This window comes from Pseudomonas sp. SDO52101_S400, assembly GCF_054071635.1.
The window spans coordinates 1-57149 of sequence record NZ_JBSVWF010000016.1; the positions used below are offsets into that span (position 1 = coordinate 1).

General features: G+C 60.0%; 47 protein-coding genes, 3 tRNA genes, 1 pseudogene and 2 riboswitches (1 of these 53 running past the window's edge). Of the genes and pseudogenes, 24 read left to right on the forward strand and 27 right to left on the reverse strand.

Annotated features, from left to right (window positions below):
- Window positions 1-39: 39 nt before the first annotated feature.
- From cobM to ACW9HX_RS10265, 4 genes are all read right to left on the reverse strand, one after another.
- Entirely contained in the window at window positions 40-786 is a 747-nt protein-coding gene (gene cobM, locus ACW9HX_RS10250) for a precorrin-4 C(11)-methyltransferase (RefSeq protein WP_457380504.1), read from the reverse strand.
- Between the two features lie 93 nt (window positions 787-879).
- Entirely contained in the window at window positions 880-1293 is a 414-nt protein-coding gene (locus ACW9HX_RS10255; RefSeq protein WP_248741822.1) for a cobalamin biosynthesis protein, read from the reverse strand.
- Complete coding sequence (locus ACW9HX_RS10260; protein WP_457380505.1) at window positions 1290-1991, reverse strand: CbtA family protein; 702 nt, start codon at window positions 1989-1991, stop codon at window positions 1290-1292. Before ACW9HX_RS10260 ends, ACW9HX_RS10255 begins: the two co-directional genes overlap by 4 nt.
- An 11-nt stretch (window positions 1992-2002) precedes the next feature.
- Window positions 2003-2200 carry a CbtB domain-containing protein gene (locus ACW9HX_RS10265; protein WP_016983301.1) on the reverse strand — a complete coding sequence of 66 codons (198 nt, stop codon included), beginning with the start codon at window positions 2198-2200 and terminating at the stop codon, window positions 2003-2005.
- Window positions 2201-2322: 122 nt separating this feature from the next.
- Window positions 2323-2541, reverse strand: a riboswitch (cobalamin riboswitch).
- Window positions 2542-3421: 880 nt separating this feature from the next.
- Window positions 3422-3631, forward strand: a riboswitch (cobalamin riboswitch).
- 99 nt (window positions 3632-3730) lie between these two features.
- Between ACW9HX_RS10265 and cobW the strand changes: the two genes are divergently transcribed.
- The 5 genes from cobW to ACW9HX_RS10290 are packed head-to-tail and all read left to right on the forward strand — an operon-like array spanning window position 3731 to window position 11928.
- Window positions 3731-4804, forward strand: coding sequence for a cobalamin biosynthesis protein CobW (gene cobW / locus ACW9HX_RS10270; RefSeq protein ID WP_457380506.1), 1074 nt, complete (start codon window positions 3731-3733; stop codon window positions 4802-4804).
- Between the two features lie 3 nt (window positions 4805-4807).
- Window positions 4808-8575, forward strand: a complete 3768-nt coding sequence (cobN, locus tag ACW9HX_RS10275; protein ID WP_457380507.1) for a cobaltochelatase subunit CobN — start codon at window positions 4808-4810, stop codon at window positions 8573-8575.
- Window positions 8576-8577: 2 nt separating this feature from the next.
- A complete protein-coding gene (locus ACW9HX_RS10280) occupies window positions 8578-9579 on the forward strand; it encodes an ATP-binding protein (protein ID WP_457380508.1) in 1002 nt (333 codons plus the stop codon).
- Window positions 9561-10244 carry a vWA domain-containing protein gene (locus tag ACW9HX_RS10285; protein WP_457380578.1) on the forward strand — a complete coding sequence of 228 codons (684 nt, stop codon included), beginning with the start codon at window positions 9561-9563 and terminating at the stop codon, window positions 10242-10244. Before ACW9HX_RS10280 ends, ACW9HX_RS10285 begins: the two co-directional genes overlap by 19 nt.
- 40 nt (window positions 10245-10284) lie before the next feature.
- The gene (locus ACW9HX_RS10290; RefSeq protein WP_457380509.1) at window positions 10285-11928 is read left to right on the forward strand and encodes a phospholipase D-like domain-containing protein; all 1644 of its coding nucleotides are present in this window, start codon (window positions 10285-10287) and stop codon (window positions 11926-11928) included.
- Window positions 11929-11931: 3 nt separating this feature from the next.
- On the opposite strand, the gene ACW9HX_RS10295 is transcribed toward ACW9HX_RS10290, so the two are convergent.
- Window positions 11932-13155, reverse strand: coding sequence for an NADH:flavin oxidoreductase/NADH oxidase family protein (locus ACW9HX_RS10295; protein WP_457380510.1), 1224 nt, complete (start codon window positions 13153-13155; stop codon window positions 11932-11934).
- 79 nt (window positions 13156-13234) lie between these two features.
- Between ACW9HX_RS10295 and ACW9HX_RS10300 the strand changes: the two genes are divergently transcribed.
- Window positions 13235-13639, forward strand: a complete 405-nt coding sequence (locus ACW9HX_RS10300; RefSeq protein ID WP_457380511.1) for a MerR family transcriptional regulator — start codon at window positions 13235-13237, stop codon at window positions 13637-13639.
- Window positions 13640-13940: 301 nt separating this feature from the next.
- The gene (locus ACW9HX_RS10305) at window positions 13941-15497 is read left to right on the forward strand and encodes a TerC family protein (protein WP_457380512.1); all 1557 of its coding nucleotides are present in this window, start codon (window positions 13941-13943) and stop codon (window positions 15495-15497) included.
- Window positions 15498-15502: 5 nt separating this feature from the next.
- Here ACW9HX_RS10305 and ACW9HX_RS10310 read toward each other — a convergent pair whose 3' ends face one another.
- From ACW9HX_RS10310 to ACW9HX_RS10340, 7 genes and pseudogenes are all read right to left on the reverse strand, one after another.
- Window positions 15503-16579: a diguanylate cyclase domain-containing protein gene (locus ACW9HX_RS10310; protein WP_457380513.1), complete on the reverse strand. Its 1077-nt coding sequence runs from the start codon at window positions 16577-16579 to the stop codon at window positions 15503-15505.
- Window positions 16563-17441, reverse strand: coding sequence for a DUF4434 family protein (locus ACW9HX_RS10315; protein ID WP_457380514.1), 879 nt, complete (start codon window positions 17439-17441; stop codon window positions 16563-16565). The genes ACW9HX_RS10310 and ACW9HX_RS10315 overlap by 17 nt, the downstream gene beginning before the upstream one ends.
- Window positions 17441-20599: an NfrA family protein gene (locus ACW9HX_RS10320; RefSeq protein ID WP_457380515.1), complete on the reverse strand. Its 3159-nt coding sequence runs from the start codon at window positions 20597-20599 to the stop codon at window positions 17441-17443. The genes ACW9HX_RS10315 and ACW9HX_RS10320 overlap by 1 nt, the downstream gene beginning before the upstream one ends.
- Window positions 20596-22770 carry a cyclic di-3',5'-guanylate-activated glycosyltransferase NfrB gene (nfrB, locus tag ACW9HX_RS10325; RefSeq protein ID WP_457380516.1) on the reverse strand — a complete coding sequence of 725 codons (2175 nt, stop codon included), beginning with the start codon at window positions 22768-22770 and terminating at the stop codon, window positions 20596-20598. The genes ACW9HX_RS10320 and nfrB overlap by 4 nt, the downstream gene beginning before the upstream one ends.
- 71 nt (window positions 22771-22841) lie before the next feature.
- Window positions 22842-23186: pseudogene (locus ACW9HX_RS10330) on the reverse strand (UDP-N-acetylglucosamine 2-epimerase); the annotation flags it as partial.
- Between the two features lie 175 nt (window positions 23187-23361).
- Entirely contained in the window at window positions 23362-23793 is a 432-nt protein-coding gene (locus ACW9HX_RS10335; RefSeq protein WP_457380517.1) for a thioredoxin family protein, read from the reverse strand.
- A gap of 87 nt (window positions 23794-23880) precedes the next feature.
- Window positions 23881-24276: a hypothetical protein gene (locus ACW9HX_RS10340; RefSeq protein WP_457380518.1), complete on the reverse strand. Its 396-nt coding sequence runs from the start codon at window positions 24274-24276 to the stop codon at window positions 23881-23883.
- A gap of 426 nt (window positions 24277-24702) precedes the next feature.
- On the opposite strand from ACW9HX_RS10340, the gene ACW9HX_RS10345 reads away from it, so the two are divergent.
- The 8 genes from ACW9HX_RS10345 to ACW9HX_RS10380 all read left to right on the forward strand — a co-directional run bounded on the left by ACW9HX_RS10345 (window position 24703) and on the right by ACW9HX_RS10380 (window position 31354).
- Entirely contained in the window at window positions 24703-25551 is an 849-nt protein-coding gene (locus ACW9HX_RS10345; protein WP_457380519.1) for a transporter substrate-binding domain-containing protein, read from the forward strand.
- Between the two features lie 51 nt (window positions 25552-25602).
- Window positions 25603-26265, forward strand: coding sequence for an amino acid ABC transporter permease (locus tag ACW9HX_RS10350; protein WP_059405928.1), 663 nt, complete (start codon window positions 25603-25605; stop codon window positions 26263-26265).
- A 9-nt stretch (window positions 26266-26274) separates the two neighbouring features.
- Window positions 26275-26937, forward strand: coding sequence for an amino acid ABC transporter permease (locus tag ACW9HX_RS10355; protein ID WP_007960241.1), 663 nt, complete (start codon window positions 26275-26277; stop codon window positions 26935-26937).
- The gene (locus ACW9HX_RS10360) at window positions 26934-27731 is read left to right on the forward strand and encodes an amino acid ABC transporter ATP-binding protein (protein WP_457380520.1); all 798 of its coding nucleotides are present in this window, start codon (window positions 26934-26936) and stop codon (window positions 27729-27731) included. Before ACW9HX_RS10355 ends, ACW9HX_RS10360 begins: the two co-directional genes overlap by 4 nt.
- Before the next feature lie 31 nt (window positions 27732-27762).
- Window positions 27763-28152 carry a RidA family protein gene (locus tag ACW9HX_RS10365; protein ID WP_007912330.1) on the forward strand — a complete coding sequence of 130 codons (390 nt, stop codon included), beginning with the start codon at window positions 27763-27765 and terminating at the stop codon, window positions 28150-28152.
- A 242-nt stretch (window positions 28153-28394) separates the two neighbouring features.
- Window positions 28395-29159, forward strand: a complete 765-nt coding sequence (locus ACW9HX_RS10370; RefSeq protein ID WP_457380521.1) for an IclR family transcriptional regulator — start codon at window positions 28395-28397, stop codon at window positions 29157-29159.
- 39 nt (window positions 29160-29198) lie between these two features.
- Window positions 29199-30419, forward strand: coding sequence for an amino acid deaminase (locus ACW9HX_RS10375; RefSeq protein ID WP_457380522.1), 1221 nt, complete (start codon window positions 29199-29201; stop codon window positions 30417-30419).
- Window positions 30419-31354, forward strand: coding sequence for a sugar kinase (locus tag ACW9HX_RS10380; RefSeq protein WP_457380523.1), 936 nt, complete (start codon window positions 30419-30421; stop codon window positions 31352-31354). Before ACW9HX_RS10375 ends, ACW9HX_RS10380 begins: the two co-directional genes overlap by 1 nt.
- 49 nt (window positions 31355-31403) lie before the next feature.
- Here ACW9HX_RS10380 and ACW9HX_RS10385 read toward each other — a convergent pair whose 3' ends face one another.
- Together ACW9HX_RS10385 and ACW9HX_RS10390 are read right to left on the reverse strand one after the other, a co-directional pair.
- Complete coding sequence (locus tag ACW9HX_RS10385) at window positions 31404-31679, reverse strand: peptidylprolyl isomerase (RefSeq protein WP_085695956.1); 276 nt, start codon at window positions 31677-31679, stop codon at window positions 31404-31406.
- Window positions 31680-31729: 50 nt separating this feature from the next.
- Entirely contained in the window at window positions 31730-34267 is a 2538-nt protein-coding gene (locus tag ACW9HX_RS10390; RefSeq protein ID WP_457380524.1) for a PAS domain-containing protein, read from the reverse strand.
- Window positions 34268-34391: 124 nt separating this feature from the next.
- Here ACW9HX_RS10390 and ACW9HX_RS10395 point away from each other — a divergent pair, with 124 nt between their 5' ends.
- On the forward strand, window positions 34392-35501 hold the full coding sequence (locus tag ACW9HX_RS10395; protein ID WP_457380525.1) for a PilT/PilU family type 4a pilus ATPase: 1110 nt from the start codon (window positions 34392-34394) through the stop codon (window positions 35499-35501).
- A gap of 6 nt (window positions 35502-35507) precedes the next feature.
- Here ACW9HX_RS10395 and ACW9HX_RS10400 read toward each other — a convergent pair whose 3' ends face one another.
- The 10 genes from ACW9HX_RS10400 to ACW9HX_RS10445 form a co-directional block, all read right to left on the reverse strand.
- On the reverse strand, window positions 35508-37463 hold the full coding sequence (locus tag ACW9HX_RS10400; RefSeq protein ID WP_457380526.1) for an acetoacetate--CoA ligase: 1956 nt from the start codon (window positions 37461-37463) through the stop codon (window positions 35508-35510).
- Window positions 37464-37526: 63 nt separating this feature from the next.
- Window positions 37527-38300 carry a 3-hydroxybutyrate dehydrogenase gene (hbdH, locus tag ACW9HX_RS10405; RefSeq protein WP_457380527.1) on the reverse strand — a complete coding sequence of 258 codons (774 nt, stop codon included), beginning with the start codon at window positions 38298-38300 and terminating at the stop codon, window positions 37527-37529.
- 7 nt (window positions 38301-38307) lie between these two features.
- Window positions 38308-39699, reverse strand: a complete 1392-nt coding sequence (locus ACW9HX_RS10410) for a GntP family permease (protein WP_007952055.1) — start codon at window positions 39697-39699, stop codon at window positions 38308-38310.
- Between the two features lie 273 nt (window positions 39700-39972).
- Window positions 39973-41388: a sigma-54 interaction domain-containing protein gene (locus ACW9HX_RS10415; RefSeq protein WP_457380528.1), complete on the reverse strand. Its 1416-nt coding sequence runs from the start codon at window positions 41386-41388 to the stop codon at window positions 39973-39975.
- 39 nt (window positions 41389-41427) lie between these two features.
- Window positions 41428-43002 (reverse strand): ABC transporter ATP-binding protein, encoded by a 1575-nt coding sequence (locus tag ACW9HX_RS10420; protein ID WP_457380529.1) that lies wholly within the window; start codon window positions 43000-43002, stop codon window positions 41428-41430.
- A 13-nt stretch (window positions 43003-43015) separates the two neighbouring features.
- Complete coding sequence (locus tag ACW9HX_RS10425) at window positions 43016-44038, reverse strand: ABC transporter permease (protein ID WP_102622254.1); 1023 nt, start codon at window positions 44036-44038, stop codon at window positions 43016-43018.
- Window positions 44038-45099: a microcin C ABC transporter permease YejB gene (locus ACW9HX_RS10430; RefSeq protein ID WP_265814325.1), complete on the reverse strand. Its 1062-nt coding sequence runs from the start codon at window positions 45097-45099 to the stop codon at window positions 44038-44040. The genes ACW9HX_RS10425 and ACW9HX_RS10430 overlap by 1 nt, the downstream gene beginning before the upstream one ends.
- Entirely contained in the window at window positions 45099-46967 is a 1869-nt protein-coding gene (locus ACW9HX_RS10435; protein ID WP_457380530.1) for an extracellular solute-binding protein, read from the reverse strand. The genes ACW9HX_RS10430 and ACW9HX_RS10435 overlap by 1 nt, the downstream gene beginning before the upstream one ends.
- 135 nt (window positions 46968-47102) lie before the next feature.
- Window positions 47103-47384 (reverse strand): peptidylprolyl isomerase, encoded by a 282-nt coding sequence (locus ACW9HX_RS10440; RefSeq protein ID WP_041478733.1) that lies wholly within the window; start codon window positions 47382-47384, stop codon window positions 47103-47105.
- A gap of 97 nt (window positions 47385-47481) precedes the next feature.
- Entirely contained in the window at window positions 47482-48351 is an 870-nt protein-coding gene (locus ACW9HX_RS10445) for an esterase/lipase family protein (RefSeq protein WP_457380531.1), read from the reverse strand.
- Between the two features lie 337 nt (window positions 48352-48688).
- Between ACW9HX_RS10445 and ACW9HX_RS10450 the strand changes: the two genes are divergently transcribed.
- Window positions 48689-49798: a hypothetical protein gene (locus ACW9HX_RS10450; protein WP_457380532.1), complete on the forward strand. Its 1110-nt coding sequence runs from the start codon at window positions 48689-48691 to the stop codon at window positions 49796-49798.
- A gap of 47 nt (window positions 49799-49845) precedes the next feature.
- On the opposite strand, the gene ACW9HX_RS10455 is transcribed toward ACW9HX_RS10450, so the two are convergent.
- Both ACW9HX_RS10455 and ACW9HX_RS10460 read right to left on the reverse strand, forming a co-directional pair.
- Window positions 49846-50922: a 3-deoxy-7-phosphoheptulonate synthase gene (locus ACW9HX_RS10455; RefSeq protein WP_457380533.1), complete on the reverse strand. Its 1077-nt coding sequence runs from the start codon at window positions 50920-50922 to the stop codon at window positions 49846-49848.
- A 335-nt stretch (window positions 50923-51257) separates the two neighbouring features.
- The gene (locus ACW9HX_RS10460; protein WP_457380534.1) at window positions 51258-51386 is read right to left on the reverse strand and encodes a hypothetical protein; all 129 of its coding nucleotides are present in this window, start codon (window positions 51384-51386) and stop codon (window positions 51258-51260) included.
- 185 nt (window positions 51387-51571) lie between these two features.
- Between ACW9HX_RS10460 and ACW9HX_RS10465 the strand changes: the two genes are divergently transcribed.
- The 6 genes from ACW9HX_RS10465 (at window position 51572) to ACW9HX_RS10490 (ending at window position 55481) form a co-directional block, all read left to right on the forward strand.
- Window positions 51572-52036 carry a GNAT family N-acetyltransferase gene (locus ACW9HX_RS10465; RefSeq protein WP_457380535.1) on the forward strand — a complete coding sequence of 155 codons (465 nt, stop codon included), beginning with the start codon at window positions 51572-51574 and terminating at the stop codon, window positions 52034-52036.
- A 127-nt stretch (window positions 52037-52163) separates the two neighbouring features.
- Window positions 52164-52805, forward strand: coding sequence for a response regulator transcription factor GacA (gacA, locus tag ACW9HX_RS10470; RefSeq protein ID WP_032829778.1), 642 nt, complete (start codon window positions 52164-52166; stop codon window positions 52803-52805).
- Between the two features lie 2 nt (window positions 52806-52807).
- Complete coding sequence (gene uvrC / locus ACW9HX_RS10475) at window positions 52808-54631, forward strand: excinuclease ABC subunit UvrC (RefSeq protein WP_457380536.1); 1824 nt, start codon at window positions 52808-52810, stop codon at window positions 54629-54631.
- A 32-nt stretch (window positions 54632-54663) separates the two neighbouring features.
- Window positions 54664-55224, forward strand: a complete 561-nt coding sequence (pgsA, locus tag ACW9HX_RS10480) for a CDP-diacylglycerol--glycerol-3-phosphate 3-phosphatidyltransferase (RefSeq protein ID WP_085603312.1) — start codon at window positions 54664-54666, stop codon at window positions 55222-55224.
- A gap of 60 nt (window positions 55225-55284) precedes the next feature.
- Window positions 55285-55360, forward strand: a tRNA-Gly gene (locus tag ACW9HX_RS10485).
- A gap of 47 nt (window positions 55361-55407) precedes the next feature.
- Window positions 55408-55481, forward strand: a tRNA-Cys gene (locus tag ACW9HX_RS10490).
- A gap of 199 nt (window positions 55482-55680) precedes the next feature.
- On the opposite strand, the gene ACW9HX_RS10495 is transcribed toward ACW9HX_RS10490, so the two are convergent.
- Complete coding sequence (locus ACW9HX_RS10495; protein ID WP_457380537.1) at window positions 55681-56505, reverse strand: class I SAM-dependent methyltransferase; 825 nt, start codon at window positions 56503-56505, stop codon at window positions 55681-55683.
- Window positions 56506-57108: 603 nt separating this feature from the next.
- Between ACW9HX_RS10495 and ACW9HX_RS10500 the strand changes: the two genes are divergently transcribed.
- Window positions 57109-57149: transfer RNA gene (locus ACW9HX_RS10500), tRNA-Leu, on the forward strand; it runs 46 nt beyond the window's last position.

Consider the following 57149-nt stretch of genomic DNA (forward strand, 5'->3'; position numbering starts at 1 on the left):
GGATCAAGTGTGGGAGCGGGCTTGCTCGCGAAAGGGCTGTCATGGGCGATAAAGATGCGCATGCCCTGCGCGATACAGCGACGACTCGCTGAAGTGATCGCTGCCCAGCACCCGTCCGACCAGAATCAGCGCCGTACGCCGGAAACCTTTGGCGGCCACCTTCGCGGCGATATCGTCCAGCGTCCCCACTACCCAGTCCTGATCCGGCCACGTCGCCCGGTGAATCACCGCGATCGGGCAATCTGCGCCGTAATGCGGCAGCAGTTCGGCGAGGATCTTCTCCAGATGATTGACCCCCAGATGAATCGCCATGGTCGCCCCGTGTTGCGCCAGGCTGCCCAGTTCCTCCCCGGCGGGCATTGCGGTCTTGTCCGCGTATCGCGTCAGGATCACGCTTTGCGAGATGTCCGGCAGCGTGAGCTCGGCGCCCAATAGAGCAGCGCAGGCAGCGGTGGCGGTGACGCCGGGGATGATCTCGAACGGGATGTCCAGCTCGCGCAGATAACGGATCTGCTCGCCGATGGCGCCATACAGGCTCGGATCGCCCGAATGCACGCGCGCTACATCCTGGCCCTTGGCGTGGGCGGTCTTGATCAGGTCGATGATTTGTTCCAGATGCAGTTCGGCGCTGTTGGCCACGGTTTCGGCGCAATGACCTTCCAGTACCGCCGCCGGTACCAGCGAGCCTGCATAGATGATCACCGGGCAGCTGCGAATCAGTCGCTGGCCTTTTACAGTGATCAGTTCCGGGTCGCCGGGGCCGGCGCCGATGAAGTAGACGGTCATCGTTGAGTCCTGTGAAAAACAAGGGCAGGTCGGTGCTTCACAAGCTCTTCAGATGAAGAACGCTCATGATCGAAAGCGGGAATTATCGGGATTTTACGCCGCGCCGGCCAATGCCAGTGTTGCCTGAGCGTACTTTTGCCGGGAAATCAGCAGTTTTGCCGGGGCCTGAATCAACTGTTCGGCGAGCGCCAGTGCGGCACTTTCCGCCACGCCGTAGCAGCCGGTGCGTTCGAAGGCGATTTGCGAATGGTGGCTGAGTCGTTGCTGGTAACTGGCCAGTTCTTCACTACTGAAGTACAGCAAGGGCAGCGCCAGTTGTGCCGCCAGTTCTTGCAGGCCGGGTTCGTCGCGTTTGAGGTCGATACTGGCCAGGGCCTTGACGGTTTCCAGTTCAATGCGATGAGCCTGCAGGGCCTGGTCGAGCAGCGCGCGCAGCGTACTGGCCGGGCAGCCGCGCTGGCAGCCCAGGCCGACCACGAAGGTCGGCGCTGCGCTGTCATCGGTCATGCGTGGTATTGACCATCGCTTTTGCGGCGGAACAACCAGGCGCTGATCAGGCCCAGGGCCAGCCAGAACGCTACGTTGGTCAGCTGCGAAGCGATTTTGAACTGAGCTTCCAGTGCTTCCGGAGCGAGCATCGAGTGCACTTCCGGTTGCGGGGCGCCAATCACGTGCGGCACAGCGAGGATCGCCACGCCGAGGATCTTCAGCAGCCAGTTGCCACCGAACGCGATCAACGCCAGGCCGACAGCGGTCGAAGCGGCGGTGCCGATCCACCACATCTGCCGCGACGCCAGGTCCGCGGCGGCGGTGCCCGGCAGTTCAGGCGGCAAGCCCAGTGTCGGCGCGAGGACGAAAGTCGCATAACCGGCCAGCCCCCAGAGCAGGCCTTGCGAGGTCTTGGTCGGTGCACGCAGGGTGTAGAGGCCGGCCAGCATCAAGGCGAAACCCACGGCAACCACCAGATTGCCGCCGGTGGTGGACACCACGCGCTGCCAGCCGTTTTCCGGCTCCCAGGCTTCGGCATCGTGGGTGTGGGCGGCGGTGCCGGCGGCGTGCTCGTGGACTTCGGCGACTGGCTCGGCTTTCTCGAAGGTTTCAGCCTGAAGAATCAGCGGCGAAACCCAGAAGCTTTGCAGCAAGGTCAGGAACAGGGCGGCCAGAAGGCCGGTGAAACCTGCGGTCTGCGCTATACGCTTGATCATGTCGTCAGGTCTCAGTGGCACGGGAACGCGGCGCTGTGGCGGGTATCGTGCGCGGCGTTGTGAACCGCTTCGATGTGCGAGAAACCGGCGAAATAGACCAGGCTTGCACCCAGGATCGATGCGAAGATCGCAGCGGTCAGACGTTGGCTCAGGGTGGTGGTGCTGGAGATTTTGTCCGTGTTGCTGCCGGTGCTGCTGATGATCGACATGGCGCTTCCCTCTGGAGTGTCAGCGGGTGAATGGAGCGCATGAAAACCCCTGCGGGTCGGGCGCGCAGAGGTTAGAACAGCGCCCGCCCACCGCGGGTTTGTTATGTTCAGTGACGCAAGGTGCGCACTGTGTGTTGCGGGCCGGTCTCCGGGCTCACGAGGGGTGGCTGTCTGCCGACCTGCAAGCGTCACCTTCCCATGCCGGGGCACAGTGGATCTGACGCTTCGCTCGCTTACCGTTGCGGGGGCAGCACCGGACTGACATGGCTTTAGAGTAAAGCACATGATTCACCGGTTTCCCGTTTCACCCTGTGAAGGGCACCCGTAACAAGTTGTGTAGGAGACCATGAGGGGGGGATTTGAGTCAATTGGGATTGGGGGCAGATCCGTTGCTGCGGTTATGGCTGCTTAGGGTTCCGCCCTTACGGCGGGTCACTTTTTCCAAACGCCGAAAAAGTAACCAAAAAGGCTTTACCCTGACGTACGGCCCTCGCTGTGGCTCGGGTTCCTTCGCTCCGGGATTGATCCGGGGGCATCGCCTACGGTTTGCTTCGCTGCACCTCCTCTCGATGCATGCGGCTGCGCCGCACGGTCGCTGCGCTCCCACCCCCGGATCAATCCCTCCACTCAGCCTGCCGACGGGCCTTGAGATCAAAAGCTTTACTCGAGCTAACGCTCATCGTGTTGAGTGGGGAGGAGCGGGGCGTGTTCGGCTTTGGTTTTGTGGTGGGTTTACCCCTCACCCCCAGCCCTCTCCCCAAGGAGAGGGAGCCGATTGGTGTGCTTTTCAAAGCCTGAGTTCAACACGGTATCGCACGTCGGCGTATCTCTCCCAAACAACTCGGTCAGTCCCCTCTCCCTCTGGGAGAGGGCTAGGGTGAGGGGCTCTTGATGGGGCTTTTGATTTTTTGCTCCTTCGGCAGGCCGAGCGGAGGTGTCCATCAGGGGGTAGGCGCGCAGCGCCGTGCGGCGAAGCCGCATACATCGAGAGGAGGTGCAGCGAAGCAAACCGTAGGCGATGCCCCCTGATGGACACCGTAGCGAGGGAACACTGAGCCTCAGCGAAGTGCCGTACGCCGGGGCAAAAGCCTTTTGCTTACTTTTCGGCGTTTGGAAAAGTGAGTCGCTGTAAGAGCGAAACCGCCAGCGGCAGCACCCGAAGCAACGGATATGCTCTCGTTCCCAAACTCCACGAACCATTGACCCATCCCCACACCCTGCGTAGCCTTGCGCTTTCGAGGTTCTTCGGCCCACGCCGAAGCTAAGAAGGGAACGCGGTCCAAGCCGCGGCTGCCCCCGCAACTGTGAACGGTGCTGTTCGCTGCCACGCCACTGCCAACTCAATCCAGAGCCAGCGGGAAGGCGCAGCGAATACCGGGCCAAGGCCCGAACACCGTCAGCCAGGAGACCTGCCTCGTCACAGATTCTCACTTTCAACCGGGCGGGGTGATCCGGTGGCGAACTCTCCAGGCACGCACCCGTGTTGCCGGTCTCGTCCCGTATGCCCGCCACCTTGCCAAAGGGCATCCGATGAAAACACTGGCCAAACTTCCTGTCACCATCGTCACCGGTTTCCTCGGCTCGGGTAAAACCACCTTGCTGCGGCACATGCTCGACAACGCTCAGGGCCGTCGTATCGCGGTGATCGTCAACGAGTTTGGCGAGCTGGGCATCGACGGTGAAATCCTCAAGCAGTGCACCATCGGCTGCACCGAAGAAGAAGCCACTGGCCGCGTCTACGAACTGGCCAACGGCTGCCTGTGCTGCACCGTTCAGGAAGAGTTCTTCCCGGTGATGCGCGAACTGGTGGCCCGTCGCGGTGACCTCGACCACATCCTGATCGAAACCTCGGGTCTGGCCCTGCCAAAACCGCTGGTTCAAGCCTTCCAGTGGCCGGAAATTCGCAGCGCCTGCACCGTTGACGCGGTCATCACCGTGGTCGACAGCCCGGCCGTGGCCGCCGGCACTTTCGCCGCGTTCCCGGATCAGGTCGACGCCCAGCGCAAACTCGACCCGAACCTGGACCACGAATCGCCACTGCACGAACTGTTCGCCGACCAACTGGCCAGCGCCGACCTGGTGATCCTCAACAAGGCCGATCAGACCAGCCTTGAAGATCTCGCTCGCGTACGCCTGGAAGTCGCTGAAGAGCTGCCGCCAGCGGTGAAGATCATCGAAGCCAGCAACGGTCGCCTGCCGCTGGACGTGCTGATCGGTCTCGGTGCCGGCTCCGAAGAACACATCGACAGCCGCCACAGCCATCACGATCACCACCACGGTGAAGGCGATGACGATCATGACGACCACGATCACGATGCTTTCGACTCAATCTCCATCGAACTGCCACAGGCCGACGAAAGCCTGCTGCTCGACGCACTGACGCAACTGGTGGTCCAGCACGGCATTCTGCGGGTCAAAGGCTTCGCGGCGATCCCGAACAAGCCGATGCGCCTGCTGATCCAGGGCGTGGGTACGCGTTTCGACAAGCACTTCGACCGTCAGTGGGGTGCCGATGAGGCACGCGTGACGCGCCTGGTGTTGATCGGCCAGGAACTGGACGCGGCCAAGCTCGAAGCGCAACTGCGCGCCGCGCTCAGCGTTTAAGCCATGCATCTGCTCAGGACCCAGCCCGGCGGTTTCGTGTCGGATGACAACATTGCCGACCTTGGACAAACCCCCGCCGAGCTGGTGATCCTGTGCAGCGGCGACTCCAGCCTCGCGCTGCTCGCCGAGGCGGCTCAGCAGTTGCCCGAGGATTACCCGAGCGTGCGGCTGGCCAACCCGATGCAGGTGCAGAACCATGCGTCGGTCGACCTGTACGTCGATGAAGTGCTGCGTCATGCCAAGGTCATTCTGATTTCGCTGCACGGAGGCATCGCTTATTGGCGTTATGGCGTCGAGCGGCTGGTCGAGTTGTCCGAGCGTGGCGTGCAGGTGATTCTGGTGCCGGGCGATGATCGTCCCGACCCGGAACTCAGCGACTTGAGCACCGTTGTCGCCGAGGATCGTGACCGGCTCTGGCAGTTTTTGCGTCAGGGCGGCATGGGCAACGCGCTGGATTTCTTCCGCTGTCTGGCCAATCGCTGGCTGGCGCGGGATTACGTGTGGGGCGAGCCGCAAACGCTGCCGCGCACGGCGATTTACCACCCGAATAAAAACACCGCCGCACTGAGTGACTGGCAAGCCGATTGGCTGGCCGGTCAACCGGTGGCGGCGGTGCTGTTTTATCGCTCGCATTTGCAAGCGGCCAACACGGCGTTTATCGACGTGTTCTGCCAACGGTTGCAGGCTGCAGGACTCAATCCGCTGCCGGTCGCCGTGGCCAGTCTGAAAGAGCCCGGCTGTCTGTCGGTGGTCGAGGACTGGTTGGATGAGGTCGAGGCCTCGGTGATTTTGAACACCACCGGTTTTGCTCAATCCAGTCCGGAAGCGCCGCATCTGCGGCCATTCCGTCGCAACATTCCAGTGATCCAGGCGATCTGCGCCCAGGACAACGAACCCGGCTGGCGCGAGAGCGAGCAGGGCCTCGGCCCTCGGGATCTGGCGATGCACATTGCGCTGCCGGAGCTGGACGGTCGGATCATCAGCCGGCCGATCAGCTTCAAGGATCTGGCCTGGCGCAGCGAGCGCAGTCAGTCCGATGTCGTGTGTTATCGGGCGCAGCCTGAGCGCATGGATTTCGTCGCCGAACTGGCGCGGCGCTGGGTTGATCTGGCGCGGGTGCCGAACGCTGAAAAGCGTATCGCCCTGATCCTCGCCAACTACCCGACCCGGGACGGGCGCATCGGCAACGGCGTCGGCCTCGACACACCGGCCGCTGCGCTGAATATCCTGCGGGCGTTGCAGGCCGAGGGTTATCCGTTGCCGGCCGAACTGCCGGGCAGCGGCACCGAACTGATCCGGCAACTGCTCGGTGGGGTCAGCAACGACCTCGACACCCTCGATCAGCGCCCGTGCCAGCAAAGCCTGGCGATGAACGATTACCTTGCGATGTTCAACGCACTGCCCGAAGCCAATCGCGCGGCGGTGCTGGATCGCTGGGGTTCGCCGCAAAATGATCCGATGTGCCGAGACGGGCGAATGATGATCGCCGGCCTGCGGTTTGGCCTGACCTTTGTCGGTATTCAGCCGGCGCGGGGATATCAGGTTGATCCGAGCGCGGTGTATCACGACCCGGATCTGGTACCGCCGCACGCGTACCTCGCGTTCTATTTCTGGCTGCGCCAGACCTACGGCGCCCACGGCGTGATCCACGTCGGCAAGCACGGCAACCTCGAATGGCTGCCCGGCAAAGGTGTGGGCCTGTCGGAGAACTGCTGGCCGGATGCACTGCTCGGACCGCTGCCGAACATCTACCCGTTCATCGTCAACGATCCGGGCGAGGGCGCACAGGCCAAGCGCCGCACTCAGGCGGTGATCATCGACCACTTGATGCCGCCGCTGACCCGCGCCGAAACCTACGGTCCGCTGCGCAATCTGGAGCTGTTGGCCGACGAATATTACGAAGCGCAATTGCTCGATCCGCGCCGCGCCCGGGAGTTGCAGCGCGACATTCTGCAACTGGTGCGTGACACGCAGATCGATCGCGAACTGCAACTCGATGCCGCGCTCGACAGCGATGCCGACGCGGCGATCTGGCTACCGCGTCTGGACACTTATCTGTGTGATCTGAAGGAATCGCAGATTCGCGATGGCTTGCACATTTTCGGTGAGTCTCCAACGGGACGGCTGCGCATCGACACCTTGCTGGCGCTGCTGCGCATTCCTCGTGGCGATGGCAAAGGCGCGCAGTCGAGTCTGTTGCGGGCGTTGGCCAAGGCGTTTCAACTGGGTTTCGATCCGCTGGATTGCGCACTGGCTGATCCCTGGACGGGCCCGCGTCCAATGGAACTGCTGTCGGTCAGCGATGAAGTCTGGCGTACGGCGGGGGATACCCGAGAGCGTCTTGAACTGTTCGCCACCCAACTGATCTCTCAGTCACTGCCATCCCCCTGTGGGAGCGAGCCGCGCTGGGTTCAAGTCGGTGCAATCCTCGACAACTTGCGCGAAGTGATCGCCCCGCGTCTGGACGCCTGCGGCCCGGCCGAAATGCGCGGCCTGCTCGATGCCCTGAGCGGGCGCTTCGTTCCGGCCGGCCCAAGCGGCGCACCGAGTCGCGGCCGTCTCGACGTGCTGCCCACCGGGCGCAATTTCTATTCGGTGGACGTGCGCAACCTGCCGACCACCACCGCATGGCGGATTGGTTTCCAGTCGGCCACTCTGATTCTTGAGCGGCACTTGCAGGATCATGGCGACCATCTACGCCAGCTCGGTTTGTCGGTCTGGGGCACGGCGACCATGCGCACCGGCGGTGACGACATCGCCCAGGCCATGGCGCTGATGGGCGTGCGTCCGGTATGGGCGACGGGCAGTCAGCGCGTCGATGATTTCGAGATTCTGCCGCTGAGCCTGCTCGACCGGCCTCGGGTCGATGTCACGCTGCGAGTCTCCGGTTTTTTCCGTGATGCGTTCGCCAACCTGATTCGTCTGTTCGACGCCGCCGTACAAGTCGTGGCCGAGCTGGACGAGCCGGACGACCTCAATCCGCTGGCCGCCAAGGTGCGCGCCGAACGCGAGGCACTGCGGCAATCAGGCCTGGATGACGAGGCAGCGCGGCGTCAGGCCGGCTGGCGGATCTTCGGTGCCAAACCCGGCGCTTATGGCGCGGGCGTGCAGGGCGCCATCGACGGTCGCCTGTGGCAAAGCCGTGAGGATCTGGCCGAGGTCTACCTCAACTGGGGTGCCTACGCCTATGGCGGTTCCGATGAAGGCACCGCCGCTCGCGAGCAGTTCGTCCAGCGCCTGAGTCAGGTTCAGGCCGTGCTGCAAAACCAGGATAACCGCGAGCATGACTTGCTCGATTCCAACGATTACTACCAGTTCCAGGGCGGCATGCTCGCTGCTGTCGAAACCCTGCGCGGTGAAGCGGCGGCCAGTTATCACGGCGATCACAGCCAGCCGGATCTACCGAAAATCCGCACCCTGAAAGAAGAGCTGAACCGGGTGATCCGTTCCAGGGCGGCAAATCCGAAATGGATCGACGGCGTCAAACGCCACGGCTATAAAGGCGCGTTCGAACTGGCGGCGACGGTCGATAACCTGTTTGCCTTCGACGCCACCACGCAACTGATCGACGATCACCAGTACGCGTTGCTGGCCGATGCGTATCTGCTGGACCCGGCGACCCGCGACTTCGTGCGCGAGCATAATCCTCATGCGTTGCGCGACATGACCGAGCGAATGCTCGAAGCGCAGCAGCGCGGAATGTGGCAGGAACCCGGTGCTTATAAAGAAGCCCTCGAAAACCTGTTGCTGGATATAGAAGAAGAGAGCTGAACATGATCGATACCCCACATTTCCCGCTCTCCGCTGTGGTCGGCGCCGACGATCTGAAACTGGCGCTGTACCTGACCGCCATCGACCCGAAAATCGGCGGCGTGTTGATCGAAGGCCCACGCGGCATGGCCAAGTCGACACTGGCCCGGGGCCTGGCGGATCTGTTGGCCAGCGGTCAGTTCGTCACCTTGCCGTTGGGCGCCACCGAAGAGCGGCTGGTCGGCACGCTGGATCTGGATGCGGCATTGAGCGACGGCCGCGCGCAGTTTTCGCCCGGCGTATTGGCCAAGGCTGATGGCGGCGTGTTGTATGTCGATGAAGTGAATCTGCTGCCCGATCATCTGGTGGACCTGCTGCTCGATGTGGCGGCCAGCGGCACCAACCTGATCGAACGTGACGGTATTTCCCATCGGCATTCGGCGAAGTTCGTATTGATCGGCACGATGAATCCGGAAGAGGGCGAATTGCGTCCGCAGCTGCTCGATCGCTTTGGTCTGAATGTCGCCCTGAACGGTCACACGGCGCCGGTTGAACGCGGGCAGATCATTCGCCGACGCCTGGATTTCGACAGCGATCCGCAGGCTTTCTGCGGACAGTGGGAAGCCGAGCAACAAGCCTTGCGCGAGCGCTGTGAAAACGCTCGCAATGCCTTGGTGAACATTCCTCTCGACGATCAAGCGCTGGCGCAGATTACCGAGCGTTGCTTTGCGGCCGGTGTCGATGGCCTGCGAGCCGATCTGGTCTGGTTGCGTGCTGCGCGGGCCCATGCGGCGTGGCGCGGCGCCGAGGCCATCGCCGGGCAGGACATCGATGCCGTGGCTGAATTTGCCTTGCGTCATCGCCGCCGCGAACAGTCCTCATCCAGTGCGCAGCCTCCAGCGCAATCGCCGTCCGGCACTCAGGCCGAGCCCAGTGAGGGGCAGGGGCAGTGGGGCGAAATGCCGGCGCCGGCACTCGCCACCGGTGCCCGCCGCGAAGTCCCGAGCTGGCCAAAAAAGCCCTAGGCATTCGCCCCCGATCCGACGCGGGGGCGAATGCCAGACCCCGCGCCGGACGCCTCGATAACGGTCGCCAGGGCAAACGTCACGCCGCTCGCAGTGGCTCGGTGAATTGGCCGGGAACATTGCTCAATGGCCGACCGAAAGTGCGCGCGGATCTGCTGTTCCAACTGCGCACCCGCACACCCCATGAGCTGTGGCTGGTGATCGTCGACGCCTCGGCCTCGACCCGTCGCCATCAAGCGTTGAGCGATGCCAAAGGTGTGCTCGCACAATTGTTCGACGACGCTTATCGGCAACGGTCGCGACTCGCCTTGCTGACTGCCAGCGGCGCGGTGCCGAAATGGCAGGTGCAGGGTTTGAAAGCGTCCAGCGGATTGCGAGCGTGGCTTGATGAGTTGGGCGCGGGTGGTGGCACGCCGTTACTGGCGGCGCTGACTGAGGCCGAACACTGGCTGACTGTGCGTCGCAAGCGATTCCCCGCCGAACAGCAGCGCTTGCTGGTACTCACTGATGGGCGCTTGAAAGAATGGTCGGGGTTGCCGGTGCTGGCCTGTCCGGGTCTGTTGATCGATATCGAGCGGGGACCGATCCGATTGGGCCGGGCCAAACAGTTGGCGACTGCACTGGAAGCCGATTACCGACATATCGACGACCTGTTGTCTGTCTGAGGGCTATGCTGCATCCAGCCCATCTCACAAGGAGTGAATCATGCGCGTACTGGTTGCCAACCCTCAGGACGATTTTCGCGTAAAGGCTTACGCCGGCACCAACGGCGTTCTGCTGGCGATGGATCTTGCCGAACCCCGCCGCAAAGGCCTGTTGGGGTTTGCCATCGAGAAACAGCAGGGTGACAAACCCTGGCAATTCCTGTTCAACAGCCTGACCTTTCCCGGCAAGGCTCACACTTTCCCTCAGTTTCACGCCACGCCGAGCGACATTGCACCCTTGCAGAAATTTCGCTGGGCCGATTACGCGGTCAATCCCGGGACGACCCTGCATTACCGCGTGCACCTGGCCTACGGCACTGCCGACGCGCCGGCGCTCGGGGAGTCGCTGGAACTGAGCATTACCTCGGATGACGGACACCCGACCAACCAGAGCGTGATCTTCAACCGCGCCGTGGCTGCCAGTCAGGCGTTCCAGCGCAAGTTTCCCGATCTCGACGCACAGATCAGCGCCAACAAAAACATGCCGATCGAAGCCTGGCCAGACGCTGCTCGGCAATGGCTGGAAAACGGCCTGCTCGGACGTTTGCAGGGCTTTATCGAGCGAGCCGTCGACGGGCAATGGGCGCTGGACATCGCGATTTACGAGTATCAATTGCAAGCGATCATCGACACGGTGAACGCCGCCTTCGATCGCGGCGTACAGGTGCGGGTGCTGTATCACGCCAAGCCCGGTGACGAAGACACCACGATGAACGAGGCCAGCCTCGCCAAATTGCCGGAAGCCAACAAGCGCGGCCGGGTGACCCACGATATTTTCCATGACAAGTTCATCGTCCTAAGTCGCATCGCTGGCGGCGAGCGGCAGCCCCAGGCCGTGCTGTGCGGCAGCACCAACTTCACCGCCAACGGCGTGTATCGCCAGGCCAACGTGGTCCATGTGCTGGACGACACGGTCATCGCAGCCAGCTACCTGCAGACGTTCGAGCAGGTCTGGGCGACGCCGGCGGATGTCGGCGCCACCCGCGACTGGATCACCCAGCACAACCCGATGAACCCGGCACAACCGCTGTTTGCCGGGTTTTCACCGCGCAGTGGTGGTGCCGATCTGCGCGAGTTCGTCGACATCATCAACGCGGCGAAGAAGGACGTACTGTTCGTCACGGCGTTCACCTTACCTGACGCGATTCTCAACGCGCTGCTCGGACAGCCCCACGACGACATCCTGCGTTACGGCCTGCAGAACACCGTGAGTCGAATCACCGGATTTCACGCCGACCGCACGGCCGAGTTCGCCGCTACTGCGCTGCTCAACACCGGGCTGGAAGGCTGGCTGAAGGAGAACATGAAAGGCCAGAAGGGCAACCTGCTGGTACACACCAAAGCCATCGTCACCGACTTCACCAGTGACAACCCGACCATCATCAGCGGCAGCCACAATCTCAGTGCAGCGGCCAGCAACGGCAACGACGAGAACTTCCTGATCATTCGCGGCGACACCGAACTGGCGGACCGCTATGGCCTGGAACTGCTGCGCTTCTACGAGCATTACCGCTTCCGCTATTTCGCGAAAAAACTGGCGCTGAAGCAGGTGCAGCCGTTGGCGGCGGATGACAGCTGGACGAACGACTATTACGTCGAAGGGGATTTGCGCCAGCTGTCTCGTTTGCGGTTTGCCGGGCGCTAGCGCTTATACGTCCATCGCCTGGCGGTACTGCCGGGTGCGGCGACTGAGGTACAAGCGATCGCGGATCAGCGCCCAGAGTGCCGATACTTCGGGATGCGGCTGGCGACCCCGGCTCAGGCGTGCCATCTGGAAACGCACCACCGCCATGTTCGCCAGCGCGGCCAGCGGTTTGCGTTTCCAGCGGATCGGCGGCAGTTGCGGCTCGCTGTGGCGGCCTTCGCGCCAGTGTTTGACCAGGCTCGGCTCGATGGCCAGCGCGGTGGCGATACCGGCCATGTCGATGCCGCTGTCGAGTACCTGTTCGACGATGGGCAGGCGCCGGATGCCGCCGGTGACCATCACCGGCATGCGGGCCACGCTGGCCAGTTCGCTGGCCATTTCCAGAAAAAATGCCTCACGGGCCAGGGTGCGTCCGTCGCGGGCTTCACCTTGCATCGCTGGCGCTTCGTAGCTGCCACCGGACAGCTCGAGCAGGTCGATTGGCTGTTCGTTGAGCCATTCGATCACCTGACGGGCATCGTCTGTGTCGAAACCGCCGCGCTGGAAATCCGCGGAATTGAGCTTCACCGCCACGCAGAACTGTGGTGAAACGGCCTGACGCACAGCTTCGATCACCGACAGCAACAGGCGTGCACGGTTTTCCAGCGAACCACCCCAGCGGTCGGTACGGCGATTGGTAAGCGGTGAGAGAAACTGGCTGAGCAGATAGCCGTGGGCGGCGTGGATCTGTATGCCGGTGAATCCGGTTTTCTCGGCGAGCGCCGCGCTTTTTGCGAAACGTTGAATGACATCCTCGATGTCGTCCTCGGTCATCGGTTTGGGCTCGGCGAACAGTTTCGAGAACGAACCCATTTCCAGCGCCACTGCCGACGGCGCCAGCGCTTGCTGGCCCATATTGGCGAAGGTCTGACGGCCGGGGTGATTGAGCTGCACCCAGACCTGCGCACCGCCACTGCGGGCGATTTCGGCCCATTGGCGGAAGCGGTCCAGATGCCGTTCGTCTTCCAGCACCACGCCGCCCGGGCCGGTCATGGCGCGGCGGTCGATCATCACGTTGCCGGTCAGCAGCAGCCCGGCACCGCCGTCGGCCCAGGCTTGATACAAGCGGAACAATTCGCGGGACGGTGCCTGGTCACGATCCGCGAGGTTTTCTTCCATGGCGGCTTTGGCGATACGGTTGCTGACGGTCTGGCCGTTGGGCAGATTCAAAATCTGGAAGGGCGACATTGCTTGACTCCTCATCAGTGATGGGGAGAGGCTAAGTTTAAAGTTAACTTTAATGTCAAGCGGGCAATTCGAGGCTGAAATGAAAATTGGTGAATTGGCGCAACAGAGCGGGCTGAGTGCTTCGAGCATTCGTTTTTACGAGGCTCAGGGTCTGATTCCAAAAGTGGAACGGCTGGGCAATGGTTATCGACGTTACCCGCCACAAGTGCTGCAAACCCTGAATATCATTCGCTGTGCCCAGCAGGCCGGGTTTTCCCTTGAAGAGCTCAAGCAATTGCTGCCGGCCGCCGGGACCGGTGAGTTCAAGCACGACGAGTTGGTGGAAGGCCTGACGCGCAAGGTCGAGCAGATCGAAGTCATGCAACAGCATTTGGCCCAGAGCAAGGCGCGACTGCTGGAGGTGATCGACAGCATTCAATCGAAGCCCGAGGGCATGAGTTGCGGTGCGAATGCCGAACGGGTTTTGTCGACGCTTTACCCGTAGAGGTCCGGTCAGGTCTGCGGCGTACAGATTTTGAAATGATTTCCAGCTGTAGGAAAAGTCATCTGAGCCTGTACGCTTCAAGACCTTTTTTCATTCAGGATTTGCATGAACACCCTCTTGGAGCCTCCCGGTTCGACTCAAAGAACCACGTTCCCCTCGCGCCACGGCGCGGTCTTGACGCACTCGCAGCATCCAGTCTTTCGACACCCGACTATCGTTGATGGCGCAGCCTTCGAGCTTTCGCGCCGCACTTTGCCGTGTCCGGCAGCCTGAATTCACTGAAGAGAGATAGAGACAGATTATGGAATGGTTAGCGGATCCCACGGCATGGCTGGGCTTGTTGACACTGATCGTGCTGGAACTGGTGCTGGGTATCGACAATCTGGTGTTCATTGCGATCCTGGCAGACAAACTGCCTCCCCATCAGCGCGACCGTGCGCGAATCATCGGCTTGAGCCTGGCGCTGATCATGCGTTTGGGCCTGCTGGCGAGTATTTCCTGGCTGGTCACCCTTACGCAGCCGTTGTTCGAGGTGTTCGACAAGAGCTTCTCCGGTCGTGACCTGATCATGCTGTTCGGTGGTGTGTTCCTGTTGTTCAAGGCGACCATGGAGTTGCACGAACGGCTTGAGGGCCACGTCGGCGAGCGTTCGACCAACACCGCTTACGCGTTGTTCTGGCCAATCGTGGCGCAGATTGTCGTACTCGATGCGGTGTTCTCCCTGGACGCGGTGATTACCGCCGTGGGCATGGTCGATGAACTGGCGGTGATGATGATCGCGGTGGTCGTTTCCATTGGTGTCATGATCGTTGCCAGCAAGCCGCTGACCCGTTTCGTCAACGCGCACCCGACGGTAATCATGCTGTGTCTGGGCTTCCTGATGATGATCGGTTTCGCACTGACCGCCGAAGGTCTGGGTTTCCACATCCCGAAAGGCTATCTGTACGCGGCCATTGGTTTCTCGATCCTGATCGAAGTGTTCAACCAGATCGCCCGTGCCCGTCGCAAGCGCTCGATGCAGGGCTTGCGCCCGATGCGTGAGCGTACGGCCCACGCGGTGATGCGTTTGTTGGGTGGCCGCAAACTGGCGGTGGAAGAGGTGGGCGAGGAGATTTCCGACCTGCTGGACAATGGCGAGGCGCCGAGTGCGGAGCTGTTCGACCGTCGCGAACGGGTGATGATCAGCGGCGTGCTGCAATTGGCCGAGCGGCCGATTCGCGCGTTGATGACCGTGCGGGCCGATGTCGACCACATTGATCTGGCGGACGATGCTGAGGCGATTCGTACGCGACTGATGCATTCGTCCTACTCACGCCTGCCGCTGATCCGCAATGGTGCGGTGGACGAACCGCTGGGCTTCGTCCACAAGAAGGAACTGCTCAAGGAATATCTGGCTGGCAATGAGCCAAACCTTGAACACCTGGCTCGCAAGACACTGAACCTGCTCGACAGCTATTCGATCCTCAACGCATTGGAGCAAATGCGCGCTGCATCGACCCATATCGCGTTCGTTGTAAATGAGTTCGGTGATTTTGTCGGCGTGCTGACCATGACCGACATTCTTGAATCGATCGCCGGCGAGTTGCCGGATGCCAGCGAAATCGCCGGCCCGGACGTGGTCGAAGAGAAGGGTGGATTTGTGGTGAACGGTGCGTTGAACCTGACGCGCATCCGTCAGCGCACCGGTTTCATGGCCGAGCCGACCGAGGATTACCAGACCCTTGCCGGGTTGGTGATGAGCCTGCTTGATCGGTTGCCGATGAAGGGTGATCGCCTCGTGCATGCCGGCTGGGGCATGACCGTAATGGCGGTCGAAGAGCGACGTGTGACGCGAGTGCTGTTGGTGCGTGAGGCCTGACGGCCTCACTGATGGAAGGTGTACCGGTCTTTCCCGGTGTGCTTTGACTCGTACAACGCTTCATCAGCCTTGATCAGGGCCTGGTTGAGGGTGTCACCATCCTCGACCCGGGCCAGACCGATGCTGATGGTCACCGGATGCCGGGTGGGTTGCTCGCGCACCACCCGGCACAACTCGCTGGCCAGCGTCTCCACATCGTCGCGGCGTACGCCCGCCAGATAAATCGCAAACTCCTCGCCACCCAGTCGTGCGTACTCGAACGGTGCCATCACCGCTTTGATGTCCGCCGCGATCCGCTTGAGCACTTCATCGCCGATGTCGTGACCGTACACATCATTCACTTTCTTGAAGTTGTCGATGTCGATCATCGCCAGGTAATGGTCGTGCTCGCGGGGCAATGCTTGCAGGCTTTTTTCGGCGCGGGTCATGAACGAGCGGCGATTGGGGATTTCCGTCAGGGTGTCGTTGTAGGCCTGATCCAGCAACAGCTTGGACATGATGTAGTTGTAGAGCTTGGTCTCGCGCAGTTTGAGAAACGTGTAGATGGTCAGCGCACAGAGAAACACGCTGTAGCAGATGGTCATCACGCCTTTGAGTTCCAACAGACCGATACCGGTACCCATGAACGGGTTGAGTATCAGCCAGGTGATGGCCTGCGCACCGAAGAACGACCAGCGGCTGAGCGGCAACACGGACGCACTGTAGAGCGTGGTGGCGGCCGCGAGCACCAGCCAGATGCCATGAAACGTCGGCGGCAGGCCGTCGATCACCAGCCGGATGCCCAAAGTAATGACGAACACGAAGGTCAGGTTCAGCCAATCGAAGTGGCGGGCCTTGCGCGTGAACATCAGCACCACGGCGAGCACTGAAAACGTGGCGATGAAGATCATCGAACGCCAGGTAAAGCCCTGATTGCCCAGGAAGCTGATGATCAGGTTGAAGGCCAGCCAGATGCCCATGCTGGCCAGATAGATCAGCAGGCAGAACGAATGCAGCCGTTCGAACTCGTGCTGGATGAACTCGTCCCACAGCTCGGCGGGCGCGGTTCGCTTCAGGACTTCTTCCTCAATGGTTTTGTACATTGCTGCCCGGATGCTTGCGCTGGTTATCGAGAATTACCTGTCCCCACGGCCGATATCGCAGGGAAAACACGGCACTTTGATGACAGCCGGTCGAGGTTGCGTCCGGGGCTGCCGGTTCGGCGCGGAACGACTCACCCTCACGACTGACCTGGCGGAATGCTTCACGCACGATGCCGACGGAGCAGGGCAGTGCGCTGGCATATCCGTTGCGCACCAGCGGCGACAGGCGCCCGGTGCCAGCGCCGTCCTGCCACCAGACGTGCGCGCCGGCCGCCGTCAGATCCCCCAGCCATTGGCCGTTGACTGTCGGAGCAAGCTTGCCGGCGCTGAATGCACTGACATGCAGCGGCGCATCCAGTTTTGCCGCAAAGTCTTTCAACTGACGCTGGAGCGTTGCCCGTCGATCAGCCGCAAGAAAGTGCAAGTCATCCAGTTCGAGCGGCAGATACCAACCGCTGACCGGCAGTTTCCACTCCTGACGCAGCTTCTGCTGCTGGGCCAGCGATTGCCCCAGTTGCGCCTGCCAGTAGGCGCCGAGGCCGGCGCTGTCCAGTTCGTCGATGCGCTTGTAATACGCCGGGTCCATCGACAGCCCGAGCACCAGTTGCAGACCTTGTCGTTCGGCGAGTTTCAGGCTGTTGGCAAGCCAGCCATTGGCCCCGCCAAAGTCCGAGTCGCCGTACGCGGTCCATTGCACGATCACGGTTCGCGTGCCTTGTCTGGCGGTGTCCTGCCAGACTTTCTGCCATTGCGCCTGGGTCAGCCCGGCATCGACATTCAGTGGCTGATAGAACACCCGCTCATCGGCCCGTGCGAGTGTGGCGCCCATCAGCAGGCAGAAAAACAACATCCATCGAGCCATCAGAAATTCCACTCCACGCCCAGCAGCACACCATTGCCGCCTTCATACAGATTGCCGCCCAGCGACTGTTGATATTCGGTGCGTACCGTCAGTTTCGACCGGTAGGCGTTGTAGCGGTCTTCGTCGTACCACCATTGCCAGCGCAGACCGACACCAGTGCGCAGATCCTGGCGCCAGTCGTTGCTCGGGTCCTGGCTGGCAAATTCGAGGAAGCCGTAAGGCATGATCGTCTGGGCGCCACTGTTTGGCAGCTTCCAGGCATGCCCCTGCTGGAACCGTGACAGCCACTGGTGGTCGCCAGCCTTGGTCCACCAGGCGGCATCGAGGTAGAGGAAACGCTCATCCCAGTCATTTTCGTCGACGCGCCAGTCGTTACGGTACTTGCCCTGATCGAGGAACGAAGCCGTCGCGCGCAGCAGGTAGTCGGTGGTGGTGTGGCCGTCCTGGCGGTGATCGTTGACCTGATCCAGCAGTTTTTCCGGCACCAGCATCTGGCCAAGGCTCAGGCTGTGGTTGTCGTCATCATTGAACTGGCTCTGTTTGTAGATCTCGCCGTAGAAATTGATGTTTTGCGTGCCCCAAGGCTTGTAGCGCAGGCCGACACCTGCGGCGAGGGATTCGGCGTAACTGGAGCGACCCTGCCCGCCGAGCAGAACCCGGCCATACACCGACAGCGTGCTTCCGGCCCGGCTCGGTTCATCGCCGAGGGCGTGATCCCACATCGCCAGTTGTACGTTTTGCGAGTCGGCGCGGCGGTTCGAGCCTTTGCTCTCGTCCGGCCGCACGAAGTCATTGGTTGACACTCCGGCCGGAGACCAGGTGCTGGCAATCGTCCGGCTGTCACGGCGGGAGAGGGTTTCATGGGCGCGGCGCTGACGGTAGCGACGCGCTTCCATGCTGCCGTCCTCATCGTCGGCGGCCACCGGGTTTTGTTCCAGATCGATCACCCGACGCAGTTCCTTTCGGGCTGAGGCGCTGTTTTCCACTTCGTCATAACGCCAGGCCAGGGTTTCACCGAGTCGATAATCCTCGGGGAAATCACGGGTGGCCTGTTGCAGATAGGGGATTGCGGTGGCGCGTTCCTCGCGGGTTTCGGCACCGGCAAGACGCATGCCGTAATCGGCGCGATAACGCGGGTTGTTCGGGTCGCGGCGCACAGCCTCGGCCAGCCATGCGGTGCTTTGCGGCAAGTCCCCGGCCTTTTGCGCGGTGACGGATGCCGCGTAGAAATGCCCGGCGTCCGGTGCTTGTTGCAAGGCTTGACGCTGACGTTCAAGTGCCTGGGCATGATCGCCACGGGCGTCGGCGATTGCCGCACCGAGGGCCCATTCATTCGCACCACGGGTGATGCTTTGCTGCCAGTAACGTTCTGCTGTCTGGCTGTCACCGACATTCAGTGCGCTGCGGCTGGCGGTGAGGCGCGCGTTATCGCTCAGCTCCGCTGCAGGGAGGCTGCGCCAGATGGCCAGCGCGCCAGCCGAATCACCGGCAGCTTCCAGGGCGTAGGCCAATGGCAGACGACTGCTGCGGTCACCGAGTTTTTCCGCTTGCTGGTAATACACGACAGCTTCGCCCGGTCGGTCCGGCATCGCGCAACGACCCAGGGCTCGGTAATCGCCGGCAACTTGCGGGTGGTTGCCGATGGCGTGCTGAACGGCGTCGCACCGACCGTTTTCCGCGAGTTGCGCGAGCAACTGGCCACGGGTGGCGCCATCCACACGGGTAATCAGCAGTGCCATTCGTCGTTGCTGTTCCGGTGTCGTGGTTTTCGAAGCTGCATAAAGCCCGGCCAGTCGTTGGAGTGCAGTGGCCGGCAAGCGTCCCTGATGACGGTCGAACGCGGTTTCCAGCAACTGTTGCGCCTGTGCGCGATCGCCATTGTTTACCGCCAGATACGTGGCCTGATTCAGCGAATTCAGGTTGCCGGTCTGTCGGTAATGCAGCTCCCACAAGGTTTGCGCTTCGGTCATGCGGCCCATGCGTTGCGACAGCTCCGCCCGACGTTTGACGATCTCAGGGGTTTGCGTCTGGCCGGCGAGCCACGCGTCGACCTTGTCACTGCGCCCTTGATCCTGCCAGACATTCAACAGTTGCTCCTGGCGGCGGCTGTCCCAAGGCTGCGGCAGTCGGGTGGTCTGCAGCAGGTCGGTGGCTTGCAGACGTTGGGCCAGGATCAGCCAGGTTTGCGGGTCGTCCGCAGGCGTGCAGCCGCGAAATTGCTTGAGCGCTGCTTCCGGATCCTGACGTGACAGCCATTCCGCGGTTTCGAGGCAGGGACGTTGCAGATCGTTGCTCAAGCGCTGCACGGTCGGCACGTCTTCGGTCTTGCGTGCCAGCTCCCAGAGGCGCTGACGTTGCGCCGGATCGGCCAGATCGGCGTCCGGCAACGACTGAATCCAGCGTTGCGCCTGTTGCTCGTGGCCCATGGCGATGGCGCGGTCGACCATCGCCAGACGTATCTTGCGAGCGGCCTCGGGACTTGGTGCCTGTTGCAACAGTTGCTGCAGCGGTTTCTCGTCGAGGCGCTGGACATAGGCATTGGCCAGACGTTGCCAGCCGTCGGCGTCCAGCTGTTTACGGGCAGCGAGCGGCGCGAGTTGATCGATGGTGCCGCTCCAGTCGCGCAGTTGCTCCGACCAGTTGGCGCGGGCCAGACGCAGGATATTGTCGTCACCCTTGGGCGACAGTTGTGCCAGCCAGTCGCGGGCCTTGGCCGCGCCGCCGAACTTGGCGAGGCTCAGGCTGTAAGCCTGCCACAGGCGTACACGGTCGTTCAGGCTGCTGGTGGCCATCCAGCTTTCGACCCGAGTGCTGGTGGGCGGATCCTGTTCGATCCAGGTCAGGCGCAAGTCGAGGAGGGCGTCGCTGTTGTCCGGTAGGGCTTGCAGCGCGTCCTTGTAACGGCGTTGTTTGGCCAGTGACTCAACCAGCAGCGCCCGGGCCTCGTCGTTTTTCGGGACCTTTTCCAGCAAGTGGCGCATCAGGCGTTCGACTTCTTTCCAGTTGCCCTTTTTCGCTTCGCGATAGCTGCGGTCCATGTAGGGATAGCTACGGAACTGTTCGAAGTCACTCAGCGGCGCCGCCTCTAGCGGATACGCAGTGCTCAGGCCCAGCAACAGGCTGCCCATCAGCAAGGTATGACGATGCACAGGCTTCATGCGACCTCCCGGACAATGCGGTAGGCGGCTTGCTGTTCGCTGGCCTGATCGGCGAGGGCTTGTTCCAGAACTTCCTGGGTGATCATGCCCCGGGAAATCAGATGTTCCCCGAGTGACATGTTTTCGGCATCGAAATCGATCAACGCCTGATTGAACAGGGTAGGCGGCACCATACCGCGAACCTGCAAAAGATTGCCCAGCAACACCTGATGGCGGCTGACCCGCTCCAGCAAGGCTTCATCGTCCTGATGGCGCTCAAGCACTTCGAGCATATGACGCACTTCCTCATTCTGGCGGGGGCTGGCGTACCAGTAACGAATCCCCAGCGTAATGCGGCCCTGGGGTGCCAGACGGCTGCGCACCGGGCGTTTCAATTGGCGGCTGATCGCGCCGAGCGAGACCTGGCTGACCGGGCCTTCGGAGGCCAGAATCAGGGTGTCGCCTTCTTCTGCCACCGGCAGCACGCCGTAATGTGACGCGACCCGGCGCGGCACGGTATCGATCAGACGCTTGTCGAGTTTGAACGGGTTGAGCGGCGCCCACTCCAGGTCAAGCTGTTCGGCAAGGGTTTGTACGAGTTGCGTACTGTCGATGTATTCGCGCAAGAGCAATTCGCGCCCGAGGCGACGGCGCACGGGACTGGTGATCGCCGCTTCCAGTTGTTCTTCGGTGAGCAAGCCTTTTTCCACCAGCCGATGGCCGAGCGGGGTACGTTGCGCCTTGGTCAGCGCCGGGAATTCGTGGGTGGTCTTGTCCCAGGCCACGCGTCGCGAGTCGCCCATCTCCATCACCTGGCGCAGGGCGCGCAGGTTGGCGAAGAAGTTGACGAAGTTGCTCCACATCATGCGCGGTGCCGACAACAGGCCTTCGATCAGCCCGTAGTAGCGGGTGACAAACCAGCCACGCTGGAACAGACGGTTGAAAAGCATCAGACCGTTGAGCCACAGCAACACCGAGAGCAGCGAACTGTCGGCGAGGATCGAGGGATAGCGCCACGAATCCGGGGAAATCACCGTCACTGCCCACATCGCCAGCAGCACCAGGAACAGCAGGTTGACCAGAAAGCTCAACAGGTAGGCGATCAAGCCGCGACGGTCACGCCACAGGAAGTAATTGAGCAGACCCTTGCGGCTCCAGCCGAGGTTCTTGGTGCCCTGGAACACGATGCCGACGATCCACCGCGACTTCTGCCGGATCGCGTGTTGCAGGTCCCGGGGGAAGTGCTCACGTACGCAGATGACCTGGGAGAATTCGCGGTTCATCCCGAACACCCACGGTTGCTCCAGCGCCAGTTTCGGATCGCTGACCGAATAGCGGGCGAAGATACACTTCATGCCTTTCTGCTTGAGACGGAAGCCGATGTCGTAGTCCTCGGTAAGACTTTGCACATCGAAGGCAATGCCATCGCCGTCTTCCAGCAGGGCGCTGATGGCTTTTCGGCTGAAACAGGTGCCGACGCCGGCGCTCGGCACCTGGCCGGTGAGGGCTTCGCGGACGATGACGTCCTTGCCGTGGTTCTCGGCGAACTCATCGACGTAGTGCCCGGCGGTGAAGCCTTTCCACTCCGGCGCGTAGGGGTAGACCGGAATCTGGATCAGGTCCTTGTTTGGCAGCAGGTAGTTGTAGAGGCGCAACTCCATGGGCGAAATCACGTCTTCGGCATCGTGCAGGATGAAACCGGCGAACTGGATTTTTGCCTCGTTTTCAAAGCGCAGGATCGCATCGATGATGTTGTTCAGGCAGTCGGCCTTGCTGGTCGGGCCCGGCCGGGCGCACACCACTTTGTGCACATTGGGGTAGTGCTGACAGACCGCATCGACGTCGGCCTGGGTTTCGGCATCGTTGGGGTAGGTGCCGACGAAAATCTGATAGTTCTCATAGTCGATGGTCGAGGCAGCCAGCCGCGCCATCTCGCCGACCACGCCGACTTCGTTCCACGCCGGTACCATGATCGCCAGCGGCTTCTCGGGAATCGAATACAGGCGTTCCTCGTCAGCACGCTTGAATTTCTCGTAGATCCGCCAGCGCCGGATGAACTTGCGGCCCCAGTACACCAGATCGATGAACAGATCATCGAGACCGAGGATGAACATCAGCAGGGCGAGGATGATCGCCACATACTTCAGACCAAACAGCACATACGCAAAGAAATCGACCCAACCCAGGCTCATACCCCGTTACCCACCGCCGAGCGTGCGCTCAGCCAGGCGTGGAGGCGTTTGGCAATACGTTCACTGGCGCGGCCGATGGGCAGTTGCCGATTGAAAGCGGCGAGGGCGGCGATGAAGCTGGTGGTGTCGCCGTGTACCAGCACGATGTCCGGTTTGACCCGCTCGTAGGCCTGATCGAGTTGGGCGAGCAAATGTTGCGACAGACCATTTAGCGTCTGGCCCTGGGTCATGACTTGCAGGTCTTCGTCGCCCGTCAGTTCGAATGCATCCAGCACCTGCGTGAGCATCTCCCGATGCTGGCCGGTCGAGCAGATGTTGAGTTTGATGTCGGGCCACTGACGCAGAACCCCAGCCAAAGGAGCCATTTTGATGGCCTCCGGGCGAGTACCGAAAACCATCATGACGTTAAAGGACATTGACCCCTCCTGGGACGAAGCAAGGCCGTGGCCATTCGGCCAACAGCACCTATCTCTTTCTGAGAAATAAAGAAAAGCAGCCGGATCGGAGCTTGTCCAATCCGGGCTTGAGGCTAGTTGTTACAGATCAACTGGAACGAAAGTGCCATTACCTGATGGCTCTTAGGTGGCACTTTCAGGAAAAGTTCCATCGTTTTGCGCGGGGGATGGTGCAGAGGGTGCTGAGGGTGTTTTGCAGCCAAGGCAAATCATGGCGTGGCAGGGGCGACTGGCGCATAGGCCTGCGTTTCGGAATATGGCGCTCGAGCTCTGCTTCAAGCTTAAGACGACTTCCGATGCCTTTCATCTTGCTCAGTAGCTTTCCATTGCGCCAGATCAGAACGGTAGGAGTGCCGCTGACTTCCAGATGCCTCGGACACTCGCTGGTGTTGAGCATGTAAAAAAAAGCGTATGGCAGATACGGCTTTGCTACCTGCTCAAAAACAGGGCCTGCCATTTCGCAGGCAAGACAATGTGGATGACCGAAGTAATAGACTACAGTTCGCCAGGTTCTCAACGATTTGCGGTAGTCATCTGCAGACTTCACCTGCGTGATAAATGCATTCATCAATTGCACCTGTGTCCATCAAGATGAATTGGTTAGAGCAAATAAATAAGCGAGCCAACCGCGACCGGATCACTCGCTTGCAATATTTCAGAGTTCCACAAGAGTCACATCACTGAAGTAAGAACCTTTTTCCCCAGGCGTACCATCGTTGGCCTCTAGCGTGACTGTGAACTTGAGCGTTCCGGCTGGCGCCTGGATCGTTGCGAACTTGATTGTCCATGGCTGATCGCCACCTGCATCAAGGCGCGTAACAGGGCCTGTGGGGTGCGGCTGCAGTGAGACACGACCGGCGCAACCCGAGTCTGTTTTCATTCGTGCGGACAGCATGAAATTTGTAGCGTTACCGATTAACACCTCCTGACTGATAGAGCCCGGTTGAGCGATTACGCAATGCCCGCCTGGAAAGCTCACGTCTTGTGGATCATTAACCGTCCAGTCGCTGCCTTGCTGCGCGAAGTCGGGGTTTTTAATCAGATTGGCCATGACAAATATCCTTGTTGGAGTCGCTGGTTTCAGGTGTGTGCAGCACTTTTAAAGGTGCTGTGCCATTAGGCAATTCGATATCTGGATCGACAACTGTCAGTTCTGACAGGGGAAGCGGGCATTCCGATGAGTGGTCGTTTCTCGTTTGTAATCTCGAAATCCCCTCGCCAGTAAGTACAGGGGGCTGCACCAATCAGGTGCCACTTGTGTGGCGTTACTTCCCAGCGCGTAGTGTTCGGTAGCGGCATTCGTCAGGCCGAAGCATCGGTGTCGTGGTTCCAAAGTCCGTTAACCAGCTGAATTTCAAAAGCTTTCCACTCTTCCAAGATTTTCGCGGCGGACCGTGGCACACTTTCTGCTGTCTATTCCGTAGTAACAAACCGAATTCCGGTATAGCGGAATAAACAATCCTCTGGAGTGCTTGCCATGCATCGCCGACCTTCCTTGTTCAAAGCGTGTGTTTTTGTTCTTGCGGCTTCGTCCGCTGTCATGGGGATCGCCCAGGCGGCCGACAGCAAGCTCGACAGCGTCCTGGCCCGTGGAAAACTGATCGTGGGGACTGGCAGCACTAACGCGCCGTGGCACTTCCAGGGCGCGGATGGCAAGTTGCAAGGCTTCGATATCGACATCGCCAGAATGGTGGCCAAAGGTCTGTTCAATGACCCGAGCAAGGTCGAGTTCGTGGTGCAGTCGTCCGATGCGCGGATTCCCAATCTGCTGACCGACAAGGTCGACATGAGCTGCCAGTTCATCACCGTCACCGCCAGCCGTGCGCAGCAAGTGGCGTTCACCCTGCCGTACTACCGCGAAGGCGTCGGCCTGCTGCTGCCGAACAACAGCAAGTACAAGGAAATCGAAGACCTGCAAGCCGCCGGCGACAGCGTGACCGTGGCAGTGCTGCAGAACGTGTATGCCGAGGAGCTGGTGCATCAGGCACTGCCCAAGGCCAAGGTCGATCAGTACGACAGCGTTGATCTGATGTATCAGGCCGTGAACTCCGGTCGTGCCGATGCCGCCGCCACCGACCAGTCTTCGGTCAAATACCTGATGGTGCAGAACCCAGGCCGCTACCGCAGCCCGACTTATGCCTGGAGTCCGCAGACCTACGCTTGCGCCGTCAAACGTGGCGATCAGGACTGGCTGAACTTCGTCAACACCACACTGCACGAAGCCATGACCGGCGTTGAGTTCCCGACCTACGCCGCCTCGTTCAAGCAATGGTTCGGCGTGGATCTGCCATCGCCTGCCATCGGTTTCCCTGTCGAATTCAAATGATCCCGTGAGAGTGGGGCGCGCTGATGCGCCCCGCTCAAGGTACTGCCGACCATGAACTATCAGTTGAACTTTGCCGCCGTGTGGCGCGATTTCGACACCTTGCTGGCGGGGCTCGGTCTGGGCCTCGAACTGGCGCTGGTGTCGATCGCCATCGGCTGCGTGATCGGCCTGCTGATGGCGTTTGCCTTGCTGTCGAAGCATCGCGCCTTGCGGGTGCTGGCATCGGTGTATGTGACGGTGATCCGTAACACGCCGATCCTGGTGTTGATTCTGTTGATCTACTTTGCGTTGCCGAGCCTGGGGATCCGGCTGGACAAGATCCCGTCGTTCATCATCACGCTGTCCTTGTATGCCGGGGCGTATCTGACCGAAGTTTTCCGCGGTGGTTTGTTGAGCATCCCCAAAGGTCAGCGCGAAGCGGGGTTGGCCATTGGTCTGGGCGAGTGGCAGGTGAAAGCCTACGTCACCGTGCCTGTGATGTTGCGCAACGTGCTGCCGGCGCTCTCGAACAACTTCATTTCGCTGTTCAAGGACACCTCGCTGGCCGCCGCGATTGCGGTGCCGGAGCTGACCTATTACGCGCGCAAGATCAACGTCGAAAGCTACCGGGTGATCGAAACCTGGCTGGTAACCACGGCGTTGTATGTCGCGGCCTGTTACCTCATTGCCATGCTGCTGCGTTACCTCGAGCAGCGTCTGGCGATCCGCCGATAGGAGGCTGCGATGTACGAATCCCCCAGTTGGTTGCATGAGTTGTGGATTGCCCGCGAAGCCTTGTGGCAAGGCTTTCTGACCAGCGTGCAGGTGTCGGCGCTGGCCATTTTGTTCGGCACGGTCATCGGCGTATTTGCCGGGCTGGTGTTGACCTACGGCAAGTTCTGGATGCGCGCACCGTTTCGCTTTTATGTTGACCTGATCCGCGGCACCCCTGTGTTTGTGCTGGTGCTGGCCTGCTTCTACATGGCGCCGGCGCTCGGCTGGCAGATCAGTGCATTTCAGGCCGGCGCACTTGGGTTGACGCTGTTTTGCGGCTCCCACGTTGCCGAAATTGTGCGCGGCGCGTTGCAGGCGTTGCCGCGTGGGCAGATGGAAGCCGGCAAAGCCATTGGCCTGACGTTCTATCAGTCCCTCGGTTACGTGCTGTTGCCTCAGGCGCTGCGGCAGATCCTGCCGACCTGGGTCAACTCGTCCACGGAAATCGTCAAGGCCTCGACCTTGCTGTCGGTGATCGGCGTGGCCGAGCTGTTGCTCAGCACTCAGCAGATCATCGCCCGGACGTTCATGACTCTGGAGTTTTATCTGTTCGCCGGTTTTCTGTTCTTCGTCATCAACTACGGCATCGAATTACTCGGCCGGCACATTGAAAAGCGGGTGGCCCTGCCATGACTCAAGCTCAAGTTTCCAACGTCCAGAACGGTCAGCCCTTGCTGGACATCCGTGGCCTGCACAAGCAATACGGCGCGGTCGAAGTGCTCAAAGGCGTCGACCTGAGCATGCAGCGCGGCAACGTGGTGACGCTGATCGGCTCCAGCGGTTCGGGCAAGACCACGCTGCTGCGCTGCGTGAACATGCTCGAGGAATTCCAGGGCGGGCAGATCCTGCTCGATGGTGAATCCATCGGTTATGACGAACTCAACGGCAAACGCGTGCGCCACCCGGAAAAAGTCATTGCGCGCCACCGGGCGATAACCGGCATGGCGTTCCAGCAATTCAACCTGTTTCCGCACCTCACCGCGTTGCAGAACGTCACCCTCGGCCTGCTCAAAGTCAAAAAGATGCACAAGGACGAAGCGGTGGTCCTGGCCGAAAAATGGCTGGAGCGGGTCGGCCTGCTGGAGCGGCGCAATCACTTTCCCGGCCAGTTGTCCGGCGGTCAGCAGCAGCGCGTGGCGATTGCCCGGGCGATTGCGATGAACCCGAGCCTGATGCTGTTCGACGAAGTCACCTCGGCCCTCGACCCGGAACTGGTCGGCGAAGTGCTGAACGTGATCAAGGGCCTGGCCGAGGACGGCATGACCATGTTGCTGGTGACCCACGAAATGCGGTTTGCCTTCGAGGTCTCGGACAAGATCGTTTTCATGAATCAGGGGCGCATCGAAGAGCAGGGGCCTCCCAAGGAACTGTTCGAGCGTCCGCAATCATCGCGGCTGGCGGAATTTCTCAAAAGCACACGGTTCTGACTTTTCACTTTTTCAATCAGGAGAAACATCCATGAGCATTACTCGTTACGGCACCGGCAGCACCGCCGCTGGCGGCCAGCCACGTCCATTCGCCCGCGCTGTCGAGGCTGATGGCTGGCTGCATGTTTCCGGTCAGGTGCCGGCGGTGGATGGCGAGATCATTGTCGGTGGCATCGTCGAGCAGACTCACCAGACCATGAAGAACCTGATCGCGATTCTTGAAGAGGCCGGTTACGGCCTGGAAGACGTGGTACGTGCCGGGGTGTGGCTGGATGATCCGCGGGATTTCAGCAGTTTCAACAAAGTGTTCGGTGAGTACTTCAAGCCCGAACATGCACCGGCCCGGGCCTGTGTGCAGGCGAGCATGATGGTCGACTGCAAGGTCGAGATTGACTGCATTGCGTACAAAAAGAAGGCTTGAGAGATGTGGCGTTGCTGAGGCCGTAGCCCCCTCACCCTAACCCTCTCCCCCAGGAGAGGGGACTGATCTCTATCGATGCAGATTGTTGTGCCAGACGATGACATCTGCACCGATGCAGTCAGGCTCCTTCTCCCCCTGGGCGGTCCGACGTTTCGGGAGGGCGGGGGGTGAGGGCTGCGATCCAACTGACACAACGCCAAGGGCCAGTTACCATCCCGGCATCTTTTATGGGAACAACAGAAATGACCGAAGACACCATCAAGCGCCGGGCACGCGGTCTGGACCGGGCGTTCGATATCCTCGATTTCCTCAAGGAGATCGGCCAGCCGCTGCGCCCGAACGACATCGCCAACGGCATCGGCAGCCCGAAATCCACGGTCTACGAACTGGTAGCGTCATTGCTCGAACGGCGGATTCTGGAGCCGGTGGGCAAGGACGGTCACGTCTATCTCGGTCGTCAGCTGTACTTCCTCGGCCAGGCGCATTTGCGCCATTTCGACCTCAGTCGCGAGGCCGATCACGCGTTGCAGGAGATCGTCAGCCAGACCCGGGAAACCGCGCAGATGTGCCTGCTCAACGGGCGCAAATACACGGTGGCGCTGATGAAGGAGGGCGAGCGGCATTTCCGCATCTCTTCCGATATTGGCGAAAACGCGCCGATCCCGTGGACGGCTTCCGGACGCTTGCTGCTGGCGCACTTGAGTGACCAACAGATCAGCGATCTGATCGACCCGGATGACTTCATTTTGCCGGATGGCCAACGCCTGCCGATGGACACGTTTCTCAAGGAAATCCGTCAGGCCGGTATCGACGGTTTCTTCTCCTTCGACAGTGTTGCCGACACCTTTACCCATTGCTTCGCCGCCCCGGTCAAAGACCCGAGTGGCGTGGCCATCTGCACCCTGTGCATCGTCGCGCCGCGCGCCGATGCCAAGACCAACTACAACGACTATCGCCGGGTCTTGATCGAGAGCGCCAACAGCCTCGCCCGGCGAATCAACGAATAACCGCGCCTGCCAGCGGGCGCGCCTGTGAGGAGTTCGACCATGACGACTGCCAACAACACTGCTGCCGTGGAAAAGGGCGATGCCGCCCTCGGCGCGCACCTGGTGCGTGACATCAGCCTGCCTGCGCTGGTGCTGCACCGCGTGGCGCTGGAGCACAACATCCGCTGGATGCAGAAATTCGTCAGCGACAGCGGCGCCGAACTTGCGCCTCACGGCAAGACCAGCATGACCCCGGCGCTGTTTCGTCGTCAGCTCGACGCCGGCGCCTGGGGCATCACCCTGGCCAGCGCCACCCAGACCCGCGCTGCTTACGCCCACGGCGTGCGCCGAGTGTTGATGGCCAATCAACTGGTCGGCACGCCGAACATGGCGTTGATCGCCGATCTGCTGGTGGCCGATTCGAACTTCGACTTCTATTGCATGGTCGATCACCCGGACAACGTCGCCGATCTGGGCGCTTATTTCGCGTCTCGTGGCGTGCGGCTGAACGTGATGATCGAGTACGGCGTCGTGGGCGGCCGTTGCGGTTGCCGGACTGAGCAGGAAGTCATCGAACTGGCCAAGGCCATCGGCGCGCAACCGGCGCTGGCCCTGACCGGCATCGAAGGTTACGAAGGCGTGATCCACGGCGATCACGCCGTCAGCGGTATCCGTGAATTCGCGGCGTCCTTGGTGCGCCTGGCGGTGCAATTGCAGGACAGCGGCGCGTTCGCTATTGCCAAGCCGATCATCACCGCGTCGGGGTCGGCCTGGTACGACCTGATCGCCGAGTCGTTCGAAGCGCAGAATGCTGGCGGGCGTTTCCTCAGCGTGCTGCGTCCCGGCAGTTATGTGGCGCACGACCATGGCATCTATAAAGAGGCGCAGTGCTGCGTGCTCGATCGTCGCAGCGACCTGCACGAAGGCCTGCGCCCGGCGCTGGAAGTCTGGGCCCACGTGCAGTCGATGCCGGAACCGGGCTTTGCCGTGATAGCTCTGGGCAAGCGTGACGTGGCGTTCGATGCCGGAATGCCGGTGCCGTTGCTGCGTTACAAGGCCGGAGTATTGCCGGCGGTGGGTGATGATGTCGGCGCCTGCAAGGTGACGGCGGTGATGGACCAGCACGCGTTCATGACCGTGGCGCCGGGCGTGGAATTGCGCGTCGGCGACATCATTTCCTTCGGTACTTCGCACCCGTGCCTGACTTTCGACAAGTGGCGCGTAGGGCTGCTGGTGGACGAGCAGCTGTCGGTGATCGAAACCATGGAAACCTGCTTCTGATGAACACGCTCAGTCCATTGGGTCCGAACATTCCGCGCATCGCCCTGATCGGCGAATGCATGATCGAACTCCAGCAGCGTGCCGATGGCAGTCTGCAACAGAGCTTTGGCGGTGACACGCTGAATACGGCGGTCTATCTGTCCCGCGCCATGGGTGACAAGGCGCAGGTCGATTACGTCACGGCGTTGGGTGACGACAGTTTCAGTGATGCGATGTGCCGTAGTTGGGCCGATGAAAACATTGGCCTGGATCTGGTTCAGCGCTTGCCCGGTCGCCTGCCGGGCCTGTATTGCATCCAGACCGACGCAGCCGGTGAACGTCGTTTTCTGTACTGGCGCAACGAGGCCGCCGTTCGCGACTGCTTCACCTTGCCTGCGGCCGCACCGATTCTGGCGGCGCTGCCGGATTACGACGTGCTGTATTTCAGCGGCATCACGCTGGCGGTACTCGGCGCTCAGGGACGGGAGAAACTGATCGAGACCTTGATCCAGGCCCGTCAGCGTGATGCGCGTATCGTCTTCGACAACAATTACCGGCCACGGCTATGGGCGTCGCAGGAAGAGGCGCGGGCGGCGTATCGCAGCGTATTGCCCCATGTCGATATGGCGTTGCTCACGGTGGATGACGAACAGGCGCTGTTTCATTTCGCCGACTGCGATGCCGTGTTCGAGGCATACGCGCAGATCGGCACGCCGGAAGTGGTGCTCAAGCGCGGGGCCGAAGCCTGCCTGATCCGTTGCGACGGGGAAGCGTTCGAAGTGCCGGCGCAGAAGGTCGAGAAGGTGGTGGACACCACAGCGGCAGGGGATTCGTTCAGTGCGGCGTATCTGGCCAGTCGCTTGTCGGGCGCAAGCCCTGCGCAGGCGGCGGAGGCTGGGCACCGGTTGGCCAGTCGGGTGATTCAGGTGCCTGGCGCACTGATCCCCAAAAAATGAATCCGATCTCTGAAGGCGCTGCCGACAGCCGCGCCTTCAGGGCACCGGATCAATCGCGGAAAAACACCTGCACCAGGTGATAGCCGAACTTGCTCTTGATCGGCCCGTGCACTGTGCGCAGCGGTTTCTTGAAGATCACTGCATCGATCGCACCGACCATCTGCCCCGGCCGCACTTCACCCAGATCGCCGCCACGCTTGCCGGACGGGCAGGTCGAGAATTTCTTGGCCAGCACATCGAACGCTTCACCGTTGGCGATGCGTTGTTTGAGTTTTTCAGCCTCTTCGGCAGTTTTCACCAGAATGTGGCGGGCTTGGGCTTTCATCGTGCAATACCTGTAGCGGGGTAACGGCGGGGCGCGGATTATGCCTCAAGTCACGGGTTTTGGCTGAGCATCGTGCGGATCTTGCTGGCCAGCAGTTCGATGGAAAACGGTTTGGCCACCATGTCCATGCCGTCCTCCAGGAAGCCTTGACGCTCGGCGGCTTTTTGCGCGTAACCGGTCATGAACAACACTTTGAGCCCCGGACGATGCTGGCGCGCGATTTCCGCCATTTGTCGGCCATTCATGCCCGGCAGTCCGACATCGGTCACCAGCAGATCAACACGCAGGTCGGATTCCAGCAGCGGCAAGGCACTCTTGGCGTCTTCGGATTCATGGGCGCGGTAACCCAATTCCTTGAGCAGGTCCATGACCAGCATGCGCACCGCCGGATCGTCCTCGACCACCACCACGTTTTCGCCGGTTGCGACGGTGGGTGTCTGCGTCGCCGTTTCAATCACCGCCGGCTCCGGCACCAGAGAATGCAGGCGAGGCAGGTACAGGCGCACGCAGGTGCCCTGACCCGGCAGGCTGTCGAGACTGACATGGCCGCCGGATTGCTGGGCAAAGCCATAAATCATCGACAACCCGAGCCCGGTGCCCTGGCCAATCGGCTTGGTGGTGAAGAACGGATCGAAGGCCTTGGAACGCACCGACGGCGTCATGCCGGTGCCATTGTCGCTCACGGCGAGCATGAGGTAATCACCGGCCTTGACCGGTTCGAGGGTGGTGATGTCGTTGCCGTCGAGATAGACGTTGGCGGTCTCGATCAGCAGCTCACCGCCGTCCGGCATCGCATCGCGGGCGTTGATCACCAGGTTGAGCAGGGCGTTTTCCAATTGGCTGACATCGGTGCTGACGGGCCAGACACTGTCGGCCAGGCGCAGAGTCAGTTCGATCGGATCGCCCTTGGTGCGGCGGATCAGATCTTCGAGTGAGTGGATCAGCTCATTGACGTTCAAGGTCTTGCGATCCAGCGACTGGCGCCGGGAGAACGCCAGCAGGCGGTGAGTCAAGGCAGCGGCGCGATTGGCCGATGACACCGCCGCCTCGGTGAACCGGCCGATCTCATCGGTACGGCCACTGGCGATGTAGCGCTGCATCAGGTCGAGGCTGCCGATGATTCCGGTCAGCATGTTGTTGAAGTCATGGGCGATGCCGCCGGTGAGCTGGCCGACCGCTTCCATTTTCTGTGCGTGGCGCAGGGCATCTTCGGCGCGTTCGCGTTCGAACATTTCGTTCTGCAAACGCTGGTTGGCCTGGGCCAGTTGCTCGGTGCGCGCACTCACGCGCTCCTCAAGGGTTTCATTGAGGTTGCGCAAGGCTTCTTCGGTCTTTTTGCGTTCGGTCTCGTCGATCACGAAAATGTAGAAACCGTTCACCGCGCCATCCGGGCCGTGACGCGGCAGGTAGTTCATCAAGGCATGGCGCTGGCTGCCGTCGCGGTGGGGAGTGTACAGGCTGAACGAACAGGGTCGGCCAGCCAGGGCTTCGGCGATATACGGAGCCCGCAGGAAGTAGGACTCTTCGCCGATCACTTCGCGGATCGTACGACCGTACAGCTCCTGTGGCGTCAGTCCGTACCAGTCCAGATACGCGGCGTTGTTCAGGCGAAAACGTTCTTCACGGTCAACGTAGCTGATCAGGATCGGCATCGCGTTGATGATCAGTTGCAGCTCGGTCTGGCTTTGCCGCAATGCCTGTTCGGTGTGCTTGCGTTCGGTCAGGTCCAGCGCTGCGCCAAGAAAACGCATCGGCCGTCCGTGGTGATCCTTGTAGCAACGACCGCGGGCGAACACCCAGCGTACGTCGCCATTGGCTTGCAACAGGCGGTACTCCTCGGCGTATTCGGTGCCATGGGTGATGCAATGTTTGATGTTGCGGGCGATCAGTGCACGGTCTTCGGGGTGTACGCCGTACAGGTATTCACTGATCGGCAGCTGACTGGCCTGCGCCGGGTCGACGCCATGCAACTGGGCGAAATGCGCATCGGCGATGAAGCGGTCTTCACCGATGTCCCAGTCCCAGGTGCCAACCGCATCGGTGGCTGCCAGTGCCAGTTGCAGGCGCTCTTCGCTTTCGCGCTGGGCCTTGAGGCTGTCTTCGGAGCGTTGCTGCAGTTCCAGGGCGATGCGTCGGCGTTCGTTGGTTTCGATGGCGGTGACCAGAATGCCGGCCACTTGCGCGCTTTCGTCACGGATCGGGCTGTAGGTCAAATCCAGCCAGAAGTCGGAATCCTGGCCGTCCCGTTGCAGGGTAAAGCGGCGTTCGCTGTAGGTTCGGACCTGGCCTTGTAGGACAGCGCTGTAAATCGGGTCGGTGAAGTCTCGAAGTTCCGGCCATATCTGGTGCGCCGGCTGTCCGAAAGCGTGCGGATGCTTGCTCCCGGCCAGCAACGCAAAGCCATTGTTGTAGATCTGAGTGAGCTGCGGGCCCCACAACAACAGCATCGGCATCGGTGAATGAATCACGATGTCAACCGCGGTCCGCAAGCTCTGCGGCCAATTGTCGGCGCTGCCCAGCGGGCTGCGGCTCCAGTCGGTGCGGGCAATCAATGCCTGGGCGTCGTTGGTGTTCGGTACAGCGTTCATCACATCAGTCCTGAGCGTGGGTCGGTGAGGCGGCGTCTACTATCCTAGTTCGATAGACGCTTTAGGGCCCGTTGCGTCACGACCGGCCTTGTATTCATTGAAAGCCTCGCAGGTGTTTTTTGCCATGGAAATCGACGCACTGCTCAAACAACTCGCCAGCCGCCACGGTTCCGATCTTTTCCTGTCCACGGGGGCGCCACCCAGTGCTCGGTTCGATGGCGTGCTGACGCCGTTGAGTGAACAGCCGTTCAAACCCGGCGAAGTGGCGACTGTAGCCGCCTCCCTGATGGACGCCGAGCAGCGCGGGGAGTTCGACCGGGATCTGGAAATGAACCTGGCGATTTCCCGCACGGGTATCGGTCGCTTTCGGGTCAATATCTTCAAACAGCGCAATGATGTGTCTATCGTGATCCGCAACGTCAAACTCGACATCCCCCGATTCGAAGACCTGAAGCTGCCGCCGGTCCTGCTTGAAACAGTGATGCTCAAGCAGGGAATGATCCTGTTCGTCGGCGCCACCGACTCGGGCAAGTCCACGTCGCTGGCGGCGCTGATCGATCATCGCAATCGTCACAGCAGCGGGCACATCATCACGATTGAAGACCCGATCGAGTACATCCACCGGCACAAGAAATCGATCATCAACCAGCGAGAGGTCGGGGTCGACACCCGCAGTTTCCATGCGGCGTTGAAAAACACTCTGCGTCAGGCGCCGGATGTGGTGCTGATCGGCGAAATCCGTGACCGGGAGACTATGGAGCATGCGCTGGCATTCGCCGAAACCGGGCATCTGGTGTTGTCGACGTTACATGCCAATAACGCCAATCAGGCATTGGACCGGATCATCAACTTCTTCCCCGAAGAGCGCCGGCCGCAATTGCTGCATGCCCTGGGCAATCACCTGAAGGTGTTTGTATCCCAGCGGCTGGTGCGAACCCGGGATGGTCAGCGCCGGGCCGCAGCAGAGGTGATGCTCGGTACACCGACGATTGCCGATCTGATTCGAGGTAATGACTTTGGCGAGCTGAAAAACATCATGGAAAAGTCAGGGGAACTGGGCATGCAGACCTTTGACGGTGCGCTGTTTGGATTGGTGGTGGAAGGAGTGATCGATGAAGACGAGGCCCTGAAAAACGCAGACTCGGTCAACAACCTGCGCCTGCGTCTGAAGCTGCACGCCGATACCGTGCCGTCCCCACCACCCTCGAGCGGCGAGTGGGGACTGATGGATTGAGCCGGTTCAGTCCTGAAGTTCGGCCCGATTGCGGAACTGCTCGAGCGCTTCAGGATTGGCCAGTGCATCGGTGTTTTTTACCGGCTCGCCATGCACCACATTGCGTACAGCCAGCTCCACCACTTTGCCGCTGATGGTGCGCGGAATGTCTGTGACCGCGACGATCTTCGCCGGTACATGGCGCGGTGTGGTGTTGGCGCGGATCACCTGACGGATCTGCTGTTGCAGTGCGTCATCCAGTGTTACGCCATCCTTGAGGCGTACGAACAGCACCACGCGCACGTCTTCTTTCCACTGTTGGCCGATGGCAACGCTGTCCAGCACCTCGGCGACTTTCTCCACCTGACGGTAGATTTCTGCCGTGCCGATGCGCACCCCGCCGGGGTTGAGCACCGCGTCGGAGCGGCCGTGAATCAGCATCCCGCCGTGGGGCAGTTGTTCGGCGTAGTCACCCTGGGCCCAGACGCCCGGGAACTGGCTGAAATAGGATTTGCGCAGCTTCTCGCCGTCGGAGTCATTCCACAGTCCGATGGGCATTGCCGGGAACGGCCGGGTACACACCAGTTCGCCCTTTTCGCCGATCACCGGTTGCCCGGCGTCGTTCCATACTTCGACTGCCATGGCCAGGCTCTTGCCCATGATCTCGCCTCGGCGCACCGGCAGCATCGGGTTGCCGTTGACGAAGCAGGACACGATGTCCGTACCGCCGGACATGGACGACAGGCAAACATCGGGCTTGAAGTCGCGATAGACGAAGTCGTAACTCTGCGGCGACAACGCAGAACCGGTGCAGAGCAGGGTTTTCAGGTGGCTCAAGTCATGGCTTTCACGGGGTTTGATGCCGCTGCTTTCAAGTGTCGCGAGGAACTTCGGGCTGGTACCGAACACGCTGATGCGTTCGTCGTCGAGCAGCTCCAGCAGGCGCTGGTTGTCCGGATAAAACGGTGAACCGTCATACAGCACCACTGCGCTGCCGACCGCCAATGCCGAGACCAGCCAGTTCCACATCATCCAGCCGCAGGTGGTGTAGTAGAACAAACGGTCGCCGGGGCCCAGATCGACATGCAGCCCATGCTCCTTGACGTGCTGCAGCAGTACGCCGCCGGTGCTGTGAACGATGCATTTCGGCACGCCCGTGGTGCCGCTGGAATACAGCACGTACAGCGGATGATCGAAGGGCACCGGGACAAACTGCGGCTCATCGCCCGGCTCGTAGAAGTCGTCCCACAACGTGACGTTGGCGGGCGTCCGGTAATCCGTGGCGTGGGCGTGAGGGCGTGCGTAGGGCACGATGATCAGTTGCTGCAGGGACGGCAGTTGTTCGAGGATTTCATTGATCTTGACGGTCTGGTCGATCTCTTTGCCGGCGTAGCGGTAACCGGCGCAGGTGATCAGCACCTTGGGTTCGATCTGACCGAAACGATCGATCACGCCATGGGTGCCGAAGTCCGGCGAGGAGCACGACCAGATCGCGCCGAGACTGGTGGTCGCCAGCATCGCCACCAGGGTTTGCCATGTATTGGGCATACACGCCGCGATTCGGTCGCCAGGCACGATGCCGGCCGCTTGCAGGCTGGCCTGGAAACCGGCGACTTGCCGGGCCAGTTCGGCCCAGGTCAATTGTTCACGCTGGCCGTTTTCCGCGATTGCGATGACGGCGACGGCATCGTCCCGTCGACTCAACAGGTGTTCGGCGAAATTCAGGGTGGCGCCGGGAAACCATTCGGCGCCTGGCATTTGCATGCCGTCACGCAAGACTGAATCTGGCTGCGTATGAAACTGGATGCCGAAGAAGTCGACGATCGCCTGCCAGAACAATTCGCGCTGGTCGATGGACCATTGGTGCAGGGCAGGGTAGTCGTCGAGGTGCAGATGATGGCGTTGATTAAGGAAGCGTCGAAAGCCATCCATGCGGGACCGGGCAATGCGTTTGGCATCAGGCTGCCAGAGGATGTCGGACATGGTTTGCCTCTTATTGTTTGTCAGACGGCTCCCACAGCAATGTGGGAGCGATCAGTTGAAAGCTTACTGTGCGAGCCACCCGCCATCGATATTCCATGCCGCGCCACGCACCTGGCTGCCGGCCTCGCTGCACAGGAACAGCACCAGCTCACCCAGATGCGCAGGCGTGACGAATTCCAGTGAGGGCTGTTTCTCGGCCAGCAGATCGTGCTGCGCCTGCTGCGGGTCGACACCTTTGGCTGCGCGATCGTCGATCTGCTTCTGCACCAGCGGCGTCAGCACCCAGCCAGGGCAGATCGCGTTGCAGGTGACGTTACTGGGGGCGGTTTCCAGGCCGACAACCTTGGTCAGGCCGATCACGCCATGTTTGGCCGCCACATACGCAGCTTTGCCGGTGGAACCGACCAGACCGTGTACCGAAGCGATGTTGACGATCCGTCCCCAGCCTTTGGCGCGCATGCCCGGCAAACTCAAGCGCGTGCTGTGAAACACCGACGACAGGTTGATGGCAATGATTGAATCCCAGCGCTCCACCGGAAACTCTTCAACTGCCGCGACGTGCTGGATGCCGGCGTTGTTGACCAGAATGTCCACGCCGCCGAACTCGCGTTCGGCGTAGGCGATCATGTCGGCGATCTGTTCAGGGCTGCTGACGTCCGCCGGGTGATGGCCGACCTTGCCGCCGAACTGGCCGACTTCGGCGATCACCTTGGAGGCATCGCCAAAGCCGTTGAGGATCAGGTTGGCGCCGGCCTTGGCCAACGTCAGCGCAATGCCCAGTCCGATGCCGCTGGTGGAGCCGGTGACCAGTGCGGTCTTGCCAGTAAGAGTCGTCATGAATACCTCACACAATGCCAGTGGCGTAGAAAGTGCCGATTACCACGAAAACCGCCAGGGTCTTGATCAGCGTAATACAGAAAATGTCTTTATAGGCCTCACGGTGGGTCAGGCCAGTGACCGCCAGCAACGTGATCACCGCGCCGTTGTGCGGCAAGGTGTCCATGCCGCCACTGGCCATCGCGGCCACGCGGTGCAGCACTTCCAGCGGAATGTTGGCGGCGTGGGCGGCGCTGATGAACTGTTCGGACATCGCCGCCAGGGCGATGCTCATGCCACCCGACGCGGAGCCGGTGATGCCGGCCAGCAGGGTCACGGTGATCGCTTCGTTGACCAGCGGATTGGGAATGCTCTTGAGCCAGTCGGCCAGCACCAGAAACCCCGGCAATGAGGCGATGACCGCACCGAAACCATATTCAGACGCAGTGTTCATCGCTGCCAGTAACGCACCGCTGACGGCGCTTTTGCTGCCTTCGGCGAGCTTGCTTTTGATCGCTTTAAAACCGAATGCCAGGACCATCAGGATGCCGACCAACAGGGCTGCCTGCACCGCCCAGATCGCCGTGAGTTTGGCAATTTCGGTGGTGACGGGCGCGGCCATGCCCGGCAGCGCGAGACTGTGGGTCTTGCCGTACCACTGCGGAATCCACTGGGTAAACAGCAGGTTCATGATGCCCACCGCCAGCAGCGGCGACAGGGCAATCCACGGGTTGGGCAGTTTCAGGTCTTCGGCGGTTTCCGGTTCGTTGCGCAGTTCGGTGCCATAGCCTTCGCCGGCACGCTGAGCCTTGTTGCGTTGGCGCTGTAGAAACAGCATGCCGGCGCAGAACACAAAAATCGTACCGATCACACCCAGCCACGGCGCTGCCCAGGCAGTGGTGTTGAAGAAGGTGCTGGGAATGATGTTCTGGATCTGTGGCGTACCAGGCAGGGCATCCATGGTGAACGAGAACGCGCCGAGGGCGATGGTCGCCGGGATCAGGCGCTTGGGGATGTTGCTCTGGCGGAACATTTCCGCTGCGAACGGGTAGACCGCGAACACGACGACGAACAGCGACACGCCGCCGTAGGTGAGCAGGGCGCAGACCAGCACGATCACCAGCATTGCCTGGCGGGTGCCAAGCAGACGAATCGCTGCCGCGACAATGGAGCGGGAGAAACCCGAGAGTTCGATCAGCTTGCCGAACACGGCGCCGAGCAGGAACACGGGAAAGTAGAGTTTGATGAAGCCGACCATCTTTTCCATGAACACCCCGGTGAAGGCAGGGGCGACGGCGGACGGGTCGGTGAGCAGGACGGCGCCGAGGGCGGCAATCGGGGCAAAAAGGATAACGCTGTAGCCACGGTAGGCCGCGAGCATCAGCAGCGCGAGGGCTGCCAAGGCGATGATCACACTCATGGTGTGCTCCTTCGATTGTTATTTTTGTGGGTGGAACGGGTGTGGGAAGGGCTATAGCGAGATCTGTGCCAGATACTTAAGTTGTTGAAATAAAAGGAATTTAATTGATTTTTGGATACGGCTTTCGAGATTTTGTCTCTATTTTGAGACTTCTATGGCTGTGAGGGAGCTTTCGCGGGCAAGCCCGCTCCCACAGTTGAACGCTTTCCCCTGTGGGAGCGGGCTTGCCCGAGAAGCTTTTGATGTAGTCCAGATCTAGAGAATTGTGTCTCTTTATTGAGACTCTGCAATTCCGAGCGCAATCATTTTTTTATAAAGCGTCGACCGCCCCAGTCCCAGCCGCTGCGCGGCCTCAGTCACCTTGCCCCCGCATTGCGCGAGGGTCGATTGAATCAATTGCCGGTCAAACCGCTCGCGGGCCTGACTGAAGGTCTCGTTGGTTGCTGGCTCTGACAGAGGCGCCAGCGTTCGCTCAACCGGTGTAAACGTGCCAATCGCCGCCCGAATGTCATCCGCCGTCAGTATCAAGTCATCACTGAGCAGAGCTGCTCGCTCCAGCACGTTTCGCAACTCGCGAATGTTTCCCGGCCAGGCGTGCTGACCCAGTAACTCCAGCGCTTCACGATTGAGTTCATGCTGACTACGCAACTCTTCAAGAATCGCTTCACTCAGGGCCGGCAGATCGTCCAATCGTTCCCGTAGCGGCGGCACCTGAATCGGCAGCACGTTGAGTCGGTAGTACAAGTCGGCGCGGAACTCGCCGCGCTTGATCGCCGCTTCCAGATCCGTCGAAGTCGCGGCAATCACCCGCACATCGCTCTGGATCACGTCATTGGAGCCGACGGGCTCGAACTCTTTCTCCTGAAGCACCCGCAGCAATTTGCTCTGCAATGGCAGCGGCATGTCGCCGATCTCGTCGAGAAACAAAGTCCCGCCTTGAGCGATCTGCAACTTGCCGGTGCGGCCCTTGCGATCGGCGCCGGTGAAGGCGCCGGGCGCGGTGCCAAAGAACTCGGCTTCGAGCAGCGCTTCGGGAATCGCCGCGCTGTTGATGCTGACGAACGCCTTGTGCGCCCGAGGTGAAGCGCCGTGAATCGCCTGGGCCAGCAACTCCTTGCCGCTGCCGGTCTCGCCCAGCAGCAAAACCGGCGACTCGGCACTGGCGCTGCGGCGGGCACGGCGTTTGACCTCCAGGCTCGCAGCGCTGGTGCCGATGAAGTGGGCAAAGTTGTATTTGGTCTGCCTTGCGCGCAGCAGCGAACGGGTCGAAGCCAGTTCTTCCTGCATGCTCAGGTAGCGCTTGAGCATCGGCGACAGGCTGCGCAGCTCGTCGAACAGGGCAAAGCCGATGGCGCCGATCACTGCGCCAGCATCGTCGTGGATCGGCAGGCGCATCACCACCAGCGGTTCTTTCGGGGTGTCCTGCATGTCCAGCAGGATCGGTCGCCCGGTGCGCACCACTTCACGCAGCAAGCTACCCGGGATTACGCTTTCGCAAGGCTTGCCAATGGCTCCGGCCGCCGAATCGAGGCCAAAGCGCCGGGCGTAGCGCTCGTTCATCCAGACGATGTTCGCGTCGCGGTCGACAATCACCGTACCTTCGCTCGATTGCTCGATGATCTCGAACAACGAACGGATCGCCAGCGTGCGAACGCGTTGGTAATCCTTGAGGCTTTCGGTGGTGTTCATGGCGGCGTCCATATAGGAGGTCAGGAGGCGCGATTATGCCTACCCCGGATGCGCCGCTGCCAACAGCTCTTTGGTGTAGGGGTGCTGCGGCGAGTCGAACACCTCGTGACTGGCACCGCGTTCGACCACTTTGCCGTCCTTGATCACGATCATGTCATGGGCCAATGCCCGAACCACCGCCAGGTCGTGGCTGATGAACAGGTACGTCAGGCCATGTTTTTCCTGAAGCTGGCGGAGCAGGGCGACGACCTGTTTCTGCACGGTGCGATCCAGTGCCGAAGTCGGCTCATCGAGCAGGATCAGCGCCGGTTTCAGTACCAGCGCCCGGGCAATGGCGATGCGTTGGCGCTGGCCGCCGGAAAATTCGTGGGGGTAGCGATGACGGCTTTCGGGGTCGAGGCCGACTTCCTTGAGTACGCGGATCACCTGGGCGTCGCATTCGTCGGCTGTGGACTGGCAATGGACCTCCAGCCCTTCGCTGATGATCTGTGCCACTGACATGCGCGGGCTGAGGCTGCCGAACGGGTCTTGAAACACCACCTGCATCTGCCGGCGCCATGGGCGCATTTGCTTCTGAGTGAGGCTGTCGAGTGATTGGCCCTGAAAGCGGATGCTGCCGTCGGAATCGAGCAGACGCAGGATCGCCTGGCCCAGCGTAGATTTGCCCGAGCCGGACTCGCCGACGATGCCCAGCGTTTTGCCGCGCTGGATACTCAGGCTGATGCCGTCCACGGCCCGCAGGTATTGTTTGCGCTGGAACAGCCCGCCACCGACCGCGAAGTCGACCCGCAAGTCATCGACTTCCAGCACGTTTTCCCGTTCGTCCCGGGGCAGTGCTTCACCTTCGGGTTCGGCGTTGAGCAACACGCAGCTGTAAGGGTGTTTTGGCTCGGTGAACAAGGTTTCGCACGGTGCCTGCTCGACGATTTCCCCGGCCTTCATCACGCACACTCGTTGGGCGATGCTGCGCACCAGATTCAGATCGTGGCTGATCAGCAGCAGCGACATGCCGAGACGTTGCTGCAGGGATTTGAGCAGCACCAGAATCTTGCGCTGCACGGTGACATCGAGGGCCGTAGTCGGTTCGTCGGCGATCAACAGTTCCGGCTCGCAGGCCAGGGCCATGGCGATCATGACCCGCTGCCGCTGGCCGCCGGACAATTGGTGGGGGTAGGCCTTCAGTCGTTCTTTCGGTTTCTGGATGCCCACCAGCTCGAGCAGTTCGAGAATGCGTTTATGCGCTTCTTTACCACCCATGCCTCGATGCAGGAGCAGTGTCTCGCCGATCTGCTTTTCGATAGTGTGCAATGGGTTGAGCGAGGTCATCGGCTCCTGGAAGATCATGGCGATGCGGTTGCCCCGCAAATCGCGCAAAGTCTTGGGATCGGCACCGACCAGCTCCTGGTCGCGATAGCGAATGCTGCCGGTGGTTTGAGCTTCGCTGTCGGGGAGCAGCTGCAGGATCGAGTGGGCCGTCACCGATTTGCCCGAGCCGGACTCGCCGACCAGCGCCAGGCACTCACCGGGGCGGATGTCCAGGCACAGATTGCGCACCACGGTCTGGCCATGGAAGGCGACGCTGAGGTCACGGATTTCGATCAGGTTGTCAGTCATATCAAGGATCCGTTCATGAGCGTGGGTCAAAGGCGTCGCGCAATGCTTCGCCGATGAATACCAACAAGGACAGAATCAACGCGAGGGTGAAAAACGCCGTCAGTCCCAGCCACGGTGCTTGCAGGTTCTGTTTGCCCTGGCCGATCAACTCGCCCAGCGACGCACTGCCGGCGGGCATGCCGAAACCCAGGAAGTCCAGCGCAGTCAGGGTGGAAATCGCCCCGGTCAGAATGAACGGCAGGTAACTCAACGTGGCATTCATCGCATTGGGCAGGATGTGCCGGAAGATCACCTTGCGGTCGGTCAGTCCCAGCGCCCGTGCAGCCTTGACGTATTCGAGGTTGCGCCCGCGCAGGAATTCGGCACGCACCACGTCTACCAGCGCGAGCCAGGAAAACAGCGCCATGATCCCCAGCAGCCACCAGAAGTTCGGCTCGACAAACCCCGACAGAATGATCAGCAGGTACAGCACCGGCAGCCCCGACCAGACTTCGAGCAGGCGCTGACCGAGCAAGTCGATCCAGCCGCCGTAGTAGCCTTGCAGGGCGCCGGCCGCGATGCCGATCAAGGCGCTGACAAAAGTCAGCATCAGCGCGAACAGGATCGACACCCGCGCGCCGAAAATCACCCGTGCCAGCACGTCCCGTGCCTGATCGTCGGTGCCCAGCCAGTTGACTGAAGTCGGTGGGCTCGGAGCCGGTTTGTTGAGGTCGTAGTTCGGTGTGTCGTCGCTGAACGGGATCGGCGGAAACAGCAGCCAGCCACCGTCCTTGCGGATCAGGTTCTGGACATAGTCGCTGCGGTAATCGGCCTGGAAGGGCAGTTGTCCGCCGAACTCCTGTTCGGTGTGGCGCTTGAACACCGGGAAATACCACTGGCCTTGATAACTGACGACCAGCGGTTTGTCGTTGGCGATCAGTTCGCCACCGAGGCTGATCACGAACAGACCAATGAACAACCACAATGACCACCAGCCCCGACGGTTTTTCTTGAAACGTTCGAAACGGCGACGGCCCAGAGGCGAGAGCTTGAACATCAGGCGTTCCTCGCGGCGAAGTCGATGCGCGGATCGACCAGCGTGTAGCACAGGTCGCCGATCAGTTTTATCAGGAGGCCGAACAGGGTGAAGATGAACAATGAGCCAAACACCACCGGATAATCGCGGGACACGGCCGCTTCGTAGCTCATGCGCCCGAGGCCGTCGAGAGAGAAGATCACCTCGATCAGCAACGAGCCGGCGAAGAACACGCTGATGAAGGCCTGGGGAATACCCGAGACCACCAGCAACATCGCGTTGCGAAAAACGTGGCCATACAGGACCCTGCGCTCGCTCAACCCCTTGGCGCGAGCGGTAACGACGTACTGACGGGTGATTTCATTGAGGAACGAGTTCTTGGTGAGGATGGTCAGGGTTGCAAAGCCGCCGATCACCAGTGCAGTGACCGGCAGAACAAGGTGCCAGAAGTAGTCGGCAATCTTGCCCAGCGTCGACAGCGATTCGAAGTTGTCCGAGACAAGCCCGCGCACGGGAAACCAGTTCAGCGATGTACCGCCGGCAAACACAACGATCAGGAACATCGCGAACAGAAACGCCGGCATCGCGTAACCGATGATGATTGCCGTACTGCTCCAGATATCGAAATGGCTGCCGTGATGCACGGCTTTGCGAATGCCCAGCGGGATCGACACCAGATAGGTGATCAGTGTCGCCCACAGCCCGAGGGAAATGGTCACCGGCATTTTCTGCAGAATCAGGTCGGTAACCGTGGCGCCGCGGAAGAAGCTCTTGCCGAAATCCAGCTGCGCGTAGTTCTTGAGCATCAGCCAAAGGCGTTCATGGGCCGGTTTGTCGAAACCGTACTGCTTTTCGATGTCCTTGATCAGTTGCGGATCAAGACCTCGGCTGGCACGGGAGGTGCCGCTCATGGTCTCGCTGGCACCGCCGCCAACACTGGCGCCACCGATGCCTTGCAGATGGGCGATGGCCTGTTCGACCGGGCCGCCCGGGGCAGCCTGGATGATCACGAAGTTGACCAGCAGAATGATCACCAGCGTCGGAATGATCAGCAGCAGGCGTCGCAGTATGTAAGCCCACATCAATGCGGCCCTCCGGGTCTGCCACGACTGATTTTCTCGGCCGTCATCTGCTGGTTGGTCAGCGGCGTACTGCTGATTTCCCACCAGCTCTCGATCGCTTCGTCATTGCTCGCTTGCACGGTAGGGATACCGAAGCGGTTCCACCACACGGTCGATGTGCCCGGCGGGTAATAGTTGGGAATCCAGTAGTAGTTCCATTGCAGCACCCGGTCCAGCGCGTGGGCGTAATGCAGCATGTCCGCCTGGGTCGAGGCGCGGATCAGGCCGTTGATCAAGGTATCGACCGCCGGGTTCTTCAGCACCATGTAGTTGTTGGCGCCGGGATCGTTGGCCGAAGCGGACCCGAAGTAATTGAGCAGTTCGCCACCTGGCGAGGTGGTGACCGGGTAACCCGTGACAATCATGTCGTAGTCGCGGCTCATCAAGCGATTGACGTATTGCGAGGAATCGATGCGGCGGATGTCGAGGTTGATGCCGATCTGTTTCAAGGTGCGTTTGTAGGGCAGCAGTAATCGGTCCATGCCGTTCTGGCTGACGAGGAAGGTGAAGCTCAACGGCTCGCCCTGAGCGTTGACCAATTGGTCGCCGTCCGGTTTCCAGCCCGCCTGCTCAAGCAGCTCAAGTGCCTGAAGTTGCTTGTCACGGATCAGGCCACTGCCGTCGGTTTTCGGCGCCTCGAAGACCTTCGTGAATACCTCGTCGGGAATTTGTCCGCGCAGAGGTTCAAGGATTTTCAGTTCGGCAGCGTCCGGCAGTTCACGGGCGGCGAGGGCGCTGTTGGAAAAGTAACTCTGTTGGCGGATGTACATGTTGCGCATCATCTGCCGGTTGCTCCATTCGAAGTCCCAGAGCATGGCCAGTGCCTGGCGCACACGTCGATCCTGGAACATCGGTTTTTGCAGGTTGAACACGAAGCCCTGGGCCGATTGCGGCGCTTCGGTTGCCAGGTGAGCTTTTTGCAGGCGTCCGTCGCTCAGGGCCGGGCTGTCGTAGCCTATCGAGTAGCCTGTAGCGGAAAATTCGCGGTTGTAGTCGTATGCGCCGCCTCGCAGCACCTGGCGGGCAACATCGGTGTCGCCGAAGTACTCGATGCTGAAATGATCGAAGTTGTAGAGCCCGCGGCTGACCGGCAAGTCCTTGCCCCACCAGTCGGGATTGCGTTCAAAAGTGATGCTGCGCCCGGAGTCGACCTTGCCGACCCGGTAAGGACCGCTGCCCAGCGGAGGCTCGTAGCCGCCACCGCCGGCGAAGTCCCGGGTCTTCCACCAATGCTCGGGAAACACCGGCAGGGTTGCGATGTCCAGCGGCAGGGTGCGGTTTTCATTGCTTTTAAAATCGAAGCGTACGGTCAGGGGCGCTTCTACTTCGACGCCTTTGACGTCCGCAAACTGGGTGCGATAACGCAGGCTGCCCTGGGTCATCAGCAAATCGTAGGTGTAGCGCACGTCTTCGGCGGTGATCGGTTTGCCGTCGGCGAAGCGTGCCTTGGGATTGATGAAGAAGCGCAGGGACAAACCGTCCTCGGACCGCTCCATCTTCTGTGCCACCAATCCGTAGACAGTGTAGGGCTCGTCCATCGAGCGCTGGGCCAGCGGGGAGTAAAGCAGGCCGTCGATCTGGGTGACGCCGATGCCCTTGTCGATGTAGGGCAAGACATGGTCGAAGTGACCGATTTCGATCGCCGAACGGCGCATCGTTCCGCCCTTGGGAGCCTGCGGGTTGGTGTAGTCGAAGTGACTGAAATTGGCCGGATACTTTGCCGGTTCGCCGTAAACGGTCAATGCATGCTGCGGTGCAGCGCTCACACCCGCCGCGCCCATCAGCAGAGCCACGGCAGTGAACATCAAAGTGGAGAAAGCCAGTCGCATTGTCAGCCTTAGAGCCGGGTAATCGATAAGCGCAATTTGTACGCGAGCGCAGCGCTGTTCGCCAGCCGCGTGGTGTAACCAAAACACAACGGCCCGCCATCTGGCGGGCCGTTACACAGCGCAGCGGACGAAGGATCAGTCCTGACGGCTGGTGACTTCCAGCAGGTGATAACCGAACTGAGTCTTGACCGGGCCTTGCACGACGTTGATCGGTGCGCTGAACACCACGGTATCGAATTCCTTGACCATCTGGCCCGGGCCGAACGAGCCCAGATCACCGCCCTGACGGCTGGACGGGCAGGTGGAATTGGCCTTGGCGACTTCAGCGAAATCGGCGCCGGCTTCAATCTGGGCCTTGAGTTCGTTGCACTTGTCTTCGCTGGAAACCAGGATGTGGCGGGCAGTGGCTTTAGCCATGGGAAAAATCTCCAATCAAATCAGTAAAGGGTGGAGCCTACCGGATTCAGTGGCCGATTTCTCGGCAAAGTTCCGTTCGGTTGCCTGATGGCGGCTCTCAGAGATTAGCGGCCTGCAGGCGCAAGGCGTGCTCGACGTACAACTGGATCGAATCGGCCGAACCGCCGCGCTCTCCGCCAGCCCGGCGCAAGCTGCGCAAGTGATCAAATGGGTAGTCGGACCGGATCACGGTGCCCAGATGGGAACTGTAGCGACCGACAAAACCGTCGTTCTGTTCAGGCTCTGTAATGAAGTATTGCGACAGCGCCCGGCAGATCCCCTGTATCGGGTCGAATGTCTGCGAATTCATTTCCGGCACAACACCGCTCCAGGAGTAGTAGCGGACACCGTTTACCTGTTCGGCTCCCTGTGCACCCCAGCTCTTTGGCAGGGCTTGCGGATATTTGTCATTGAAATCTCCGACTCCTGCGGTCGTCAGGGCATTCAGCGCGGCTATGGCATTTCGCGGAAGGGTGGTGGTTCCGCTGAGCAAGCATAGAAAGTCGGAAAACAGTGTGACCACGTTCTGCGCGACGCTCTCCGGTAGCCGTCCGGGAATCAGTGCCTTGCGCAAGAAGTCTGCGAGCTCCGAGCCATGGTTCGGTCCACTGACCGAGGTCACGGAGGCGACACTTTGTGGGGCAACCGCTGCTGCATAGCGAGCCGCCAGTGCGCCCTGGCTATGGCCGATCAGGTTGACTTTGGTCGCACCTGTGCCTCTGAGCACAGAATCAATCTGCCCGAGCAGTTGTTTGCCTCGTGCTTCATTGTCATGAATGGCTGACAGGTGCGGCACGAACACTTGTACGCCGGCGACCTTCAGTGCCTGTTTGACATCGTGGAACAGCTCAAAAGGGCCGATGCGCTCGAATCCGAACAGACCGTGCACCAACAGGATGGGATAAAGAGTTGAGGTATTTCGTTGCATTTTTCATCCTTGATCGCAGATGTTCATCGATATTTGAACGGTGCCACTCTAAAACAGTCGTTGAGCTCGCGATGTATGAAGAGTCTCGATTCAGCGCTGGAAACTGGATCAGTACGTGCAGGAAACTTCACTATTGTTTGAAATCCGGATCGGAATATTTGGACATCTATTGCATCGTCCAACGTATTTTTTCTGTCGTTGCCTACTTTCTGTGATGCGGTTGCCCGCGGTTTATGGAGCGAACGGACGACATCATTTTTTTGATGAAGCGGCTTGAATGGAGGTTCTTCGACGCAGCCAACCGGCTGCAGGGTATTTCCAGGGAGTGGAGCTACGAATGAATACGCAGAACGTGCAAGAGGCGACGCAGGGCAACGTTTTGGTCGCGACAATGTTCGAATCACCCGGGCTTTCCTGCCGCCATGAATCGGATGGCTCACTGCCGGTTGTCACCCTCGACACTGTGGAGGATGCGGTTCTCGACCCCTCGCGGAACAAGGTCGTCGTCCGGATTGCGCCTTATGCCGATATGGCCTGCGGCGACAGGGTGGTACTGAGCTGGCACGGTCTTGATATCGAGGGTGTGCCTTACCGAAAGGAAATCTTTCGATTCGTCAGTGACGCCCAGTTGGGGAGGGAGATCGTATTCGTCGTCAGAAATCCTCACATCGCTGCTTTGGATGGCGGTTCGCTGGAGGTCTTCTGGACATTGACCAGCGTTACAAGGCGGATGCCGGTGACCTCCGCTCGGACGCGACTCGATGTCGGCGATGTTCGATACAGTCTGCTGCCGGCCATCATTGACGACGCTGTGGGAGGGAGTCTTGAACCTGCACGCGTCCTCGATGGAACCACGGTCACCGTGCAGCCTTACGCCGGAATGACGGCGGGTGACCGGGTGGAGCTGATTTGGCAAGGTCCTGCTGAGCACGCTTCCTTTCGGGACCGCCTGATCGTCGAATCCTTTGCTGTTGGAGAACCGCTGGTATTTGGTGTCGACCCACAATTCATTGCCCCGCACTTGGGCGCAGAGGTGGTGGTTCAATATTGCATAGAACAGAAAAGCGGTGCGATTCGTGATTCAGGGGTGGCGCGAGTCAGCATTGCTTCGCTGGTGCGAGATGAATTGGTCGCGCCACAAGTGCTGGAGGCGGAAGGCGATGTGCTCGACGTAAACGACTCCATTGATGGCGTCAGTGTAATGATCAGCAACGCGCAGCTGGAAGTTGGAGAACTGGTCTATCTCAAGTGCGATGGAGAGTTCTTCTTTCATCGAGATGATCGGGAAATCAGTATCGGGATGGAAACTGAGCCGCTGGTCTTTGTCGTTCCCCATCGATTCTGGCGTGAACACATCAATACGGTCGTACGTGTGTCTTATTCAGTCGAGCGACTGGATGATGTCAGCCAGGTCTCCGATGTGGTCTTGTTGCGCGTACAGGAATGATCAAGCAGCCTTCCGTGCGTACTCGCAACGGAAGGCTGGTTTTGCAATCAGAGTGAGGGTTCTTTCCGAAGGCGGTCGGCTGCATCGAGCAGCAGGTGTTCCGTGGCGCTGAAGCCCAGGCAACCGTCGGTCACGGAAACACCGTAACGCAACGATTCGCTCAGGGGCTGGCAGCCTTCGAACAGGTGCGACTCGATCATCATGCCGACCAGCGAGCGGTCTCCTTGGAGACGTTGTTCCAGCACATCGTTGAAAACCTCGGGCTGGCGCAGAGGGTCCTTGCCGCTGTTGGCGTGACTGCAATCGACCATGATTCGGCTCGGGATCTTCAGGCGGCTCAGTTCTGTATGGATTCGGGAAACACTGGCGCGATCGTAGTTCGGTCCTTGATGGCCGCCGCGCAGGACCAGATGCGTGTCCGGGTTACCCGAAGTCGGGATGATTGCCGGATGGCCCTGGCTGTCTATACCGAAATGGCGATGTGGATGAGCCGCTGAGCGCATCGCGTCGACGGCGATTGATACGCCCCCATCGGTGCCGTTCTTGAAACCGACCGGCATGCACAGTCCGCTGGCCATCTCGCGATGAATCTGTGATTCAGTTGTTCGCGCGCCGATGGCAACCCAACTGAGCAGGTCATCGAAGTAACCGGCGGCCATGGGTTGCAGCAGCTCGGTGGCAACAGGCAGGCCGAGGCGGATCATTTCCAGCATCAGTTCGCGTGACAATGTCAGGCCCGCGGCCATGTCATCGCTGCCGTCCAGGTGCGGATCGTAGGCCAGACCCTTCCAACCGACGGTAGTGCGGGGTTTTTCGACGTAAGCACGCATCACGAGCAGCATTTCCTGACTGACGTCGTTGGCCAGTCGGGCAAGTTTTTCGGCGTATTCGAGCGCTGATTCGGGATCGTGAATGGAGCAAGGGCCGACGACGACCAGCAAACGGTGGTCTTCGCCGTTGAGAATGGCGCGGATGGCCTGGCGGTGGCTGGCAACCTGCTGGTTCAAGGCATTGCTCAGGGGCAATTGCTGCTTGAGTTGCAGCGAACTGGGCAGACGCAGGGTCAATGCTTCGTTGGCCGGGTTCAGGGTGGACAGTGGCAGAGCAGAGACGGACGAGTTCATATTGGATCTTCCTGGGCTGGTCGCGGGTCTTTCCCGCCGACTCGGCCCTATTGGGGTGTTCGACAGTTGGCCGTATTGGCTACATGTGTTGGCTTGCCACCTGTGGGTGACCGATCGGAGGCGGCAGGCTGTCCCGAGCGGAGGCTGCTAAATCGCCAGGCGGTAGAGCTGTCGTAACGGTAATAAGTGGTGTAGTTCATGTCGTGATTCCTCAAATGTCTGGTGTGTCGCTGAAAGTTCAGGGCCTGAAAAAACAAAACCCCCGGTCGGGAGGCCGACCGGGGGTTGAGAATTCTCTGGTAGGCGACCCGTCTAAAGTGGGCGCCGTGTGGGTATCAGGCGCGCCAGTGGCTAAACCAATACCCAAAATAAAAGCTGGCTGGAGCGCAAATGTCGTTCACGCGCGCAGCCGCAACCAAGCGCTGGGCGCTGGTGGCAAGAAGCTGTGCAAGGGCGTTGAACATGATTTGTCTCCGATGTGTGCGCCGAGCTTACTAGAGCCAGATGTGCGTCAGCAATCAGAAAATGCTATTGCAGGCACAGGACGTCCTCTATCGGTTGAGCCTTCGACAAGCTATGACACACTCTGCCGTTTTCAGCGGATCAAGGTTGAGTCACGACGACGCTGGCATCAGAGGTAAGGAGAGTCATGAAGGTTATGGATGTGCAAAAAAGGTTTCATTTGCGACGGGCAATGCCTGACGACCTGTCGTTTACGCGAGAAATCACCTGTCGGAACATGCTGCGCTATTACATCAGCTACGATCTGCTGTGGCAGGACGAAGCTTTCGATATAGCCTGGGCCGGGCGCGAAAACTGGATGATTGAATGTGATGGCAGGCCTGTAGGCTATTTCAGTCTCAGTCGTGATGTCCGCGCGTTGTACATTCGCGAGTTACAGGTCTGCGAGGGATTTCAGGGACAAGGTGCAGGATCCTGGGCGATCGATCAGGTTGTTGCAATGGCGCACCTTGAGCGTCGCCCGGCATTGCGTTTGACTGTATTCAAGAATAATCCGGCGCAAGTCCTGTATCGCAGAAAAGGAATGGTTGTGCAGGGTGAGGACGAGTGTTTCCTGAGGATGCATCTTGAATTCAGTACACGTGTGCTCTGAAACGCACGGCCGGCAAGCCCTGAATGATGAATTGAAACTTTTTATATGTTGCTTGCCGCTAGGTCTGTCTGGCACTTTTTGCTAAGGTGTCCGGCATCCCAATAAGACCAAATCGCGAGGTGTCTGCTTGATTAGGGTGCTAGTGGTCGATGACCATGATCTCGTTCGTACGGGCATTACACGAATGCTGGCCGATATCGATGGCTTGCAAGTGGTTGGCCAGGCCGAGTCCGGGGAAGAATCCCTTATCAAGGCCCGTGAATTGAAGCCCGATGTGGTGCTGATGGACGTCAAGATGCCTGGCATCGGCGGCCTGGAAGCAACGCGCAAACTGTTGCGCAGCCATCCGGACATCAAGGTGGTTGCGGTCACCGTATGCGAAGAAGATCCGTTTCCTACAAGGTTGCTGCAGGCCGGTGCCGCGGGTTACCTGACCAAGGGCGCCGGATTGCCGGAAATGGTACAGGCCATCCGCCTGGTCTTTGCCGGTCAGCGTTACATCAGTCCGCAAATTGCCCAGCAACTGGCGATCAAGTCCTTCCAGCCAACCAATGATTCTCCGTTCGACGCCTTGTCCGAGCGGGAAATCCAGATTGCCTTGATGATTGTCGGATGCCAGAAGGTGCAGATCATTTCCGACAAATTGTGCTTGTCGCCAAAAACCGTAAACACCTACCGTTACCGCATTTTCGAGAAGCTTTCGATCAGCAGTGATGTCGAGCTGACGCTTCTGGCAGTTCGACACGGCATGGTCGATGCCAGCCTCTGATCATGACTGAAACATTCGATTCCAGCGCCTTCCTCTCGACTGTCAGCGGGCGCCCCGGCGTTTACCGCATGTTCGACAGCGATGCGCGGCTGTTGTACGTCGGCAAGGCCAAGAATCTGAAGAAGCGCCTGGCCAGTTACTTTCGAAAAACCGGACTGGCACCCAAAACCGCTGCTCTGGTTGGGCGAATCGCCCAGGTCGAAACGACCATTACCGCCAACGAAACGGAAGCCCTGCTGCTTGAGCAAACGCTGATCAAGGAGTGGAGGCCGCCGTACAACATCCTGTTGCGCGACGACAAGTCTTATCCTTATGTGTTTCTGTCTGACGGACAGTTCCCTCGTCTGAGCATTCATCGTGGTGCCAAGAAGGCCAAAGGCAAGTACTTTGGGCCTTACCCGAGTGCCGGGGCAATCCGCGAAAGCCTCAGTCTTCTGCAAAAGGCATTCTTCGTGCGTCAGTGCGAAGACAGCTACTACAAAAACCGGACGCGTCCGTGTCTGCAGTACCAGATCAAGCGCTGCAAAGCTCCCTGTGTCGGGCTGGTCGAGCCTGAGGTGTACGCCGAAGACGTGCGGCACTCGGTAATGTTCCTCGAGGGCCGTAGCCATGCGCTGACCAACGAACTGTCCGCCGCGATGGAAGAGGCTGCAATCAATCTTGAGTTCGAACGCGCCGCCGAGTTGCGCGACCAGATTGCATTGCTGCGTCGGGTCCAGGATCAGCAGAGCATGGAAGGCGGGACCGGCGACATTGATGTGATCGCTGCCTTCGTCAACCCGGGTGGTGCCTGCGTGCATTTGATCAGTGTGCGGGGAGGGCGGGTTCTGGGTAGCAAGAACTTCTTCCCGCAGGTCGGGATCGAGGAAGACGTGGCCGAAGTCATGGCTGCGTTTCTTGGCCAGTATTTCATCAGCAGCCCTGAGCGGGACTTGCCAAGCGAATTGATCGTTAACGTGGTTCATGAAGATTTCCCCACGCTGATCGAAGCGATCCAGGAGTTACGCGGCCGAGAACTGTCCATCAGTCATCGGGTTCGCGGTACGAGGGCGCGTTGGCAGCAATTGGCCGTGACCAACGCCGAACAGGCGCTGGGCGCAAGGTTGGCCAACCGTCAGCACGTTGCGGCCCGTTTTGAGGCATTGGCCGAAGTGCTGAAGCTGGACGAGCCGCCACAGCGCCTGGAGTGCTACGACATCAGCCATTCCAGCGGCGAGGCGACCGTCGCTTCCTGCGTGGTGTTCGGGCCCGAAGGGGCGATCAAATCTGATTACCGTCGATACAACATCGAAGGCGTGACGGCAGGTGATGACTATGCCGCCATGCACCAGGCCTTGACCCGGCGTTTCAGCAAGCTGAAGGACGGGGAGGGCAAGTTGCCGGACATCCTGTTGGTGGACGGCGGCAAAGGCCAGTTGTCGATGGCGCGTGATGTGCTCAACGAACTGGCTGTACCGGATTTGATCCTGCTGGGCGTGGCAAAAGGTGCGACGCGCAAGGCAGGGTTCGAGACTTTGTATCTGAATGATGCCGCGCACGAATTCACATTGCGCGGCGACTCTCCGGCGTTGCACCTGATTCAGCAGATTCGTGACGAAGCTCACCGCTTTGCAATCACCGGACACCGAGCGCGCCGCGGCAAAACCCGTCGTACGTCAACGCTGGAAGGCGTGGCGGGCGTAGGTCCGACCCGTCGCCGGGACTTGCTGAAACATTTTGGTGGATTGCAGGAGCTGTCTCGTGCAAGCATCGAAGAGATCGCCAAAGCGCCGGGGATCAGTAAAAAGCTAGCAGAGTCGATTTATGCAAACCTGCATAGTGAGTAGAATGCCCATTCACCTCGTAGCCAGTTGTGCCGATGAATATCCCTAATCTGATTACCGTTCTCCGTGTCCTGCTCATCCCGATCTTCATTTTGCTGTTCTATCTGCCTTACCAGTGGAGTTATCTGGCCTCAAGTTCGGTCTTTGCCTTCGCGGCAGCGACGGATTGGCTTGATGGCTATCTGGCGCGACGCCTGGAGCAAAGCACTCCGTTTGGAGCGTTTCTGGATCCTGTCGCTGACAAACTGATGGTTGCTGTTGCGCTGGTGTTGCTGGTACAGGAGCATGGCAATCTTTGGCTCACGCTGCCGGCGGCCGTTATCATCGGTCGCGAGATCGTCGTTTCGGCGTTGCGTGAGTGGATGGCCGAACTCGGCGCTCGAGCGCATGTGGCTGTATCAAATCTGGGCAAATGGAAAACCGCTGCGCAAATGCTTGCACTGGTGATTCTCCTGGCCAACCCCAAGGTCTTCAGCTTCTGGGTTTTCATCGGCTATGCGTTGCTGATGGTGTCTGCAGGCCTGACCTTGTGGTCGATGGTTCAATACCTTCGGGCTGCCTGGCCGCATCTGAAGACCGATGTTGAAAAGAAATAAAACTTTTTTGAATCAAAGGGTTGACGGCGCTTCTGAATTCTATAGAATGCGCCACACCAAGCGGGAATAGCTCAGTTGGTAGAGCACGACCTTGCCAAGGTCGGGGTCGCGAGTTCGAGTCTCGTTTCCCGCTCCAAGTTTGTACAGCATCTGTTGTTGAGCTACTGACAACAAATGTTTTGAGGCCGAGTAGCAAAATGGTTATGCAGCGGATTGCAAATCCGCCTACGCCGGTTCGATTCCGACCTCGGCCTCCACTCTTAAAAACCCCGTAGATCAATGATCTACGGGGTTTTTTCTTGCCTGCGAGAAAGTGGGAATGCCTCTTTAATCGCAGGGCAAGCATATCTAAGGGCCTGTCCATGGCCCGTGCGTTGACGCTCTAAGAAAAAGCATCAACGCCTTAAAATTCAGCGGTCAGAGTCGGCAGGTTTTCATTTTTGCCTGATCATGCACTTATCTGAAAAACCACTTTTTCTTGACGCTTTGCTGCTTGTCTTTGCTGACTCTGGCAGCGATAGGCGCGGAGTGCCCCAGCGGCCAGTAAATGCCGTGCTTTGTCTCAGGGTCGAGATAGACCTTTATTTCGTCAAAGCCAGCCTTCTTCAGCTCTTCAATGACCGACCACTCAGAGAATCTTCTCATCTCAATGGTTGTGCCTGGACCGCCGTGATAGACGAGGTCGTGAAAGTACTGGATGTCGCCGTTCTCCTTGACGTTCCTCAAGTGCGGACCGTTTTCATTTTCGGTGATGGTCCATTCGTGCAGGTCTGGAAAGTTCTCGGTCGTGATTACGCCGCGTTCACCGGGGTGGAAGTACGGGACGGTGAATACAAAGACGCCACCTGGCTTGAGGAGGCGTCGGGCATTTTCAAAGGCCCGACTTACGGGAGATGCAACGTGCTCGAAAACGTCACTCGAGACGATAAAGTCGAGTGTCCCAGCCATGGCCGGGTCGATGTTGGTGATGTCGACCCTCGGTTCCTGGTGGTAGTAGGTATTTTTGTAGGCAATGCGATGTGCGAGGCGACTGACGTAGCCATCCCAGCAGCTCATGCCGATACCACAAATGTCAGGGCGCGGCGGAGATATTTCGGATATTGCAAGGCTGTTGCCAAAAAGCTCGGTCGTCAGGACTTGTACGATCGAGCGCATTCTCACGGTGGACCCGCAGCTGCTGCAGGAAGCTTCTTCGCGGGTCAGTCTGGAGATTTCGATAGTGTTGCTGGAGTCGCAAATATTGCAGGTGAACGTAGTCATGCTCTCATCTTCAAAATTCATGCTTTCTCTCCGTGTCAAAGCCTATTGAGATGAAATTGTATTTTTTCTATTGGAGCCGTTTACGCCTTGTTCTTAAAAGGCATTGCGATACCTGTCACCTCGCATGGGCTGGCGCGGATACTACCAAACACTCGCTAAAAAACCGGTTTTTTGCTTCTGGAAAAAACGATCGGCGGCGGAGGGCAGGGGTGTAGTCGCTGGGGCGTGCTGGCAGAGGCCTCTTGAGTGCGAGCTCGAGCTTCCGGCTGCCATTGGCCAATGACGGTCGTCATCAAAGTCGCTTGGCTGACAGGTCTATAAAAATCAGTAGCTTGCACAAAAGAAATAGTGCTAACCTATTGAAAGTCTTGGATTTATAGAAGGATTGAAATTTGAGTTTGCGACGGATAGACGCAAACCTGAGAGCCCACTATAAGCAAGCGTCATAGATCCATGATTTATGGATTTATTTTTTGGCATCGCAGTGAAAGATTTCGTCCTGGAATCAGTCTTTGCCAACTTGCTTCGCGGGGGAGTGATGTATATATTTCCCCCTCTGCTGAACGGGGCACCAATTTGTCAGGATTGGGCGCTGGCAGCAAAGCAACGCAACACCGCGCTACCGCCCGAATGGCGAAACTGGTAGACGCATGGGACTTAAAATC

Bases quoted from the DNA above. Each gene is read 5' to 3' on its own strand.
- ACW9HX_RS10355 (WP_007960241.1), top strand. From the start codon at position 26,275: ATGTACGAATCCCCCAGTTGGTTGCATGAGTTGTGGATTGCCCGCGAA.
- ACW9HX_RS10335 (WP_457380517.1), bottom strand. From the start codon at position 23,793: ATGAATGCATTTATCACGCAGGTGAAGTCTGCAGATGACTACCGCAAA.
- cobW (WP_457380506.1), top strand. From the start codon at position 3,731: ATGAAAACACTGGCCAAACTTCCTGTCACCATCGTCACCGGTTTCCTC.
- uvrC (WP_457380536.1), top strand. From the start codon at position 52,808: ATGACTGAAACATTCGATTCCAGCGCCTTCCTCTCGACTGTCAGCGGG.
- ACW9HX_RS10440 (WP_041478733.1), bottom strand. From the start codon at position 47,384: ATGGCTAAAGCCACTGCCCGCCACATCCTGGTTTCCAGCGAAGACAAG.
- ACW9HX_RS10315 (WP_457380514.1), bottom strand. From the start codon at position 17,441: ATGGCTCGATGGATGTTGTTTTTCTGCCTGCTGATGGGCGCCACACTC.
- ACW9HX_RS10430 (WP_265814325.1), bottom strand. From the start codon at position 45,099: ATGTGGGCTTACATACTGCGACGCCTGCTGCTGATCATTCCGACGCTG.
- ACW9HX_RS10290 (WP_457380509.1), top strand. From the start codon at position 10,285: ATGCGCGTACTGGTTGCCAACCCTCAGGACGATTTTCGCGTAAAGGCT.
- ACW9HX_RS10460 (WP_457380534.1), bottom strand. From the start codon at position 51,386: ATGTTCAACGCCCTTGCACAGCTTCTTGCCACCAGCGCCCAGCGCTTG.
- ACW9HX_RS10300 (WP_457380511.1), top strand. From the start codon at position 13,235: ATGAAAATTGGTGAATTGGCGCAACAGAGCGGGCTGAGTGCTTCGAGC.
- ACW9HX_RS10370 (WP_457380521.1), top strand. From the start codon at position 28,395: ATGACCGAAGACACCATCAAGCGCCGGGCACGCGGTCTGGACCGGGCG.
- ACW9HX_RS10365 (WP_007912330.1), top strand. From the start codon at position 27,763: ATGAGCATTACTCGTTACGGCACCGGCAGCACCGCCGCTGGCGGCCAG.
- ACW9HX_RS10410 (WP_007952055.1), bottom strand. From the start codon at position 39,699: ATGAGTGTGATCATCGCCTTGGCAGCCCTCGCGCTGCTGATGCTCGCG.
- ACW9HX_RS10305 (WP_457380512.1), top strand. From the start codon at position 13,941: ATGGAATGGTTAGCGGATCCCACGGCATGGCTGGGCTTGTTGACACTG.
- ACW9HX_RS10395 (WP_457380525.1), top strand. From the start codon at position 34,392: ATGGAAATCGACGCACTGCTCAAACAACTCGCCAGCCGCCACGGTTCC.
- ACW9HX_RS10455 (WP_457380533.1), bottom strand. From the start codon at position 50,922: ATGAACTCGTCCGTCTCTGCTCTGCCACTGTCCACCCTGAACCCGGCC.
- ACW9HX_RS10445 (WP_457380531.1), bottom strand. From the start codon at position 48,351: ATGCAACGAAATACCTCAACTCTTTATCCCATCCTGTTGGTGCACGGT.
- ACW9HX_RS10425 (WP_102622254.1), bottom strand. From the start codon at position 44,038: ATGTTCAAGCTCTCGCCTCTGGGCCGTCGCCGTTTCGAACGTTTCAAG.
- ACW9HX_RS10465 (WP_457380535.1), top strand. From the start codon at position 51,572: ATGAAGGTTATGGATGTGCAAAAAAGGTTTCATTTGCGACGGGCAATG.
- ACW9HX_RS10450 (WP_457380532.1), top strand. From the start codon at position 48,689: ATGAATACGCAGAACGTGCAAGAGGCGACGCAGGGCAACGTTTTGGTC.
- ACW9HX_RS10295 (WP_457380510.1), bottom strand. From the start codon at position 13,155: ATGTCGCCCTTCCAGATTTTGAATCTGCCCAACGGCCAGACCGTCAGC.
- ACW9HX_RS10350 (WP_059405928.1), top strand. From the start codon at position 25,603: ATGAACTATCAGTTGAACTTTGCCGCCGTGTGGCGCGATTTCGACACC.
- ACW9HX_RS10310 (WP_457380513.1), bottom strand. From the start codon at position 16,579: ATGTACAAAACCATTGAGGAAGAAGTCCTGAAGCGAACCGCGCCCGCC.
- ACW9HX_RS10265 (WP_016983301.1), bottom strand. From the start codon at position 2,200: ATGTCGATCATCAGCAGCACCGGCAGCAACACGGACAAAATCTCCAGC.
- hbdH (WP_457380527.1), bottom strand. From the start codon at position 38,300: ATGACGACTCTTACTGGCAAGACCGCACTGGTCACCGGCTCCACCAGC.
- cobN (WP_457380507.1), top strand. From the start codon at position 4,808: ATGCATCTGCTCAGGACCCAGCCCGGCGGTTTCGTGTCGGATGACAAC.
- ACW9HX_RS10435 (WP_457380530.1), bottom strand. From the start codon at position 46,967: ATGCGACTGGCTTTCTCCACTTTGATGTTCACTGCCGTGGCTCTGCTG.
- ACW9HX_RS10415 (WP_457380528.1), bottom strand. From the start codon at position 41,388: ATGAACACCACCGAAAGCCTCAAGGATTACCAACGCGTTCGCACGCTG.
- ACW9HX_RS10340 (WP_457380518.1), bottom strand. From the start codon at position 24,276: ATGGCCAATCTGATTAAAAACCCCGACTTCGCGCAGCAAGGCAGCGAC.
- ACW9HX_RS10280 (WP_457380508.1), top strand. From the start codon at position 8,578: ATGATCGATACCCCACATTTCCCGCTCTCCGCTGTGGTCGGCGCCGAC.
- ACW9HX_RS10385 (WP_085695956.1), bottom strand. From the start codon at position 31,679: ATGAAAGCCCAAGCCCGCCACATTCTGGTGAAAACTGCCGAAGAGGCT.
- ACW9HX_RS10390 (WP_457380524.1), bottom strand. From the start codon at position 34,267: ATGAACGCTGTACCGAACACCAACGACGCCCAGGCATTGATTGCCCGC.
- pgsA (WP_085603312.1), top strand. From the start codon at position 54,664: ATGAATATCCCTAATCTGATTACCGTTCTCCGTGTCCTGCTCATCCCG.
- ACW9HX_RS10255 (WP_248741822.1), bottom strand. From the start codon at position 1,293: ATGACCGATGACAGCGCAGCGCCGACCTTCGTGGTCGGCCTGGGCTGC.
- ACW9HX_RS10260 (WP_457380505.1), bottom strand. From the start codon at position 1,991: ATGATCAAGCGTATAGCGCAGACCGCAGGTTTCACCGGCCTTCTGGCC.
- nfrB (WP_457380516.1), bottom strand. From the start codon at position 22,770: ATGAGCCTGGGTTGGGTCGATTTCTTTGCGTATGTGCTGTTTGGTCTG.
- ACW9HX_RS10495 (WP_457380537.1), bottom strand. From the start codon at position 56,505: ATGAATTTTGAAGATGAGAGCATGACTACGTTCACCTGCAATATTTGC.
- ACW9HX_RS10345 (WP_457380519.1), top strand. From the start codon at position 24,703: ATGCATCGCCGACCTTCCTTGTTCAAAGCGTGTGTTTTTGTTCTTGCG.
- ACW9HX_RS10360 (WP_457380520.1), top strand. From the start codon at position 26,934: ATGACTCAAGCTCAAGTTTCCAACGTCCAGAACGGTCAGCCCTTGCTG.
- ACW9HX_RS10400 (WP_457380526.1), bottom strand. From the start codon at position 37,463: ATGTCCGACATCCTCTGGCAGCCTGATGCCAAACGCATTGCCCGGTCC.
- ACW9HX_RS10380 (WP_457380523.1), top strand. From the start codon at position 30,419: ATGAACACGCTCAGTCCATTGGGTCCGAACATTCCGCGCATCGCCCTG.
- cobM (WP_457380504.1), bottom strand. From the start codon at position 786: ATGACCGTCTACTTCATCGGCGCCGGCCCCGGCGACCCGGAACTGATC.
- ACW9HX_RS10420 (WP_457380529.1), bottom strand. From the start codon at position 43,002: ATGACTGACAACCTGATCGAAATCCGTGACCTCAGCGTCGCCTTCCAT.
- ACW9HX_RS10320 (WP_457380515.1), bottom strand. From the start codon at position 20,599: ATGAAGCCTGTGCATCGTCATACCTTGCTGATGGGCAGCCTGTTGCTG.
- ACW9HX_RS10375 (WP_457380522.1), top strand. From the start codon at position 29,199: ATGACGACTGCCAACAACACTGCTGCCGTGGAAAAGGGCGATGCCGCC.